Origin of the sequence: Mangrovimonas sp. ST2L15 (genome assembly GCF_001280515.1) — a bacterium.
GTDB classification, from domain to species: Bacteria; Bacteroidota; Bacteroidia; order Flavobacteriales; family Flavobacteriaceae; genus Mangrovimonas; species Mangrovimonas futianensis.
Window position 1 is genome coordinate 1 of record NZ_LBIQ01000028.1, and the last position, 57,671, is coordinate 57,671.

54 protein-coding genes (1 of these 54 running past the window's edge) are annotated in these 57,671 nt (G+C 36.4%); 32 read left to right on the forward strand and 22 right to left on the reverse strand.

Annotated elements, in window-relative coordinates; all coding sequences use genetic code 11:
* Both ZA07_RS02395 and ZA07_RS02400 read right to left on the reverse strand, forming a co-directional pair.
* The coding region (locus ZA07_RS02395) for a PKD domain-containing protein (protein WP_157492036.1) at positions 1–2,124 on the reverse strand (2,124 nt) is incomplete at its 3' end.
* 19 nt (positions 2,125–2,143) lie between these two features.
* A complete protein-coding gene (locus ZA07_RS02400) occupies positions 2,144–2,611 on the reverse strand; it encodes a hypothetical protein (RefSeq protein WP_157492037.1) in 468 nt (155 codons plus the stop codon).
* A 163-nt stretch (positions 2,612–2,774) separates the two neighbouring features.
* Between ZA07_RS02400 and folE the strand changes: the two genes are divergently transcribed.
* The 5 genes from folE (at position 2,775) to ZA07_RS02425 (ending at position 6,815) form a co-directional block, all read left to right on the forward strand.
* A complete protein-coding gene (gene folE, locus ZA07_RS02405; RefSeq protein WP_053970140.1) occupies positions 2,775–3,452 on the forward strand; it encodes a GTP cyclohydrolase I FolE in 678 nt (225 codons plus the stop codon).
* A gap of 23 nt (positions 3,453–3,475) precedes the next feature.
* Positions 3,476–4,960: a cysteine--tRNA ligase gene (cysS, locus tag ZA07_RS02410; RefSeq protein ID WP_053970141.1), complete on the forward strand. Its 1,485-nt coding sequence runs from the start codon at positions 3,476–3,478 to the stop codon at positions 4,958–4,960.
* A 4-nt stretch (positions 4,961–4,964) separates the two neighbouring features.
* Positions 4,965–5,201 carry a membrane protein insertion efficiency factor YidD gene (yidD, locus tag ZA07_RS02415; protein ID WP_053970142.1) on the forward strand — a complete coding sequence of 79 codons (237 nt, stop codon included), beginning with the start codon at positions 4,965–4,967 and terminating at the stop codon, positions 5,199–5,201.
* A gap of 188 nt (positions 5,202–5,389) precedes the next feature.
* Positions 5,390–6,316 carry a prolipoprotein diacylglyceryl transferase gene (gene lgt, locus ZA07_RS02420; protein ID WP_053970143.1) on the forward strand — a complete coding sequence of 309 codons (927 nt, stop codon included), beginning with the start codon at positions 5,390–5,392 and terminating at the stop codon, positions 6,314–6,316.
* Positions 6,317–6,320: 4 nt separating this feature from the next.
* Positions 6,321–6,815: a DUF192 domain-containing protein gene (locus ZA07_RS02425; protein ID WP_053970388.1), complete on the forward strand. Its 495-nt coding sequence runs from the start codon at positions 6,321–6,323 to the stop codon at positions 6,813–6,815.
* 77 nt (positions 6,816–6,892) lie between these two features.
* Here the strand turns inward: ZA07_RS02425 and secDF are convergent, their stop codons facing one another.
* From secDF to asnB, 6 genes are all read right to left on the reverse strand, one after another.
* Complete coding sequence (gene secDF / locus ZA07_RS02430; RefSeq protein ID WP_053970144.1) at positions 6,893–9,877, reverse strand: protein translocase subunit SecDF; 2,985 nt, start codon at positions 9,875–9,877, stop codon at positions 6,893–6,895.
* Positions 9,878–10,037: 160 nt separating this feature from the next.
* The gene (locus tag ZA07_RS02435) at positions 10,038–10,700 is read right to left on the reverse strand and encodes a hypothetical protein (RefSeq protein WP_053970389.1); all 663 of its coding nucleotides are present in this window, start codon (positions 10,698–10,700) and stop codon (positions 10,038–10,040) included.
* 13 nt (positions 10,701–10,713) lie between these two features.
* Positions 10,714–11,640, reverse strand: coding sequence for a malate dehydrogenase (gene mdh / locus ZA07_RS02440; RefSeq protein WP_053970145.1), 927 nt, complete (start codon positions 11,638–11,640; stop codon positions 10,714–10,716).
* 180 nt (positions 11,641–11,820) lie between these two features.
* Positions 11,821–12,783, reverse strand: a complete 963-nt coding sequence (locus tag ZA07_RS02445; protein ID WP_157492038.1) for a DUF6588 family protein — start codon at positions 12,781–12,783, stop codon at positions 11,821–11,823.
* A complete protein-coding gene (gene gyrB / locus ZA07_RS02450) occupies positions 12,776–14,713 on the reverse strand; it encodes a DNA topoisomerase (ATP-hydrolyzing) subunit B (RefSeq protein ID WP_053970147.1) in 1,938 nt (645 codons plus the stop codon). Before gyrB ends, ZA07_RS02445 begins: the two co-directional genes overlap by 8 nt.
* A 333-nt stretch (positions 14,714–15,046) precedes the next feature.
* Positions 15,047–16,711 carry an asparagine synthase B gene (gene asnB, locus ZA07_RS02455; RefSeq protein WP_053970148.1) on the reverse strand — a complete coding sequence of 555 codons (1,665 nt, stop codon included), beginning with the start codon at positions 16,709–16,711 and terminating at the stop codon, positions 15,047–15,049.
* A gap of 231 nt (positions 16,712–16,942) precedes the next feature.
* Here asnB and ZA07_RS02460 point away from each other — a divergent pair, with 231 nt between their 5' ends.
* Positions 16,943–17,506 carry a DUF2911 domain-containing protein gene (locus ZA07_RS02460; RefSeq protein ID WP_053970149.1) on the forward strand — a complete coding sequence of 188 codons (564 nt, stop codon included), beginning with the start codon at positions 16,943–16,945 and terminating at the stop codon, positions 17,504–17,506.
* Between the two features lie 38 nt (positions 17,507–17,544).
* Here ZA07_RS02460 and ZA07_RS02465 read toward each other — a convergent pair whose 3' ends face one another.
* Complete coding sequence (locus tag ZA07_RS02465) at positions 17,545–18,174, reverse strand: 7-carboxy-7-deazaguanine synthase QueE (protein ID WP_053970390.1); 630 nt, start codon at positions 18,172–18,174, stop codon at positions 17,545–17,547.
* A 136-nt stretch (positions 18,175–18,310) separates the two neighbouring features.
* On the opposite strand from ZA07_RS02465, the gene ZA07_RS02470 reads away from it, so the two are divergent.
* From ZA07_RS02470 to ZA07_RS15860, 7 genes are all read left to right on the forward strand, one after another.
* Entirely contained in the window at positions 18,311–19,837 is a 1,527-nt protein-coding gene (locus ZA07_RS02470; RefSeq protein WP_053970150.1) for a helicase HerA-like domain-containing protein, read from the forward strand.
* Between the two features lie 28 nt (positions 19,838–19,865).
* On the forward strand, positions 19,866–20,417 hold the full coding sequence (locus ZA07_RS02475) for a hypothetical protein (protein ID WP_053970151.1): 552 nt from the start codon (positions 19,866–19,868) through the stop codon (positions 20,415–20,417).
* Between the two features lie 4 nt (positions 20,418–20,421).
* Positions 20,422–21,399: a YitT family protein gene (locus ZA07_RS02480; protein ID WP_053970152.1), complete on the forward strand. Its 978-nt coding sequence runs from the start codon at positions 20,422–20,424 to the stop codon at positions 21,397–21,399.
* Entirely contained in the window at positions 21,396–21,761 is a 366-nt protein-coding gene (locus ZA07_RS02485; RefSeq protein WP_053970153.1) for a cupin domain-containing protein, read from the forward strand. Before ZA07_RS02480 ends, ZA07_RS02485 begins: the two co-directional genes overlap by 4 nt.
* Positions 21,762–21,835: 74 nt before the next feature.
* The gene (locus ZA07_RS02490; RefSeq protein WP_231628616.1) at positions 21,836–22,585 is read left to right on the forward strand and encodes an alpha/beta fold hydrolase; all 750 of its coding nucleotides are present in this window, start codon (positions 21,836–21,838) and stop codon (positions 22,583–22,585) included.
* 15 nt (positions 22,586–22,600) lie between these two features.
* Positions 22,601–23,359 (forward strand): 23S rRNA pseudouridine(2604) synthase RluF, encoded by a 759-nt coding sequence (gene rluF, locus ZA07_RS02495; RefSeq protein ID WP_053970155.1) that lies wholly within the window; start codon positions 22,601–22,603, stop codon positions 23,357–23,359.
* Between the two features lie 114 nt (positions 23,360–23,473).
* The gene (locus tag ZA07_RS15860) at positions 23,474–23,656 is read left to right on the forward strand and encodes a hypothetical protein (protein WP_082316494.1); all 183 of its coding nucleotides are present in this window, start codon (positions 23,474–23,476) and stop codon (positions 23,654–23,656) included.
* An 8-nt stretch (positions 23,657–23,664) separates the two neighbouring features.
* Here ZA07_RS15860 and ZA07_RS02500 read toward each other — a convergent pair whose 3' ends face one another.
* The 3 genes from ZA07_RS02500 to ZA07_RS02510 form a co-directional block, all read right to left on the reverse strand.
* Complete coding sequence (locus ZA07_RS02500; RefSeq protein ID WP_053970156.1) at positions 23,665–24,552, reverse strand: bifunctional 5,10-methylenetetrahydrofolate dehydrogenase/5,10-methenyltetrahydrofolate cyclohydrolase; 888 nt, start codon at positions 24,550–24,552, stop codon at positions 23,665–23,667.
* Positions 24,553–24,596: 44 nt separating this feature from the next.
* Positions 24,597–25,925, reverse strand: a complete 1,329-nt coding sequence (ffh, locus tag ZA07_RS02505) for a signal recognition particle protein (RefSeq protein WP_053970157.1) — start codon at positions 25,923–25,925, stop codon at positions 24,597–24,599.
* A gap of 119 nt (positions 25,926–26,044) precedes the next feature.
* Complete coding sequence (locus ZA07_RS02510) at positions 26,045–28,381, reverse strand: LamG domain-containing protein (RefSeq protein ID WP_053970158.1); 2,337 nt, start codon at positions 28,379–28,381, stop codon at positions 26,045–26,047.
* 106 nt (positions 28,382–28,487) lie between these two features.
* Here ZA07_RS02510 and ZA07_RS02515 point away from each other — a divergent pair, with 106 nt between their 5' ends.
* The 3 genes from ZA07_RS02515 to ZA07_RS02525 are packed head-to-tail and all read left to right on the forward strand — an operon-like array spanning position 28,488 to position 32,232.
* Positions 28,488–29,003, forward strand: coding sequence for an RNA polymerase sigma factor (locus ZA07_RS02515; protein ID WP_053970159.1), 516 nt, complete (start codon positions 28,488–28,490; stop codon positions 29,001–29,003).
* A 51-nt stretch (positions 29,004–29,054) separates the two neighbouring features.
* Positions 29,055–29,948 (forward strand): FecR family protein, encoded by an 894-nt coding sequence (locus tag ZA07_RS02520; protein ID WP_053970160.1) that lies wholly within the window; start codon positions 29,055–29,057, stop codon positions 29,946–29,948.
* A complete protein-coding gene (locus tag ZA07_RS02525) occupies positions 29,941–32,232 on the forward strand; it encodes a TonB-dependent siderophore receptor (RefSeq protein ID WP_231628617.1) in 2,292 nt (763 codons plus the stop codon). Before ZA07_RS02520 ends, ZA07_RS02525 begins: the two co-directional genes overlap by 8 nt.
* On the opposite strand, the gene ZA07_RS02530 is transcribed toward ZA07_RS02525, so the two are convergent.
* Both ZA07_RS02530 and ZA07_RS02535 read right to left on the reverse strand, forming a co-directional pair.
* Entirely contained in the window at positions 32,227–32,706 is a 480-nt protein-coding gene (locus ZA07_RS02530; protein ID WP_157492039.1) for a hypothetical protein, read from the reverse strand. The two genes, ZA07_RS02525 and ZA07_RS02530, sit on opposite strands and share 6 nt — an antisense overlap.
* Positions 32,707–32,784: 78 nt before the next feature.
* The gene (locus ZA07_RS02535; protein WP_053970163.1) at positions 32,785–33,366 is read right to left on the reverse strand and encodes an NUDIX hydrolase; all 582 of its coding nucleotides are present in this window, start codon (positions 33,364–33,366) and stop codon (positions 32,785–32,787) included.
* A 129-nt stretch (positions 33,367–33,495) separates the two neighbouring features.
* On the opposite strand from ZA07_RS02535, the gene pyrE reads away from it, so the two are divergent.
* Entirely contained in the window at positions 33,496–34,140 is a 645-nt protein-coding gene (gene pyrE, locus ZA07_RS02540; RefSeq protein WP_053970164.1) for an orotate phosphoribosyltransferase, read from the forward strand.
* Positions 34,141–34,165: 25 nt separating this feature from the next.
* Positions 34,166–34,561 carry an orotate phosphoribosyltransferase gene (locus ZA07_RS02545; protein ID WP_053970165.1) on the forward strand — a complete coding sequence of 132 codons (396 nt, stop codon included), beginning with the start codon at positions 34,166–34,168 and terminating at the stop codon, positions 34,559–34,561.
* On the opposite strand, the gene ZA07_RS02550 is transcribed toward ZA07_RS02545, so the two are convergent.
* Positions 34,558–35,289, reverse strand: coding sequence for a biotin--[acetyl-CoA-carboxylase] ligase (locus ZA07_RS02550; protein WP_053970166.1), 732 nt, complete (start codon positions 35,287–35,289; stop codon positions 34,558–34,560). The genes ZA07_RS02545 and ZA07_RS02550 overlap by 4 nt on opposite strands.
* A gap of 94 nt (positions 35,290–35,383) precedes the next feature.
* Here ZA07_RS02550 and rsfS point away from each other — a divergent pair, with 94 nt between their 5' ends.
* From rsfS to ZA07_RS02580, 6 genes are all read left to right on the forward strand, one after another.
* Entirely contained in the window at positions 35,384–35,755 is a 372-nt protein-coding gene (gene rsfS / locus ZA07_RS02555) for a ribosome silencing factor (RefSeq protein ID WP_053970167.1), read from the forward strand.
* Positions 35,756–35,763: 8 nt separating this feature from the next.
* Complete coding sequence (gene ftsH / locus ZA07_RS02560) at positions 35,764–37,755, forward strand: ATP-dependent zinc metalloprotease FtsH (RefSeq protein WP_053970168.1); 1,992 nt, start codon at positions 35,764–35,766, stop codon at positions 37,753–37,755.
* Between the two features lie 126 nt (positions 37,756–37,881).
* Positions 37,882–38,493, forward strand: a complete 612-nt coding sequence (locus ZA07_RS02565; RefSeq protein WP_053970169.1) for an LUD domain-containing protein — start codon at positions 37,882–37,884, stop codon at positions 38,491–38,493.
* A 1-nt stretch (position 38,494) separates the two neighbouring features.
* On the forward strand, positions 38,495–39,316 hold the full coding sequence (locus ZA07_RS02570) for a phosphatidate cytidylyltransferase (RefSeq protein WP_053970170.1): 822 nt from the start codon (positions 38,495–38,497) through the stop codon (positions 39,314–39,316).
* A complete protein-coding gene (locus ZA07_RS02575; protein ID WP_053970171.1) occupies positions 39,306–39,956 on the forward strand; it encodes a phosphatidylserine decarboxylase family protein in 651 nt (216 codons plus the stop codon). Before ZA07_RS02570 ends, ZA07_RS02575 begins: the two co-directional genes overlap by 11 nt.
* Positions 39,956–40,222: an acyl-CoA-binding protein gene (locus ZA07_RS02580; protein WP_053970172.1), complete on the forward strand. Its 267-nt coding sequence runs from the start codon at positions 39,956–39,958 to the stop codon at positions 40,220–40,222. Before ZA07_RS02575 ends, ZA07_RS02580 begins: the two co-directional genes overlap by 1 nt.
* Positions 40,223–40,239: 17 nt before the next feature.
* Here ZA07_RS02580 and pafA read toward each other — a convergent pair whose 3' ends face one another.
* The gene (pafA, locus tag ZA07_RS02585; protein WP_053970173.1) at positions 40,240–41,898 is read right to left on the reverse strand and encodes an alkaline phosphatase PafA; all 1,659 of its coding nucleotides are present in this window, start codon (positions 41,896–41,898) and stop codon (positions 40,240–40,242) included.
* Positions 41,899–42,007: 109 nt separating this feature from the next.
* Between pafA and ZA07_RS02590 the strand changes: the two genes are divergently transcribed.
* Both ZA07_RS02590 and ZA07_RS02595 read left to right on the forward strand, forming a co-directional pair.
* Positions 42,008–42,745, forward strand: coding sequence for an ABC transporter permease (locus tag ZA07_RS02590; RefSeq protein ID WP_053970174.1), 738 nt, complete (start codon positions 42,008–42,010; stop codon positions 42,743–42,745).
* Positions 42,745–43,512, forward strand: coding sequence for an ABC transporter ATP-binding protein (locus ZA07_RS02595; protein ID WP_053970175.1), 768 nt, complete (start codon positions 42,745–42,747; stop codon positions 43,510–43,512). The genes ZA07_RS02590 and ZA07_RS02595 overlap by 1 nt, the downstream gene beginning before the upstream one ends.
* Positions 43,513–43,516: 4 nt before the next feature.
* Here the strand turns inward: ZA07_RS02595 and ZA07_RS02600 are convergent, their stop codons facing one another.
* Genes ZA07_RS02600 through ZA07_RS02610 form a run of 3 tightly spaced genes read right to left on the reverse strand, consistent with a single transcriptional unit; the run spans position 43,517 to position 46,680 of the window.
* Positions 43,517–44,980: a DUF389 domain-containing protein gene (locus ZA07_RS02600; protein ID WP_053970176.1), complete on the reverse strand. Its 1,464-nt coding sequence runs from the start codon at positions 44,978–44,980 to the stop codon at positions 43,517–43,519.
* Between the two features lie 8 nt (positions 44,981–44,988).
* Positions 44,989–46,068 (reverse strand): mannose-1-phosphate guanylyltransferase, encoded by a 1,080-nt coding sequence (locus tag ZA07_RS02605; RefSeq protein WP_053970177.1) that lies wholly within the window; start codon positions 46,066–46,068, stop codon positions 44,989–44,991.
* Between the two features lie 9 nt (positions 46,069–46,077).
* Positions 46,078–46,680 (reverse strand): SprT-like domain-containing protein, encoded by a 603-nt coding sequence (locus tag ZA07_RS02610; RefSeq protein ID WP_053970178.1) that lies wholly within the window; start codon positions 46,678–46,680, stop codon positions 46,078–46,080.
* A 171-nt stretch (positions 46,681–46,851) separates the two neighbouring features.
* Here ZA07_RS02610 and ZA07_RS02615 point away from each other — a divergent pair, with 171 nt between their 5' ends.
* The 5 genes from ZA07_RS02615 (at position 46,852) to ZA07_RS02635 (ending at position 50,332) form a co-directional block, all read left to right on the forward strand.
* A complete protein-coding gene (locus ZA07_RS02615) occupies positions 46,852–47,229 on the forward strand; it encodes a hypothetical protein (RefSeq protein WP_053970179.1) in 378 nt (125 codons plus the stop codon).
* A gap of 25 nt (positions 47,230–47,254) precedes the next feature.
* A complete protein-coding gene (locus ZA07_RS02620) occupies positions 47,255–47,905 on the forward strand; it encodes a class I SAM-dependent methyltransferase (protein WP_053970180.1) in 651 nt (216 codons plus the stop codon).
* Positions 47,902–48,432 carry a GNAT family N-acetyltransferase gene (locus ZA07_RS02625; RefSeq protein ID WP_082316495.1) on the forward strand — a complete coding sequence of 177 codons (531 nt, stop codon included), beginning with the start codon at positions 47,902–47,904 and terminating at the stop codon, positions 48,430–48,432. Before ZA07_RS02620 ends, ZA07_RS02625 begins: the two co-directional genes overlap by 4 nt.
* Before the next feature lie 59 nt (positions 48,433–48,491).
* Positions 48,492–49,802 (forward strand): APC family permease, encoded by a 1,311-nt coding sequence (locus ZA07_RS02630; RefSeq protein WP_255349984.1) that lies wholly within the window; start codon positions 48,492–48,494, stop codon positions 49,800–49,802.
* Positions 49,803–49,882: 80 nt separating this feature from the next.
* Complete coding sequence (locus ZA07_RS02635; RefSeq protein WP_053970182.1) at positions 49,883–50,332, forward strand: hypothetical protein; 450 nt, start codon at positions 49,883–49,885, stop codon at positions 50,330–50,332.
* Positions 50,333–50,368: 36 nt separating this feature from the next.
* On the opposite strand, the gene hemL is transcribed toward ZA07_RS02635, so the two are convergent.
* Genes hemL through ZA07_RS02650 form a run of 3 tightly spaced genes read right to left on the reverse strand, consistent with a single transcriptional unit; the run spans position 50,369 to position 53,434 of the window.
* Positions 50,369–51,658, reverse strand: a complete 1,290-nt coding sequence (gene hemL, locus ZA07_RS02640; RefSeq protein WP_053970183.1) for a glutamate-1-semialdehyde 2,1-aminomutase — start codon at positions 51,656–51,658, stop codon at positions 50,369–50,371.
* Between the two features lie 11 nt (positions 51,659–51,669).
* On the reverse strand, positions 51,670–52,521 hold the full coding sequence (locus ZA07_RS02645; RefSeq protein WP_053970184.1) for a glucosaminidase domain-containing protein: 852 nt from the start codon (positions 52,519–52,521) through the stop codon (positions 51,670–51,672).
* Positions 52,522–52,525: 4 nt separating this feature from the next.
* A complete protein-coding gene (locus ZA07_RS02650; protein WP_053970185.1) occupies positions 52,526–53,434 on the reverse strand; it encodes a 1-aminocyclopropane-1-carboxylate deaminase/D-cysteine desulfhydrase in 909 nt (302 codons plus the stop codon).
* Between the two features lie 250 nt (positions 53,435–53,684).
* Between ZA07_RS02650 and ZA07_RS02655 the strand changes: the two genes are divergently transcribed.
* Positions 53,685–57,671 carry the 5' portion of a GEVED domain-containing protein gene (locus tag ZA07_RS02655; protein WP_053970186.1) on the forward strand. 408 nt of this gene lie beyond the right edge of the window, so the window shows 3,987 of its 4,395 coding nt (coding positions 1–3,987); its start codon is at positions 53,685–53,687; its stop codon lies off the right edge, out of view.

Below are 57,671 nucleotides of genomic sequence, written 5' to 3' on the forward strand. Positions count from 1 at the left end.
GATGGTGATCTCCTCGGATGGGGAGGCTCCGGTCACTTCTCCCGTGGTTGGGTCAATCACCGCAACCGGTGGCTGGGGATCTGCAAAACTGAAGGTCCCGCCGGGTTCGCCCGTAAGGGTCACCACCGCTCCGTCACAGGTAGGGTCTACCGTAAAACTCGTGTCGGCAAATGGCTCGATGATCAGATAAAATACTGGGTCGGGGCTTACTGCGGGACAAGAAGGAGTTCCATTAGGCTGAACATTAACCCAAATAGGCGTAGAAGGCCCTGAAGCCGTATAAGGACTATCCAAGGCACCAGTACCTGAATCAGCATCAGCAAAACTAGAATGATAAGTCACAGTGAAATCATCTGGGTTTTGTGTCCCTAAAATGCCAGAAGTTTGTGATTCCAAATCAAAATCGGCTACACCGTCATTGCTTTCGTCATCACATTGAACCATATCCTCAACAGGATTAATAAATCCAGTCAAGGGAACAGTCACCGTAACATCATCCGTCACCACGACTGTTTCTCCATTGCAAATGTTATATGTTACTTGAGCGGTATAAGTTGTGGTTTGTGAAGGACATGCCTCAAATTCTGGATCTGTACTGACTACATTTCCATCAGAATCCAACCAAGCAAACTCTATAATACTATCGCCATTAGGCACAAATCTCCAGGCCTCCGATTGTCCTAAGGTCTCATCGACTTCCCATGGAGAATCTGAGGTTTGTCTACCGGGAGGCACATAGGCTTCTGTTCCCGCATTATTTTGAATTCCAACTACTGCCGCCCCTCCTTGCCAAGAATTACAAACAGGTTTATTCTTAATATATATATCTATAACATTTGTTGTTTCATAAAAAACAGCCATATGAGTTGCTTGCTGGGAATTACAACTGTACATATTTACATTGTAAAATGAAACAGCTAATACCCTATTTGGATAAGTCCCTATAACCTCCCATGCAATTTCATCTGAATTACTAGTAGCAGGATTAATGTCATGGCAAGGTGTAAAAACATTTGCCTCAGCAAGAGTTGCATTTGTGTTATTGGGTAAGTTTTGTGTAAAAGCCCAAGCATTTCCAGTATCAGACGGATCAACCTCAAACCTAATTACACCATTGGAACCAACCTGAAATTGCGTTTCTGTATCTCCAAAAAAACAGAAATCAAAAGGTAAAGTTCCAACTGCAGACCAAGCATCATCAATATTGGTGTTCATCGAATTTGATAAACCACTAAAAGGGAACGGCGGTGCATACACAATGGATTCGATATTATAAGTGTCTGTTTCACCAATATCCAAAAAATCAGCAAAAAGTGTTGTACACGTTTCTTCACATGTTAATTCCACATCATTACCTGCATCCACATAAGGATTCCCTGGTAAGGAGGCCCCTACAATAACTTGTATTGTTGGAGTATTGGAACTTTGACAACCCAAAGGATTTGTATCTGTTATAACCAGTGAAACCGTATAGATCCCACCTTCTGTGTATTCATGAGTGACTGTTTGGCCGGTTGCTGCATTACCATCATCAAAGGTCCAACTATAAGTTGCATCGGATCCATCTATGGAGAAAGTTCCAGAACCATTGAAAGTAACCGTTTCATTAAGATCTACAAATATGGTTCCGGATCCATCGCCGGAAGGAACAGTTGAATCTATACTCGCTGTTATATCTTGACACGGTGTTACACACGCAATATCAGCAGCAAAACCTAATGTAGCACCTGTAGCTGATCCTCCAGTACTATCAAATTCAATAGTAATACAACCAGAAGCGTTACTTGTAGAGGCCTCAATGGTACCAGGGCTACTAGCCGGACCACCACCAGAGTAAGTTCCTATTAACGGTGCCGTTGTGTCTTCCCCATCATAAATATACATGAATACCGAGTTCAACTGGGTACTAAATGCAGTAAAGTCCAACTGAATAAATTGTCCTGTTTCTTCGGGGCATATGGTTAAAACATAATTTTCATTCAAACTGTATCCTGAGGTTGAACCTCCTGAATCATATAACGTACCTGAACATTGGGTAAAGGTTCCATTTTGCATCAATATATCTTGGGACCAACCAACTACGGCAAAAAATAAACATAGGGAAATTGTAAATAAATACTTCATTTTCAATAGTAGCTATTTATTAATTAAATTGAGATAGAATAATGATAAACCAATTAGTATTGTCTATCCTATATGTGAGATTATACTTTTCATAAAAGGAAAAATTATACTTCAAAGGGTTAAAAGTTTCCTTTTTAGGATTAGCATCCCTTGTTAAGTTCTGAGTATAATTATTGAATAATGGTACCTCAGATAACAATGGGTAAGGTTTATCATTCCCTTGAGGATATTCAATAAACTGAACTCTATTTCTTAATATATTCTTTAGATCTTTTAAACGCTGTGGTTTGTTTAAGACCAACTCATCCAATCGATCCCCGTAAACTTCCTTTAACATTTTATACTCCTTATCTGTTAACGGATCTTCAACATTGGACTTAAAATTTACTGATTGAGTTAATTTGGGATTAGTTCTCTTACCCTGGCTATATCCACATTGGCATAAAAAGCCAACAAAAGCTGTCAGCATCAAAAGCTTAAGTTTCATTTTCATAGTTAATTTTTTCTTAAAAGAGCCTAAAAATAATAAAAAATTAAAACTACTCACGTTAATATTTCCTGCATTTTAATAATCTGTTAAGATTCCCGACGGTTCAAGGGGAAATTCTTATCTTTGCAAATTGAATTACTACCACTTTTAAGGAGCGATAATGAAATTTGATGAAAATATAGAAGAGTTTGAATCTATTGGAGATAACCACATAGGAACATCCCATGAAACACCTCTGAGAGTCGATGCTTTCAAACTCAGTAATGATGAAAAAATAGACATCATTAAGGATGATGTGAGACATATTATGGAGACCTTGGGATTAGATTTAACAGACGACAGTCTTAAAGGAACTCCTCTAAGAGTTGCTAAGATGTTTGTTAAGGAAATTTTTGGCGGTTTACACCCAAAAAGCAAACCAAGCGCTTCTACTTTCGACAACAAATACAAATATGGTGAAATGCTGGTTGAAAAAAACATTACCTTATATTCAACTTGTGAGCATCATTTACTTCCTATAGTAGGTAAAGCCCACGTAGCTTATATTTCAAATGGAAAGGTTGTTGGACTATCCAAAATGAACCGTATTGTAGATTACTATGCAAAAAGACCTCAAGTACAAGAACGTTTAACCATTCAAATTGTTAAAGAACTTCAAGAAGTTCTAAACACTCAAGACGTAGCCTGTGTAATTGATGCCAAACACCTTTGCGTCAACTCCAGAGGAATTAGAGACATAGAAAGCAGTACCGTTACGGCAGAATTTGGCGGTCGTTTTAAAGAAAAAGAAATTAGGAGAGAGTTTTTAGACTATATTCAGTTAGAAACTAAATTTTAATCACCCCCTACCTTTTATAACTCATGCATTTGTATCAAGAGCAGCCCATTAAAATTTACAATTCCCTTTCCGGAGAAAAAGAACTTTTCAAACCTATTAATGACGGCTATGTAGGCATGTATGTCTGCGGACCTACAGTATATAGCAATGTCCATTTAGGAAATGTTAGGACTTTTATGTCTTTTGATATGGTCTTTAGGTACCTTAAGCATTTGGGATATAAGGTAAGATATGTGCGAAATATTACAGATGCAGGTCACTTAGAAAACGATGCTGATGAAGGGGAAGACCGCATTGCTAAAAAAGCACGTTTAGAATCTATTGAACCAATGGAAGTGGTTCAGCGCTATACTGTAGATTTTCATAATATTCTGAATAAATTTAATTTTTTACCTCCTAGTATTGAACCTACAGCAACCGGACATATTATTGAACAAATTGAATTGATCAAAGATATTCTTCAAAATGGTTTTGCCTACGAAATTAACGGTTCGGTATATTTTGATGTCGTTAAGTTTAATGAAAGTCATGACTATGGTAAGCTAAGCAAGCGAAATCTTGAAGATATGATTCACAACACTCGTGAACTTGATGGTCAGAGTGATAAACGAAATCCTCAGGACTTTGCGCTGTGGAAAAAGGCAGAGCCTCAACATATCATGCGATGGCCTTCACCTTGGAGCGATGGATTTCCTGGCTGGCATCTAGAGTGTACTGCTATGAGCACAAAATACCTAGGAGAACATTTTGATATTCATGGAGGTGGCATGGATTTGAAGTTTCCTCATCATGAATGTGAAATTGCTCAAAATGAAGCTGCCAAAGGACAGTCACCTGTTAATTATTGGATGCATGCAAACATGCTTATCATGAATGGTAAGAAAATGGCCAAATCAACTGGCAACTTTATTCTACCAAATGAAATTTTCACAGGAGATAATGCCAATATAACCAAAGCTTTTTCTCCTTCAGTTGCTAGATTCTTTATGCTTCAAGCTCATTACAGAAGCGTTTTGGACTTTACAAATGACGGTTTATTAGCTAGTGAAAAAGGATTTAACCGTTTAATGGAAGCCATTAACCACTTGGATCATTTACCTGTTTCAACAACAAGTAGTATAGATCTACCAAGTTGGATTCAAAAATGTTATGATGCGATGAATGATGATTTCAATTCGCCCATTTTAATAGCAAATTTGTTTGAAGGGGTTAAATATATCAATCAAATAAAAGAAGGTAATGAATCGATAAGTCAAGAAGATTTAAACAGCTTTAAAAATACCATTCACACCTTTGTTTTTGATGTTCTGGGATTGTTACCTAGCCAATCCAGTTCTGATAATTCAGACGATAAACTGACAGGTACCGTTGAATTACTTATCAAGTTACGACAAGAAGCTCGAGCTAATAAGAACTTTGCGCTTTCAGACCAAATTAGGGACGAACTTACCTCTTTAGGAATTCAATTAAAAGACGGAAAAGAAGGCACTACATTTTCAACAAATTAAGCATATGAAAAACATCTTGATAAAACCGTTTATCTATTTGGTAAAGTTTTATCAAGGTGCCATTTCACCTCTATTCCCTGCTACTTGCAGATACCAGCCCACTTGCTCTCATTATACCATTGAAGCTTTACAAAAGCATGGTCTTTTAAAAGGCAGTTGGTTGGCAATTAAGAGGATTTTTAGTTGCCATCCTTGGGGAGGTAGTGGTTATGACCCAGTTCCTGAAAAGGATGACAAATAGCCCACGCGCCGGCTCGCCTGTTCTCTAAAAATGTACCCGTACATTTTCTTAACGTTCCAGCGCCTTAGGGAGGTAGTGGTTATGACCCAGTTCCTGAAAAAGACCAAAAAAAATAACGTATTGTTATAATTCTTTTATTTTTTCTCCGTGTTTCAATTGGCTATATTTACCCTTTAAAATTAAACTCTATGTTTTTACTTAAATTCGATTGGAATCCCGTCTCAGGAATTGATATTATCGGAAATTTCAAAATCCATTTTTATAGTGTCATGTGGATTATTGCCTTTCTTTTGGGATGGCAAATCATGAAACGAATTTTCATTCGAGAAAAAGTAAAACTTGAATATTTAGACCCTTTATTTCTTTATACGGTTCTAGCTACTTTAATAGGTGCCAGATTGGGTCATGTCTTATTTTATCAAGCCGAATTAATTAAGGAAGATTTCTTTAGCATTTTCCTTCCCTTCAGTTTTAAAAACGGGATCGAATTCACAGGGTTTCAAGGATTGGCAAGCCATGGAGCGGCCATTGGAATCATTACTGGCATGTATTTATACCGAAGAAAATACAAATATAAAACCCTAATGTGGATCTTGGACCGAATTGTTATACCTGTAGCAAGTGGCGCAATCTTTATTAGGATAGGTAACTTTATAAACTCTGAAATAATAGGTAAAATAACCGATTCACAATTAGGAGTCCGATTCATTCAGGATGAATACAGCAAATATGAAATTGTCAAATTAACAGGGATCAATAAGGTTCAAGAGGCTTATATGGCGGTAACAAACAACCCACAGTTTTCCAATCTATTGGAGGCTGTTCCTTATAGACATCCCGCTCAATTATATGAGTCCTTTTGTTACATTATTGTATTTTTAATTTTAGTGTGGGTTTACCTTAAAACCAATAAAGGACAACAAGAAGGATTCTTATTTGGCCTATTTTTAGTTTTCTTATGGACCGTTCGGTTCTTTGTTGAATTTGTCAAAGAGGCACAGGTTGACGAGCGTGCCACATGGGCTTTAAATACAGGTCAATGGTTAAGCATACCTTTTATTCTTTTAGGTTTCTATTTCATGTTTGTTTATAAACCAAAACACAAAGTTTCATAAAGCCATGAAATTAAAAAACGTGTCTTTATACTGTTTGCTAATGGGAGGTATTTTCAGCTTTTCATGTAAAGAAAAACCTGAACAAAATAATATTAAGCAAACACAGATCAATTTTAAGAAAGAAGGTGAATTAAAGCTATTTCAACAAAAGACAGATTCCATTGTAAAGCAATTGGATATTGAAATAGCCGATTCTGAATATGAAAGAGAAACAGGCTTGATGTACCGTCAATCTATGCGAGACAGTCAAGGAATGCTTTTTGTTTTTCAAGATTACAACCCAAGATGGTTCTACATGAAGAATACCCAAATTGCTTTGGATATTATTTATCTGGACAAAGACCAAAAGATTGTCAGTTTTCAAAAGAATGCCCAACCCATGAATGAAACCTCTTTACCCTCAAATAAACCGGCCATGTACGTATTGGAAGTAAATGCCGGTTTGTCTGATCAATGGGGCTTAAAAGTAGGCGATTCCATATCCTATATTAGAAATTAATTTATTTACACATATATAATAAAAAAAAGCCTTTCCAATTGGAAAGGCTTTTTAATTAAATCTATTTAGTTTTATATTTAAGCTTCTGCTGTTTCTTCAACAACTTCTTCTTTCTTTCTTAAACTTTCCTTAGCATCACCTTTTTTCACTGAATCATACATGATTGGTGTTGCAATAAACAAGGATGAATAGGTACCAACAACTACACCAACTATCAAGGCAAACATAAATCCTCTAATTGAATCACCTCCGAAGAAGAAAATAGCCAACAACACCACCAAGGTAGTAAGTGAGGTATTCAATGTTCTACTTAATGTACTGCTCAATGAAGAGTTAATTACCTTATGGAATGGCCAAGCTGTATGTTCATTGAAGAACTCTCTAATTCTGTCAAACACAACCACAGTATCATTCAATGAATAACCAATAACCGTTAAGATGGCGGCAATAAAAGCTTGGTCAATCTCCATGGAGAATGGCATAAACTTATAGGTTAAAGAGAACACCCCAAGAACAATAATCACATCATGGAAAACAGCCGCAACTGCCCCCAATGAGAATTGCCATCTCTTGAATCGTAACAAGATATAAAGGAAAACCACTAACAACGATCCTAAAACCGCCCAGAAAGACTCTTTCTTAAGATCATCTGCAATCGTTGGACTTACTTTATAATATTTCATTAAACCAACTGTCTTATGCTCATTGTCACTGATGAAATCATCATAACTAGCATCTCCTAAATATGGTTGTAATTCAGTGTAAAGTGATTTTCTAATCTCTTCATCAACTTCAGCTCCTGTTTCGTCAACTTTATATTTGGTAGTTATTTTTAATTGATTTGCGTTACCAAAAGTTTTGGCATCTGCACTTCCAAAGAAATCATTTAAAGTCTTAGAAATCTCTGAAGAGCTAACTGCTTGTGGGAAACGAACTTGATACGTTCTACCTCCAACGAAATCAACTCCTTGATCCAAACCATTTGTAAACAAAGAACCTAAGCTTATTACTAGTAAAGCTCCTGATAAAATGTAAGCCACCTTACGCTTCTTCAAGAAATTAATATTGATATTTCTAAATAAGTTTTTAGTAACACCGGTTGAGAACGTTAAGGTTCCTCCTCTATTCACATACCAATCTACTATCAATCTTGTAATGAAAATAGCAGTAAACAATGATGTACCAATACCAATTAATAAGGTAGTAGCAAATCCTTTAATTGGTCCTGTACCAAATACAAATAAGATTAAGGCCGTTAAACCAGTTGTAATGTTAGCATCTAAAATAGAAGATAAAGCATTACTAAACCCGTCTTGAATGGCTTCTTTTTGTCCTTTACCTTTTTCAAGTTCCTCACGGATTCTTTCAAAGATAAGTACGTTAGCATCTACAGACATACCAATTGTCAAAACGATACCCGCAATACCTGGCAAAGTTAACACTGCTCCTAATCCTGAAAGAACTCCAAAGATTAAAAGTATGTTGAACAGCATAGCGATATCAGCAAATAAACCACCTTTTCCGTAATAAACGATCATCCATAATAGAACCAAGGCCAATGCAATTGCAAATGATAACTGACCGCTATCAATAGCCTCTTGCCCTAAAGATGGTCCTACTACTTCACTTTGAATAATATCTGCTGATGCTGGCAACTTACCTGCACGTAAAACGTTAGCTAAGTCGGTTGCCTCATTAAGAGTGAAATCTCCAGAGATTTGAGAGTTCCCTCCAGAAATAGCCCCAGTGGTTACACCTGGTGCAGAATAGACAACGTTATCAAGAACGATGGCAATTTGACTTTGTTGTTGGTAAGCAACACCGGTCATTTCTTCCCAAATTTTAGCTCCTTTGCTATTCATTTGCATAGAAACAACTGGCTTACCTGTTGGACCATATTCTTGACGAGCATCTGTAATTACAGCTCCACTTAGAGGAGGCATGTTATCACGGTTTCCTGCTAAAGCATACAATTCAACTATTTCACTATCGGTATCAGGTTTTCCAAAGGCAAATTTCACATATCTAAAATCTGCAGGCAACAAAGCTCTTACTTGAGGCATATTCAAGTATTCTTCCATAGTTCCCTTATCCTTAGTAGCAAATTGAGCTACTACCGGACCACCTTGGTAACCAAATCCTTTGATTAATTTTCCAATAGGGTTGTTATCATTGACAGCTGTTGAATCTGGATCGTCTCCTAAAAGATCTGCAATTTTATCATCTTGGGTAGTATCGGTTGCAACTGTAGAATCGGCTTGCTTTTCAGCATCCTTCTCAGTTTCCATGTCTTTCAACAATTCATTAGCATCACTAAGGAAGTTCAAAAATTGATCTCCCCTGTAAGCATCCCAAAATTCTAATTGAGCTGTACTTTGTAATAGTTTTGTTGCACGCTCTACATCCTTAACACCAGGCAACTCCACTAGAATTCTTCCAGAATTCCCTAAACGTTGAATGTTTGGTGATGTTACACCAAATTCATCGATACGCTTACGTAATACTTCAAATGCAGATACAATGGATTCATCAACCTTTCTTTCGATAATTGGTTGCACCTCACTGTCGGACATATCAAAAGTAATCTCCTCACTTAAGGTTCTATTTCCAAAAATATCAGGAGACGCTAATTTTTTATCTCCTTTGATTTCGTCAAAGGCAATAAAGAAATCTTCTACAAAGGTGTTTTGACTAGTTACTTGCGCTTCTGAAGCATTATCCAATGCTTGATTGAAAGTGGCGTCTTTAGAGTAATTTGCAAGTCCTTTCAAAATGTCTTTCACAGACACTTGTAAAATAACGTTAACCCCACCTTTTAGGTCCAGACCTAAATTCATGGAGTTGTCCTTAACTTGGTTATAGGTATAATCGGCTACACCTAAACTGAATACTTTTTCGTTGGAAATAGAATCTAAAAACTGACGTTCTTTTGCCGCATCTCCACTGGCATAAGCCCTTGCTTCATCTTCAATACTATTTGCTTTAAATGTAAAGGAAAGCTGGTAAATACTTACCAAGCCGAACAAAATTGCAAACAGTTTTACTAGTCCTTTGTTCTGCATTATCTATTATATTAATTAGTTTATTTTAGTTTTTTAACGTTATTTTTAAAAACGAGCAAATATATGATTTACACAATGAATACCCAATAGAATTTAATATTTTGTAAAAAAAAAGAGCGACCATATAGTCGCTCTTTTTTTTATCTGAAATTCCATCCTATTAATTCTGTGGATTTGGAACTTGAAGTTCTGTATATCCCTCTGGAATTGTCATGTCAAATTTATCATCAGAAACCTCTTCTTTTCTTAATTCTTTAATTTCATAAGTCAAGGTAATTTCAGCTTCTGGTTGATTCATTTTCATAACCATATATAAAGGAAAACCTTCCAGTTTTGAACCATAACCGGAAAACTGTTCAGAAACTGCTTGAATTTTATCTGTCACAAAATACTCTGAAGTCATTTTCATGCCTCCTTCTTCAATTGTCACAAAATATTGTTGACATTCATAGCCTAAAACAGTTTTAGTTTCAGTCCCTTTTTCTACGGTCATTTTATCTAAATCTTCCTGTGTAGGCGCTATATCCTTTTTAGAATACATCTTGCCTCCCATGTTATTCATCAACAATAACATCTTTTTGGCTTTAGCATCAATGATGGTAATCGTTTCACCAGCCATTAAATTATTAGATTCAGACCGTGTTTTGTCCCCCTTAAAATAAGTGGTTGTAGTCATATCACCCATCATCGCCAATTGCCCTTGAACTTCTGCATTGTTGCTTGACATGGTCATACTGCCCACGGCTACACCTTCATCAAAACTTTCTTGAGAAAATACGGAAAGATGAATAGATAATAAAAATAGAAAAACGAATCTTTTCATAAATTCAGACCAATTAAACATCTAATAAACCATTTGTTTTACTCACACCTTCGGCACTGGTAAACATCTGTTGCTTTTCTTCTTCAGACAATTCAATTTCAACTACTTTTTCAATTCCTTTTCTACCTAAAACAACTGGAACACCGATACAAAGATCATTTAATCCATATTCACCTTCCAACAAGGTAGAACAAGGGAAAATTTTCTTTTGGTCACAAGCAATAGCTTGTACCAAAGCGCTTACAGCTGCTCCTGGAGCATACCACGCAGAAGTTCCTAAAAGCTTGGTTAAAGTAGCTCCACCAACTTTGGTATCTTCTTTCACCTGGTCCAATCTTTCTTCTGAAATAAATTCGGTAACAGGCACAGAATTTCTAGTAGCTAAACGGGTTAATGGAACCATGCCCACATCACTGTGACCACCAATTACCATTCCGTCAACATCACTAATTGGAGCTCCTAAAGCTTCTGCCAATCTGTATTTAAATCTAGCTGAATCTAAAGCTCCACCCATTCCTATAATTCTGTGTTTTGGCAAACCTGAAGTTTTGTGAGCCAAATACGTCATAGTATCCATAGGATTACTTACTACAATCAAAATGGTATCTGGAGATTGCTCAATTAGGTTTGAAGTTACACTTTGAACAATTCCGGCATTGATTCCAATCAATTCTTCTCTAGTCATTCCAGGTTTACGGGGAATACCAGAAGTAATAACACAGATATCACTACCTGCAGTCTTGGTGTAATCGTTTGTTACACCCGTAATTTTTGTATCAAAACCATTCAAAGAGGCTGTTTGCATTAAATCCATTGCTTTACCTTCAGCATATCCTTCTTTGATATCCAATAAAACAACTTCTGAAGCAAAATTTTTAATCGCAATATATTCGGCACAACTAGCCCCTACTGCTCCTGCTCCAACTACTGTAACTTTCATGTATTTAATTTTTTAAGATTTGTAAATAATTCCCACAAATTTAAAACTTTTCGAGCAATATGGATTCCAGATTTAAGGAAATATAAAATCAAACACAAACTTTTTTAACTTCAAACGATTGAAGTTTTTAGAACTCAAAATTCAAAGGGTGTATGAAAAAAGGAAAGTTATAATTTGGCCTTATAAATTATAATTGATACCAACTATTAAGTTGGTGAATTTACCGAAAGTGATCATTGAGTTAAATGAAAAATCATGGAATCGATAGTCTACTCCTAAATCGGCCTTGAACATTGATTTACTGTCAGCCAGATTTTCCAAAGCACTATTTAGAGTCTCTAGTAAACCTTCTCCTTCTCCGCCCATAGTATACTTAAAACTACTTGATGTCAAACCCAAAGCCGATGAAATAGTCCAATTGCTAAATTCCTTTGAAGCTAAAAGATTAAAAGCCCAGGATTTCCCGTCTACAGAAATGGTATTTAAGGAACCCAAAGGAGTACTTACGGCAGAAAATGTATTACTTACGGAATAGTTTGAATATGAAACTAAGGCAGCCAAATTAAAAGTAGGCTCTGCATTACTTTTTTGAAACCATTGATTCAGATTATGCTGCAATCCAAAACCTAAAATTTGATAATCGGTCTTTTTAATCTTGATTTCTGGAGAATACCTAACAATCACTGTAGTTCCTTTCCAAAGTCCCATTGACACTTGTAATTGGGCATGTTTCACATTGGATTCATTCAATCCTTCAGGAGAGTCAAATTCAAAGGTGTAATCTCCGATATGTCCTTCCAAAGGCACAAAATCATCTCCTCCAAGTGCAGTTGGAGAATAAGCTGTGGTTTCGTCGCCTTGAATGGTTAAATTGTAAAGTTGGGATTCGTCAATTAAAAAAGAATCATACTTAGAGTTGACAAACAACATGTTTCCTTGAAGAGAAAACTCAAAATCCCATAAGTCTTTTGCTTTAGCCGATGTGTACCAACCTCCTGAAGATTGGTACACTGCAGCCTCTGCAGCTGGAGTCACATATTGCTCTGATAGGAACACCAAATCCTGTGTCACTCCAACTAAATCCTCAATTTGTGCAAACACAGTCGAGGAAATAAATATAAAGAATAAAGATAGTCTATACATCAATATTCGCGTAGATGGCATTCTTCTCAATGAATTCTCTACGAGGTGGTACATCATCACCCATTAACATAGAAAAAATGCGATCTGCCTCACTACCGTTATCAATATTTACTTGTCGAAGGGTTCTAAATTCAGGATTCATGGTTGTATCCCATAACTGCTCTGCATTCATCTCTCCAAGACCTTTGTAACGTTGAACGCTTACACTTCCTCCAAACTCTTCTGCAATACCATCACGCTCCTTATCATTCCAAGCGTAACGTTTTTTATTACCTTTTTTAACCAAATACAAAGGAGGCGTTGCGATATAGACGTGTCCGTTTTCAATCAATTCCTTCATATATCTAAAGAAGAACGTTAAGATTAAAGTAGCAATGTGGCTACCATCAATATCCGCATCACACATAATAACGATTTTGTGATAACGTAATTTGGTAAGATTTAAAGCTTTACTATCTTCTTCGGTTCCAATGGTCACCCCTAAAGCCGTAAAAATATTTTTAATCTCTTCATTTTCAAACACCTTATGCTGCATCGCCTTCTCCACATTCAAAATTTTACCACGTAGCGGTAAGATTGCTTGAAAGTTTCTATCACGTCCTTGTTTTGCAGTTCCACCTGCAGAATCACCCTCTACAAGGAACACCTCACATTTTGCAGGGTCTTGCTCGGAGCAATCACTTAATTTTCCTGGTAGACCACCAATGCTCATCACCGTTTTACGCTGAACCATTTCACGGGCCTTTTGGGCCGCATGACGCGCTTGGGCCGCCAAGATTACTTTTTGAACAATAATTTTAGCATCATCTGGATGCTCTTCCAAATAATCGGTTAGCATTTCAGAAACCGCTTGACTTACGGATGCCGAAACTTCTCGGTTACCTAATTTGGTTTTGGTTTGTCCCTCAAACTGAGGTTCCGCAACTTTAACCGATACGATTGCCGTTAATCCTTCTCTAAAGTCGTCTCCTGAAATTTCAAACTTCAGTTTATCTAACATTCCAGATTCATCAGCATATTTCTTTAAGGTATGTGTTAAACCTCTACGGAAACCGGATAAGTGAGTCCCTCCTTCATGAGTATTAATATTATTTACATAAGAGTGTAAATTTTCAGCATAGGACGTATTATACACCATGGCCACCTCAACAGGAATACCATTTTTCTCTCCTTCAAAAGCAATTACATCCTTCATGATAGGCTCTCTTGTTCCGTCTAAATACTTCACAAACTCAGTCAACCCCTCTTCAGAATAAAATATTTCACCTTCAAATTCACCATCCTTATCAGTCGCTCTTCTATCTGTCAATACAATGGTGATTCCCTTATTCAAATAAGCCAATTCACGCATTCTACTAGCTAAAGTATCATAACTGTATTCTAACGTTTGTTGGAAGATTTGTGGATCTGGTTTAAAACTTACAATGGTTCCTCTTTCCTCAGTTTCTCCAATCGGTTTTACTGGATAAAGTGATTTTCCACGTTCATATTCTTGTTCCCAAATTTGACCATCTCTATAAACTGTTGCTCTTAAATGTTCTGATAGCGCATTCACACAACTCACACCAACACCATGTAAACCTCCAGAGACCTTGTAGGAATCTTTATCAAATTTACCCCCAGCTCCAATTTTGGTCATAACTACTTCAAGAGCAGATATTCCTTCCTTTTTATGAAGATCAACAGGAATACCACGACCATTATCCTCTACGGTAATGGAATTATCCTCATTAATGGTCACTTTTATTCGATCGCAATGACCTGCCAAAGCTTCGTCAATGGAGTTGTCCACCACCTCATAAACCAAATGGTGAAGCCCTCTTACACCAACATCACCAATATACATGGAAGGACGCATTCTTACGTGCTCCATCCCTTCTAATGCCTGAATACTATCGGCGGAATACTGCTTTTTAGCTTCTTCGCTCATAAAATATATTTTAGTTATTTAGCTGTTTTAATTCAATGATCTGAACCAGAAAAAACTTGTTCTTTAACCATAAAAAAATGCACTCAGTGCATCTAGGTTCAGACTTTCAAATATACGAATTAAAAGCCCCTTTTAAAAGCATTTGAGATACTTTACCATTAAATTATCAACAATTGTTAATTTCCAGAAAACCTCTTAAAACCGCTAAAAAGTACCTTAAATTGAATTTTACCCACTTTTAACATTTCCAGCAAACTTGATAAAATGACAAAATCCCGCATAAGCGGGATTCTGAAAAATAAAGAAAGGAATTAAAACAACAAAAAACAACTTTTAATAGGCATCGGCGTGCACTTTTGACACAGCCCTACCAGATGGCTCATTCATATTTTTAAAGGCTTCGTCCCATTCCAAAGCAATTTTAGTACTACACGCAACACTTGGCTCTTGAGGTACACACATAGCTGCAGCATCACTTGGGAAATGATCAGCAAAGATGGAACGATAATAAAATTCTTCTTTGGATGTAGGTGTTTGAATTGGAAATTTATATTTGGCATTCGCCAATTGCTCATCTGATACAACATCATTAACAACCTGCTTCAAGGTATCAATCCAACTGTATCCTACACCATCACTAAATTGCTCTTTTTGTCTCCAAGCAACACTCTCGGGCAAATAACTTTCAAATGCTTTTCTAATGACCCATTTCTCCATACGTTCGCCATTAATCATTTTATCTTGAGGATTAATGCTCATAGCTACATCCATAAATTCCTTATCTAAAAATGGAACCCTTCCTTCAATACCCCAAGCCGCTAAACTTTTATTAGCCCTAAGACAATCATACATATGCAATTTACTAAGTTTCCTAACAGTCTCTTCATGGAACTCTTTGGCATTTGGCGCCTTATGGAAATAAAGATATCCACCGAACAATTCATCAGCTCCTTCTCCAGACAAAACCATCTTGATCCCCATAGATTTAATCACTCGGGCCATAAGATACATCGGGGTACTGGCACGTACAGTAGTAATATCATATGTTTCAAGGTTGTAAATTACATCTCGAATAGCATCCAAGCCTTCTTGGATTGTGAATTTAATTTCATGATGTATGGTTCCAATATGGTCTGCAACCTTTCTAGCGGCTGCCAAATCAGGCGACCCTTCCAAGCCAACAGAAAAGGAATGCAATTGCGGCCACCAAGCATCAGCCACGTCTCCACTTTCGATTCTTTTCTGGGAAAACTTTTTAGCAATAGCCGAAGTAACCGAAGAATCCAATCCGCCACTTAGCAATACCCCGTAAGGTACATCACTCATCAATTGTCTGTGTACCGCATCTTCAAGCGCTTGTCTTAACTTTTCGATACTAGTTTCATTTTCCTTAACAGCATCAAAATCCACCCAATCTCTTTTATACCATTGAACCATTTCACCATCCCTACTATGTAAATAGTGTCCCGGAGGAAACAACTCAATTTTTGCGCAATAGGTTTCCAGTGCTTTTAATTCTGAAGCGACATAAAAAGTTCCATTTTCATCCCACCCTATATATAATGGTATTATTCCCATATGGTCTCGGGCAACGAAATATTCATCCTTCTCCACATCATAAATAGCAAATCCAAAAATGCCATTCATTTCATCAATAAAGTCAACGCCCTTTTCTTTATATAAAGCCAAAATCACTTCACAATCACTCTCCGTCTGAAACTCATAATCTCCTTCAAACTGTTTTCTTAACTCTCTGTGGTTATATATCTCTCCATTAGCCGCTAAAACCAAACTTTTATCATGAGAAAAAAGAGGTTGCTTTCCTGAAGCTGGATCTACAATCGCTAACCGCTCATGAGCCATTATAGCCTTATCATTATCAAAGATTCCACTCCAATCTGGACCACGATGACGAATTTTTTTAGACATCTCCAATACTTGAGATCTTAAAACCTCAGACTTCTGCTTTAAATCAAACGCACATACAATTCCACACATATTTTTAAAACTTAGTATTAATAACGAAGCAAATATGCGTTTATAGTTTCATTTTAAAAACACTAAATATATTTTTAATTTCAATTATAAACTTTAAATTATAAAACAATATTAATTTAAAACAATTCATCCTCTTTTTGGAAGATCTAGTTAACTTTTCATATCATTTTTTCAAAAAATTCGTTTAATTGGATAGATGATTTTATCTTTAAGTCTTTAAAAAATTGTACAATGAAAAAACACCTATTAAAAACCTCTCTATTTATTTTTTGCTTTTCGCTTTTTTCTGTGGGAACCAGCGCCCAAGATTTTAAAGATTTGGACGTAAGTCCCATGGATGCGGCAGCATACCCTTCGAGTCACAACGAGCCAAACAAACTTGTAAAAGTTATTTATAGCAGACCTCAACTAAGAGGAAGAACCGTGGAATCCCTAACTCCTTTTGAAAAGGTTTGGAGAACTGGAGCCAATGAAGCCACAGAAATCACTTTCTATAAAGATGCTTTCTTTGGGGGAAAAGCCATAAAAAAAGGAACTTACTCTTTATTTTCCATTCCAGGTGAGAAAGAATGGGTCTTTATCATCAATAAAGACATTGATGTTTGGGGCGCTTATAGCTACAATGAAGAAAAAGATGTCGTGAGATGTTCTGCCCCTGTGAGTTCATCTGAGGATTACCTTGAACCTTTTTCCATTGCATTTGCAGACGATGGAAGCATGTATGTGGGATGGGGAAATTTAAGAGTTATTGTCCCGGTAAAAGAGCAACCAAAACCTGAACAAGTAGAAGATTAAGAAAATAGAAAAGCCTTGAATTATCAAGGCTTTTTTTATTACGGAATATTTAAATACTTATGTGTTTGAAGTGACACTTTCCATTTAGGGTTATTCATAACATAATCCACAATCAGTGGAATCACCTTATCACGCTTACTCCATTCTGGTTGTAAGTACAAAATACAATTTTCGGAAACCTGAGCTGCCTGCTCTTCGGCAAACCGCAAATCATCTTTGTTATAAACGATCACTTTTAACTCATGAGCTTTCTCATAAACTTCTTTGGTAGGAAGCTTCATTTTTTTAGGTGACAAGCATATCCAATCCCACTCACCTGTCAAAGGGTATGCCCCGGAAGTTTCAATATGAATCCTTAGTCCTTTATTCTTTAATTGTCGGGTGATAGGACCCATATCCCAAGTTAATGGCTCACCTCCTGTGATTACAATTGTATCACTGTACTTTGAAGCATTCTCCACTATTGTTGTAATTTCTGTAGGTGGATGCAATTCTGCATTCCAACTTTCTTTGACATCACACCAATGGCATCCCACATCACAACCTCCAACTCTTATAAAATAAGCCGCTGTACCCTTGTAAAATCCTTCTCCCTGAATGGTATAAAATTCTTCCATAAGAGGTAACATTTCACCTCTTTCTACCAATGCTTGCATCTCTTTTTTCATCGGCGCAAAGATAACCAATAACCCATTAGCCACTAGATATATTAGAAATATTTTACAGGTTTTAAATGATAAAAACCCATTATCACCCATTTTAAACTTGATTAAAATTGTACTACTTTTATAAAAATTTTCAAGGATGGAAAGACAAGAACGTTTTTTTAATTTTATTCAAGAGGGTAACGCCTGCAAAGGAGATTTTATCACCGTTGGTTCGGCCATGTTAGATGGAGAAACCATAAAAAATGCATTTGTCAACATCCCTTTAAAAACCATGAATCGTCATGGACTGATTGCCGGAGCTACAGGCACAGGAAAAACAAAATCCCTTCAAGTCTTAGCAGAAAATTTGAGTGATAAAGGCATTCCTGTACTTTTAATGGATATTAAAGGTGATTTAAGCGGTTTGGCCAAACCAAGTCCTGGACATGCAAAAATCGATGAACGACATGAGCAAATAGGTTTGCATTTCACTCCAAAATCATTTCCTGTTGAAGTTATGTCACTTTCCGAACAAGGTGGCGTAAGATTGAGAGCTACCATTAGCGAATTTGGCCCTGTTCTTATATCAAGGATCCTTGGTGTTACTGAAACTCAAGCTGGAATCATATCGGTTATTTTCAAATATTGTGATGACAACAAGCTGCCTTTACTGGATTTAAAAGACTTTAAAAAAATCCTTCAATATGCCACAAATGAAGGAAAGGATGAATTCCAAGAATCCTACGGTAGAATTTCAACTGCTTCTACTGGTGCCATTTTAAGAAAGATTATTGAAATTGAACAACAGGGCGGCGATCTATTTTTTGGAGAAAAATCTTTTGACACGCAAGATCTCTTGAGAATAAATGACCAGGGTCAAGGCTACATCAATATCATTAGATTAACAGATATCCAAGACAGGCCTAAACTTTTCTCAACATTTATGTTGAGCCTTTTGGCAGAAATTTATTCGACCTTTCCAGAACAAGGTGACTCAGGAAGACCTGAGTTGGTCATCTTTATAGATGAAGCCCATTTGATTTTCAATGAAGCATCAGATGCCTTACTTGATCAAATAGAAAGCATAGTCAAACTAATTAGAAGTAAAGGAGTTGGTTTATATTTTGTTACCCAAAATCCAACCGATGTTCCAGAAGCCGTTTTGAGTCAACTAGGATTGAAGGTACAACATGCCTTAAGAGCTTTTACGGCTAAAGACAGAAAAGCTATCAAACTAACTGCTCAAAATTATCCAGACTCAGAATATTATGATACTGTTGGCGTTCTCACCTCACTAGGAACTGGAGAAGCCTTGGTTTCTGCACTGGATGAAAAAGGTCGTCCAACACCATTGGCTGCCACCATGATGAGAGCTCCAATGAGCAGAATGGACATCCTTACTGAAAAAGAATTAAACACACTCTTAAGCGAATCTAAACTGGTATCCAAATACAATGAGACCATAGATCGCCAAAGCGCCTATGAAATGTTGCTGGAGAAGATTGAAAAAGCTGAACTAGAAGAGACTAAAAGAAAAGCCAAAGAAGAAAAGGAAAAATTTGAAAAGGCAAAAACGAGAAAATCCTATTCATCAAACAACAGGCAAAATCCGATTGTAAAAGTACTTACCAGTCCTACAGTAATAAGAAGCGTATTAGGCATTTTAGGAAAAATGATTAAATAATATATCTAAATAACAACAATTCAATTTTATGAAAAAATACCCCTTTATTATAACTGCTTTAGCTTTATTAACCATCGGATGCAAAAGAACCCAAGACCCTTTTGAAATTGACAAAGGACATATTGGTTTACTTACAGATTCTACTCAAGTGAAAGACATCAAGTCTTTATTTTCGAATGATTCGGTTGTAATTCTAACAGGTAGAGATGCCATGATGAACCCGAACAAAGGCATCGAAATATTTGATAAGGAAGGCAAGTCATTACTTGAGCTAACCGCTAAATCTAAAAATGACTCTACCTCTACTATTTCAACAGTAAAGGTAATCGACCCAAGATTCAAAACCCCAAAAGGAATCAATGTAAATAGCACCTTTGGCGATTTGGAAAAAAACTATAAAATATCAAAAATCGAAACCACTTGGAGGAATGTTGTGGTTTTTGTTAACGAATTTGATGGTTTCTTTACCATTGAAAAATCAGAATTGCCTGGAGAACTTCAATTTGACCAAAATGCTAAAATTGAAGCTATCCAAATACCTGATCAAGCAAAAATCAAGTACTTCATGATAGGTTGGTAAACCAATGAACCCTTTTTTCTCTAAAATACTAGCAGATATCGCCCGAAAAAAGCTTAAAGCAAAAGCTCCTTCGGCACCCATAACTAAACGGCAACTTGTACCTGCCATTAGGTCGCTAAAGGTGGAAGTCTCACATGCTACTAAGGAATCACTTTATATTATTATTGGGGTGTTTTCTGCTGGTTTTGGATTGAAAGGTTTTTTACTCCCCAACGGATTTATTGACGGCGGAGCTACAGGTATTTCGCTTTTATTAGAGAACATTACAACAATAGAGTTAAGTTTTTTACTCATTCTTGTTAACCTTCCTTTTTTAATTTTGGGCGCTAAAACCTTTAATATCAAATTCGCCATTAAAAGTATGGCTGCCATTGCATTCTTAGGGTTTGTTGTTCATTATTTCAATTACCCAACCATTACTGAAGACAAATTACTTATTGCTGTTTTCGGTGGTTTTTTCCTTGGATTAGGTATTGGAATGTCTATAAGAGGTGGAGCTGTAATTGACGGGACTGAGGTCTTAGCTATCTTTTTAAGCAGAAAGCTCTCTTTAACGGTTGGTGATGTTCTGTTACTTATAAATATTGTTATATTCTCCTTTGGAGCTTATATGCTCTCTATTGAAATTGCACTCTATGCCATTTTAACCTATTTGGCAGCAGCAAAAACAGTAGATTTTGTTGTAGATGGCGTTGAGGAATATGTAGGAGTAACCATTATATCTAAAGAGCATGAAGCTATCAGAGACATGCTTATTGAAAAGCTAAGACGGGCTTGCACTATTTATGCAGGAAAGGGCGGATATGGAAGTGAAGGGAAAAGCTATGATAAGGACATAATCTATACCGTTATTACCCGCTTGGAATTAGCAAAACTGCACACTGAGATTGACAAAATAGACAGCAAAGCCTTTATTATAATGTCCTTGGTTAAGGATCTGAAAGGCGGGATGATTAAACGTAAACCTCTAGAAAAAAAATGAAAAAATTCATCATACAAACTGAACCGTTCGTAGTCCCAACAACTGACGGAAAAATCATTAAAGAACATTTTGGAAACACCACTGATGGTAATTCGGAAATAAGTATCGCTCATATGATTGCTCCTTCTGGATGGAGTGAACCATTTCAAACCCCAGAATTTGATGAATACACGTTGGTCCTTAGAGGTAAAAAACAATTTATTATTGAAGGAGAAACTGTGGTTTTAAGTGCAGGCCAATCCATTAAAATTCAAAAAAATACCCGAATCCAATATTCCAATCCGTTTGCGGAACCATGTGAATATGTTGCCATTTGCATGCCGGCCTTTTCCATGGATGCAGTACATCGAGAAGAGAAATAACAATGATTATTCAAAAACTAATTGGGTTTAAAATAAATTCGGTCAGCCTTTTTTCTTCAAAATTAGCTGGCAGGATGGCTCTATTCCTTTTCACAAAACCGCTGAAAGGAAAAATCAACGAATTACAATCAGACTTTCTAGACACGGCCTTCCATGAAGAATTAAACCATCAAGGAACTCCAATCATGACCTACCGGTGGTTAGGAAATAAAAAAACGGTTCTATTAGTACACGGATGGGAAAGCAATTCTGCTAGATGGCGAGCCATTATACCAGAACTTCAAGCAAAAGGTCATACAGTCGTAGCACTAGACGCTCCTGCCCACGGACGGTCGGGAAGCAGAAGATTTAACGCCTTATTGTATGCCGAATTTATTAATGAAGCAACAAAAAGGTTCCATCCAGAAATCATTGTAGGTCATTCCGTAGGAGGAATGGCTTCGGTTTATTATTTACACAAATACCAACCCCCTTCTGTAAAAAAAGTAGTGCTTTTGGGAGCCCCATCTGAATTTTCAGATATCATTAGTCGGTATTTTCTAATGATGGGTTACAATAAAAAAACCATAAACGCCATTAAAAAAAGAATCAAAGATAAATATGGCATTGAGGTGGATGATTTCTCTTCTGTAAAGCACCTAAAAACTATTCTTTCAGAAGGTTTAATTATCCATGACAAAACAGATCCCATAATACCTTACGAAGATGCCGTTTTAATAAATTCCAATTTTAAAAACAGTACCTTGATAACAACCGAAGGTTTTGGGCATTCGCTTTATGATGAAAGTGTCTCAAACCACATATATCACTTTATAGAAAGTTAGACTATCTTTGCAGCCATGGAAGACAACCAAGTAAGAATAAATAAATACTTGAGCGAAGCTGGATATTGCTCCAGAAGGGAAGCTGATAAATTAATTGAACAGGGCCGCATTACTATAAACGGACAAGTCCCAGAAATGGGAACCAAAGTATCTCCCGGTGATCAAGTTTTTGTTGACGGAGAGCTAATTTCCAACAAAAAGAACGATTTCACCTATTTGGCTTTCAATAAGCCTGTGGGCATTGTATGTACCACGGATACTAGAGTTGAAAAAGACAATATCATTGACTTCATCAATTATCACAAACGCATATTTCCTATTGGAAGATTGGATAAACCCAGTGAAGGTCTTATCCTATTGACCGATGATGGAGATATTGTCAATAAAATTCTTCGAGCTTCCAATAACCACGAAAAAGAATACATAGTCACAGTTGACAAACCCATTTCCCAAACATTTATTGAACGAATGTCTCAAGGCGTTCCTATTCTTGATACGGTTACAAAAAAATGCCACGTTGAAAAGATAGACTCCTTTACTTTTAAAATTATCTTGACTCAGGGATTGAATCGCCAAATTAGAAGAATGTGTGAATATTTGGATTATGAAGTTCAGACCTTAAAAAGGGTACGTATTATGAATATCCCTTTGGATGTACCCATTGGAAAATACCGTAAATTAACGGATAAAGAACTCATTGATCTCAACAAATTACTTGGGGATTCCCAAAAACATTTCACAGAAAAAACAAGACCTAGACGCTCCAGGAGATAGCACTTCAGTTGTTAAAACTTTTATAACTACCCTTTTAATCAGGAAATAGTATCCTATCTTGATGCTATATTAACACGTAATCCCTTATAGATTACTCAAAACCATCATCAATTTATGATACGTATATTAGCAATCATCCTAACCGTTGGAGGTATGATAGGACTCGTCTTAGGAGTACTTGGTATTTTTGGAAACAACCTCATATCCTTAAGCCCTTGGGCATTAACAATCTTAGGATTTATATTTTTCCTATCTGGAGTTTCTATGCTTAAATATCGCAGGGACAAACCAGCGTAGAGCAAATGCTATTTTTTGCTTTTTAGGTGTCTTTCCCTAGCCAATAACGTATTTTTCATAAGCATCGCAATGGTCATCGGTCCTACACCACCAGGAACAGGGGTAATGAAGCTTGCCTTTTTACTTACGTTTTCAAAATCTACGTCGCCAGTGATGCGATAACCTTTTGCCGTGGACTCATCAGCAACTCTAGTGATTCCAACATCGATAATTACTACGTCATCCTTTACCATTTCGGCTTTAAGGAAACCTGGAACCCCAAGTGCAGTAATGATGATATCAGCTTGAGACGTTATTTGGGAAATGTTTTTGGTATGACTATGCGTTAAGGTTACAGTAGAATTCCCTGGAAACCCTTTTCTACCCATAAGAATACTCATAGGACGACCAACAATATGACTTCGACCAATAACCACAGTATGCTTACCTTGGGTCTCTACTCCGTAGCGCTCCATAAGCTCTAAAATTCCAAATGGCGTAGCTGGAATGAACGTACTCATATCCAAAGCCATCCTTCCAAAATTCATAGGGTGGAATCCATCGACATCCTTATCTGGATCTACAGCCAAAAGCACTTTTTGGGTATCGATTTGCTTTGGTAAAGGCAATTGAACAATGTATCCATCTATTTCTGGATTGGCATTCAATTCTTGAATTTTTTCCAACAACTCAATCTCACTGGTTGTACTAGGCATTTTCACAAGTGTAGATTCAAATCCTACCAACTCACAAGCTTTAACTTTGCTACCCACATAGGTTAAACTAGCGCCATCATTTCCAACCAAAATTGCAGCCAGGTGAGGAACTTTTTCTCCTCTAGCTTTCATTCTATCTACTTGTTCTGCGATCTCAGCCTTGATATCGCTACTTGTTTTCTTACCGTCTAAAATTGTCATATCCTGTTTGTTGAGTTGTATTTATAAATAAAAAATATGAGGGATTACCTCATATTTTTCATCATTTGCATCATTTGTTTGCCGCGGCCTCCTTGCATCATCTTCATCATTTTGCTCATCTGATTGAATTGCTTCAATAACTGATTCACTTCTTGAACCGATGTCCCAGAACCCTTTGCTACACGTTTTTTTCTAGTAGCATTCAAAACAGAAGGTGTTGATCGTTCTTCTGGAGTCATGGAATGGATTATTGCTTCGATATGCTTGAAGGCATCATCATCAATATCAATATCTTTCATCATTTTACCAGCTCCTGGGATCATGCCAATCAAATCCTTCATGCTACCCATTTTCTTGATTTGCTGTATCTGACTTAAAAAGTCATCAAATCCAAATTGGTTTTTGGCAATTTTCTTCTGAAGCTTACGCGCTTCTTCTTCGTCATATTGTTCCTGTGCTCTTTCTACAAGAGACACAACATCTCCCATCCCCAAAATACGGTCTGCCATACGCGAAGGATAGAACACATCAATCGCATCCATCTTCTCACCTGTTCCAATAAACTTGATTGGCTTGTCTACAACAGACTTGATTGAAATGGCGGCTCCACCTCGGGTATCACCATCCAACTTGGTTAAAATAACTCCATCAAAATTCAAGACATCGTTAAAGGCCTTTGCCGTGTTCACAGCATCTTGCCCTGTCATGGAATCAACCACGAACAAAGTTTCCTGTGGCTGAATCGCTTTATGGATGTTTGAGATTTCGGTCATCATGGCCTCATCTACGGCCAAACGACCTGCAGTATCTATGATAACCACATTGTGTCCATTTGCCTTAGCATGCGCAATACCGGCTTGTGCAATAGCAACAGGATCTTGATTTCCTTTATCACTAAAAACCTCAACATTTATTTGGCCACCAACCACATGTAACTGATCAATCGCTGCAGGACGATACACGTCACAAGCAACCAATAAAGGTTTTTTGGTTTTCTTATTTTTTAAATAGTTTGCCAATTTACCAGAAAAAGTCGTTTTACCAGACCCTTGTAAACCAGACATCAAAATAACAGATGGATTCCCAGATAAATTGATTCCTTCGGCATCACCACCCATTAATTGGGTCAATTCATCTTTTACAATTTTCACCATTAATTGACCCGGCTGGAGAGTTGTCAAAACATCTTGACCTAAGGCCTTCTCCTTAACCCTATTGGTAAATTCTTTGGCAATTTTAAAGTTAACATCGGCATCCAGCAACGCTCTTCTAACCTCTTTTAAGGTTTCCGCTACATTGACTTCGGTAATACTTCCGTGTCCTTTTAATACGTGTAACGCCTTATCTAACTTCTCACTTAAACTATTAAACATATGTTACTTGAAATTTTAAGAAGTGCAAATTTAAGGATTTGTAGTGTATTTATAAAGTTTCATTTTAATAAAAAAGCTACCCCAAGGAGTAGCTTCTTCTTTTAAACCAATTATGCGAATCATAAGCAGGTGTAGCAATCGCCGTCTAGGTTATATAGATCTCCTACTTCATTGTCACTTAAGGTGCGCTTATAAACCCTTAAATCATCTAAGTGGCCTGTAAACCAACTCCCCAACAAATAACTACTTAAAGCGTCGGAGTCTATATTAAAGTTTGAGTTTTCATCTATATTTCTTAGAATTCCGTCTCGGTACAATCTAATGGTATTATTTGAATCCCTAGTTACCACTAAATGGTGCCAATCAGTATTATTCCACGGAAAATCAACCTCTTGATTCCAGTCATTATCCCACAAACCATAACCATTTGTTGTATCACTGACTAAAGGTGTATTAATATCATAAACTGCCAATTGAAAACCTTCTGAAAAAACTTCTCCTTTTTGAAAAAGGGTCTCCAAATTCCCAGCATCATCATTTTGCATTTTAAACCATAAGCTCACCGAAAAATTATCACCCTGAACCAATGCGTTTCCATCAGTTACAGGAATACTAAAGGACTCTTCACCTGTAAAGGCAACAGCACAGGTAGGATTGCCATCTCTATCCATTACAAACTCATTACTAATGTTTTCAGCCACATTGCCACTTATCAAATCCTTAGCCTCATTGGAAAACGGCATGTAAAGAACCAAATCATTAGTTAGAATCCCTGGATTAGCACAATCATCACAAGTACTCTCAAGAACCATAGTATCCTCACTATTAAGTGCTTCCAACACCAAGCTATTTTCTTCACAAACCACTACAGCCCAATTACCCGTAATAGCTTGAATATTTGGTCCCGCAACATTATTAAAAGTGACCACCACACCGGCAGTTGGTGTTTGGGATGTTGACCAAATAGCCGTTGTATCTAGACCATTTCCTATGATATTAAAAGTTCCATCTCCATTAAATGTAAGTTCATAAACCACCAAATCATCACTGCCATTATAGTTCACTATATTCCAAGTACAACTCTGTAAATAACCATCAACATCTACTTCTGAACATTCAGCGGCACATTCAACAGCTTCTAAATGAATTTCAAAAACTTGAAAATTACCACTATTATTTTCTATTCTTAAGTAGACGGTTTGTGGATTCATTTGATTTGAAAAATTACTTGCTGCAGGAATTTGATTTACTGCCATTTCTGCATCAGGCATAGTCATATAAAACGAAGGAGTAAAATCTACATCGCAAATAATGTTTCCTAAAACTTGGGTTTCCAAATCGAAAAGAGCCACTCCATCCCCATCGTAATCACAGGCCGTGATAGTCATGTCATCAAAACAATTGAAGGGATTTTCTATTTCTGTGCAGTCTTGGGAGATAATAAACTCTACGGTTCCGGCAACCGACTCTTGGGTCATAATAAACTCGCTTGTATTACATGTTTCTATCAACCAAGATCCATTCATAACCTCGGCACCCCAGCCAATTTCCGAGATATCTAATACGACTCCTGCACCAGCGTCAGTAGTTGAGGTACCCCAATTAAAGTCACCAAAACTCACCGTTGTATCTCCATCAACCATATAGGCTGTACCGTTCTCATCAAAATAGATCATATAATTTGCAAAAGTTTCAGCGTCTCCTGCTACAGATATCACATTCCAGTGACATTCGGTTAAATAGGCATCCACTTGCTCCTCGTTACAATTAACATAATCACAGTCCTCTTCAGCACTGTTAATAGCTTCTTCCAAAGCTTGATTGCTATTAACTTCTATAGTATTACCATTAGCATAAACCAAAGTCACCGGAAAGTTTAAACTTGCTAAAACCACATCATTCTCAGAGCCTTCCAAGCTTTCCAAAAATGCATAAAGAGCTTCATCATTATTAATTTCAATCGTATCAACTATTTGAAAATCGGTATTATAAATGGAGAAAGAAATGGGATATTGAAAATCAACACATTCAATGACTTCAGGCTCTTCAAAACATTCAGAAATAAGGGCGTCCAATTGCTCTTGGTTTTCAATGATAATTTCGGAATAGTCTCCCATTACCACAGTTATTGGGAAAGTAAACTCCACTTCATCACTCGTTGGCGTGAATAGTTCTTCAACCATCCACAAATCATCTAAAGAGGCAATTGTAATGGTGGTTTGGTTCACGGTAACCGTGACAGGCAATACAACCTCAGTACAACTAGAATTATCTAGAAGATTATCAACAGATCCATCATTGGTAACGGCCATATTCATTAAAACCACCAGATTGGATTCCGATTCCAAAATATTTTCGGCAGGAGGGTTTTCAATAATGATTTGTTCATCTTGGCAAGAAAAAACCAACATAGATAAAATCAAAAAAGTGAGTGAAAATTTTAAAAGTGATTGCATAGCTTTAAATTTTAAAAGACGTGTTTGAATATGAAACAGTTAATTTTCAAAATCTCCTACCTTCAAATTACATTTTTTTTACATTTACACATACTAATCCTCCAAAATGCCCAAAGATTTACAAGATCATATTTGTGATGACGCCCTATTTTCAAAGGCTTTCAGGACCCATGCAGACCATTTATACAAATTTCTATTTTACAAGTTTGGATCGCAATTAAATCCCAAAGATAAAGTACAGGAAGCTTTCATAAAACTTTGGGAAAATTGCAAAAAGGTTCCACCAAGCAAAGCAAAAAGTTACCTATTCACTGTAGCCAACAATTTAATGTTGAATGAGGTCGCCCACCAAAAGATCGTTCTCAAACATCAACAAACCCAGCAAAGATCACATTCAAATGAATCGCCCGAGTTTTTAATGCAAGAAAAAGAATATCAGGAGAAGCTGGAAAATGCCATAAACAATTTATCAGAGGCACAGCGGGTAGCATTTTTAATGAACCGGGCAGAAGGAAAAAAATTCAAGGAAATTGCATTCATTCTGGATATTTCAGTAAAGGCCGTAGAAAAAAGAATTTATGGCGCTTTGGAAAAATTGAGAAAAGACATTAAAGAAATTTAAAAATAAGGTAGGGTTTTTATTAAGTGAACTGTTATATAGATATCAAAGATTATGGACAGAGAGCAATTAATACATAAATGGTTAAATCACGAGCTTACTCCTGAGGAGTTTGAAGCCTTTAAATCTCTGGATGATTATGAGGAGTTAATGAAACTGTCTCAAAATATTCAGTCTTATAAAGCGCCCTCATATGATTTGAACCAAGAACTTGCCATAGCCCTAAATAGGAAAAACGGAACTTCAAAAAAAAGAAGTTGGATGGTTCCTTTCATGAAATTTGCAGCGGTTTTGGTAATTTGCTTGGGTATCTTCTATGTCCTTACCACACAGCCTACTTCCACTCACACTGCTATAGCGGAAAGAGCAGAATTGGAGCTACCTGACGACTCCCACGTCACCTTGAATGCTTTATCAAATTTAACTTACAATAAAAACAACTGGAATAAGGAAAGAAAAGTAAGTCTTGATGGAGAGGCATTTTTCAAGGTTGAAAAAGGATCCAAATTTGAAGTGATCACCAATTTTGGAATTGTCTCTGTTTTGGGAACACAATTCAACATCAAACAAAGAGAACATTTTTTTGAAGTAACATGCTATGAAGGGTCTGTCAATGTTTTATATAAACAGAAAAATACTGTTTTGAAAAAGGGAGACACTTTTTTAATAATCGATGGGGAAATTTTAGCTACTGAAAAAGAAAACAAAAAACAGCCTTCATGGCTTGACTATTTAAGTTCGTTTAAAAGTATGCCTTTTAGGGAAGTGATTGCCGAAATGGAACGCCAATATGACGTCTCAATTAAAGTCAAAGGTATGGATCTCAAAACGCCTTTTACCGGAAGCTTTCCAAACAACAACTTAGAAGTCGCCTTAAAGACTATTAGCAAACCCCTACAATTGAATGTCAAACAAAAAGGTCAAACCATTATTTTAACGCGTGATTAGAATTCGAATCGGCTATTTTTTCTTGATATTCTTGAGTAGTATGGTTATGCTTTACGCTCAAGACAACCTTAATGAAAAAAGACCCTTGACCGAGGTTCTTGAAATTCTTGAATCTAAATTTCAAGTGCGTTTCTCATATGCCGACGACACCATTCTTGACAAATTTGCAATGGCACCAAATCCAGAGTTAACACTAAGTGAGGCTCTTAATTCCATTTCAAACCAAGTCAACATAACTTTTGAAATTATCAATAACAACTTTATAGCGGTTCAATCGGTTGAAAACACCTTATTCACAACCCAAAACCTCAATGAAGTTCTGCTCACAAATTATTTGACTTCCGGTATAATTTTAAATAAACAAGGTGATATTTCTATTAAACCGGAAGCTTTTGGTATTCTGCCAGGATTAATTGAACCAGATGTCTTCCAAACCATACAAGCACTACCAAGCATTACCAGTATTGATGAAACGGTTTCAAACATCAATGTTCGAGGTGGCACCCACGACCAAAACCTGATACTCTGGGAAGGTATTAAAATGTATCAATCTGGTCACTTTTTCGGAATGATTTCAGCAATAAATCCTCATACCATTAAGCAAATTGATATTTATAAAAATGGAAGCAGTGCCAAATATGGCGATGGCGTTTCTAGTATTTTAGACATGGAAACAAAAGGGTCTTTAGGAAATAATTCACAAGCTTCTTTTGGGATTAATATGACTCATATCGATGGCTATACTGAAATTCCTTTGGGACAGAACACTCAAATTAGCATATCCGCCAGACGTGCTATAACCGATTTCCTAAATACACCCACCTATCAAGACTATTTTGACCGCGTCTTTACCTATTCTGATTTAAATTCTGATAATTCTAGAAGCCAAGACGAAACATTCTACTTTTACGATGCCTCAGTAAAAATCTCACATCAATTAACAGATAAAGACCAGTTGAACATTTATGGGTTGACCATGAAAAATCAATTGGATTACCGAGAACAATCCATGATAGATTTGTCTTTATCTGAATCGAAAAGCAACCTTTCCCAGGAAACTTTTGCTGGCGGTATTTCACATACAAGGATTTGGACTTCAAAATGGAAAACAAATCTTGAAGTCACAGCCTCAAACTACTTGCTTGACGGCACCAATTTTGATATTGCAAACAATCAACGCTTGATTCAAGAAAATCAGGTCAAGGAAAATGCCATCAAGTTTCAATCAGATTATCAAATACATCCCAACTTGAAATTATCTGGAGGATATCAGTTTTTTGAAACGGGAATCAGTAATTTGGAAGACATCAACAATCCAGATTTCAGAAGATATATCAAAGAAGTCCTTCGCTCCCATGCAATTTATGCCGAAGGGAGTTTTCAAACCAAAAATCACCAAACCTATTTCAAACCAGGAGTACGATTTAATTACATTCCAAAGTTTGACAAATTCCTTTTGGAGCCCAGATTGCGCTTTGGACAGCGTTTTTTAAACCATTTCCGATTGGAAGTTTTGGGTGAGCTAAAAAGTCAAAACACTTCACAAGTCATAGACCTTCAACAGGATTTTTTGGGCATTGAAAAACGTCGGTGGATATTGGCCAATGATACCTCCGTGCCCATTATTAGAAGTAGGCAAATTTCAACCGGTATTCATTTTAGCAGAAATAAGTTATTAGTTAGTGGTGAAGTTTTCATGAAAAAGGTAGGAGGGATAACAACTCGAAGCCAAGGATTTCAAAATCAATATCAATTTGTAAATGCCACCGGATCATACAAAACCAAAGGAGTAGATTTTTTAATTAATAAAAAGTTTAGAGCATTTAGTTCTTGGATGGGATATTCATATAGTATAAACAATTACCATTATAGAGATCTCAATGATGGAAAAGATTTTCCTAATAACGTAGATATAAGACATCAAATAAAACTGGCTTCCACATACAGTATGAATAATTTCAAATTTGCATTAGGTTTGAATTGGCATTCTGGGAAGCCCTATACTTCTCCTATGCTTGAAGAGTCAGACGCTAGTATCTTCATTTACAATACACCCAACGCCGAAAGAATCAGTGATTATTTCCGTGTGGATCTTTCCGCCACTTACGACTTCAACATTTTCAAGGACAAAAAAGGATTTGTAGGAATGTCTGTTTGGAATTTACTAGACAGGAAAAACACAATCAACCGATATTACATCAGAGATACTTCTCAAAACATAAAAAAAGTAGATATAAAATCTTTGAGACTGACACCTAATGTCAGTTTAAGAATATATTTATAGATCCTCGGTTCTTTCTAATTTCAAGTAATCGATTTGGCCACCAGAATGATGTACCACCAATTCGATTTCATTTGTTGTATAATTTGAAATATTCCAAGTTTTGTTCAAAACCTTCATTTGACTGGGAGTTGCAAAGTAAACCCGAAAATCAATATTTTGGAACTTAGTTTCTGCTGTTTCCCTAATACTTCCATCAACAGCCCAAGCACCAGAATACTTGGAGTTCCTTTTATTGAGAACTTCTAAACTTCCGTCTGGATTAAAGCTAAAAGACATTTTTTGAAATGCTTCTGTTTTATCAACTCCAGACTCCAAAAAATAGGAAACTTCCCAACTTGTAGATCGAGCTGTCAGTTCAATATCTTTCATTATGACAGCTTGAGACATCTCTGCCTCATCCCTACTACATTGTGTTGACATTAAAGAAAAACCCAACATAAGGCACAATCCAAAAAAACATGTTTTTCTTAACATTTAAGCAATTTTTTATTTTAAATCGACCTCTAAGATACTAAATCCTAGCGAAAAACCTTAAAAAGACCTTTTCATTTTTCACACCAACGCTCTAATATTTGCATAGGAGTTTTCCATAGCCTTTTCGGCTTCTTGTTCACTTAACCAAGAAACCTTTGTGATTCCTTCGTTCTCTTGTGGGTTAAGATGCCCTGTATAACTGGTTTTCATCTCAAACCAATGCGTCACTTTAATACGGTTCCTTCCATTTCTTTTAAAAATATGGTAAGTAATTTGAAGCGGCTTTATAATTTCAAGGCCCAACACGCCCGTTTCTTCTTCAACTTCACGTGTCGCCGTTTCTTCAATGGATTCCTTCTTTTCTGCCTTTCCTTTGGGCAAATCCCATTTATCATTGCGATAAATAAATAATACTTCCCCACTTTCATTGTACACTTTGCCACCTCCTGCTATAACGTTTGGCAACTTTTTAAGAAACTTCTTCAGTAATTTATCCTTATTCTTATGAATCAAACGCACCTCCTTTAAAGATGTCTTGTTTAATTCCCTAATCACTTTATTGACATTTACCGAATTAAGCAAATAGTTTTTAAAGTCTGTTTCCTTTTCAACTTTAGTTGTCAAAACTATAGGCTTATCGTTTACAAAAACCTTATACATATGCGGGGTTTTGAATCCTATCTTTTGTAAAAGTATTAATTTTTAAATCATAGCAAACAGAAACCTATATTAATTCTAAATCTTATCAAGACCAGAATATTATTTTAAAAAAAGTGTATTTTTGTTGACATGATTTTCAACAAACACACCGCAAGAAAAACTGCAGAAGTTTTATTGCAAGTCAACGCTATTAAACTACAACCCAAGAATCCCTTTACTTGGGCATCAGGCTGGAACTCACCTATTTATTGTGATAACCGCATCGTTTTGTCATATCCTCCAATTAGGAACTACATCAGGGAAACCATGGCTAAACAAATTGAAAAACAATTTGGAAAACCAGATGTCATTGCTGGAGTTGCTACGGGAGCCATTGGTATAGGTATGTTGGTTGCAGAATATATGGGCCTACCTTTCATCTATGTAAGACCAGAGGCTAAAAAGCATGGGCGCCAAAATCAAATTGAAGGTCATGCAGAAGGTGGTGCTAATGTGGTGGTGGTTGAAGATTTGATTAGCACAGGAATGAGCAGCTTAAATGCAGTTAAAGCCTTAAGAGACGCCCACTTGAATGTTAAAGGAATGATTGCCATTTTTTCATATGGCTTTGACATTTCCAAAAAGAATTTTGAAAAGGAACAAGTGACGCTTAGCACTCTAGGAGACTATGAAACCTTACTAGAGCAAGCACTTGACACTAATTACATCTCTCAAAAAGACCTGACAACTTTGTCAGATTGGAATGCTAATCCAAGTGAATGGAACGCTAATTGATTAAAGCATTTCTAAACAACAAAAAATGAACTTAGAATCACCCAAAGTAAGCATAGACAAATCACCTCAGGAGGTATTTGATTTTTTATCAAAAATTGAAAATTTCGAAAAATTAATGCCTGAAAGCATTAGCAAGTTTGAAGTTCTTAATGAAGATACGTTTCTCTTTGCCTTAAAAGGCATGCCAGAAATCACACTCCAAAAAAAGCAGCTGAACGCCCCTAACCAAATCGTTTTAGGAGCCGGAGGAGGAAAAATTGATTTCACTTTAACTGGAAACATTGAAGAAACTGGTGTTAATCAAAGTGAATTGCAATTGGTTTTCAATGGCTCATTTAACCCCATGATGGCCATGATGATTAAAGGTCCTATCACGAAATTTATAGAAACTTTGGCCACCAATATCCCAAAAGCTATTTAATAAAGCAATTTAATTTCTTTAACCTCATACCCCTTAATCTTCTCATCTTCCAAGAGAACCTGAAGATTACCATCAGGACTTACAGAAGTAATGATACCCGTAAATATTGAACCTTCAGCATCTTGAAATGTTGAAGGTTTATTTTTTCTAAACAAATAAGAATGGTATTCATCATACACTTGTTCATACTCACCGGCTTCTAATTTTTGAAAATAGTACTTTAACTCATCCAAAATCAAATAAAGTATTTCATCCAAATCAAATAGCTTACCCGTTCTAACCAATAAAGAGGATGCTTGCGGTAAATCTTGAAAATCTGATTGGTTGACATTGAGTCCAACTCCAATAATTGTAGCTTTGAGCTTACCTTGCTTTATGATATTTTCAATTAAAATTCCACAAATTTTCTTATTCTCTGACAAAATGTCGTTAGGCCATTTAATAGCCAATTGGGGAATATTTAACTTTTCTAGCGCTCGTCTGACACTTAAAGAAGAAACCATACTTAGATAAAAACTGAGCTCAATTGATAGAAATGAAATATCCTTAACGGAGCTAAACATAAGGTTTTTAGACGATTCCGAGGCCCAAATACTTCCCATCTGTCCTTTTCCCTTGGTTTGAAATTCAGCAACCACCGTTGTAAAATCTTCAAGAAGACTGTCACTACTTAACTGCCTTAAAAAGGTGTTTGTTGATTCAGTGGCATTAAGTTTGATTATACGCATATAATTTGGTTATCTTAGTACTGAAATTTCTTATGAAAAATTTAAAGTATAAAGAACTAAAAAATAATAACTTTGCACAAATTAAAACATATTAATGGCGAAAAAGGAATCTAATGCTGATCTACTGATAGCAACTATTTTAAGTGGAATTGAAGATGTCAAGGGGAAAGAAATCAATATTTTAGATTTACGGGAGATTGAAAACACAGTTTGCGACTACTTTATCATTTGTGAGGGGACTTCGAATACGCAAGTAAGTGCCATTGTAAACTCAATCCAGAAAAAAGTTAGTAAAGAATTAAAAGACAAACCATGGCACGTGGAAGGCATGGATAATGCTGAATGGGTTTTAATGGATTATGTCAACGTGGTTGTACATGTTTTCCAAAAACACGTTAGGGAGTATTATGACATAGAAAGCCTTTGGGGTGATGCGAAAACAACAATTATCGAAACGAATTATTAAAGAAATTAATGGCAGCTAACAAAAATAATCCTAAGAATAAAAAACCAAAATTCAGTCCTTATTGGATTTATGGAATCCTGATAGCTATGTTTATCGGGCTTCAACTTTTTAGTGGCGGCGGCTTACAAGATGCTAGCACTACAACGCCTTCACAATTTATTCAATATCTTAAGGATGGTGATGTTCAAAAGGTAGAGATAGTTAATAAACGTGAAGCAAAGGTTTACTTAACTACCGAAGCTGAATCAAAAGAAATACATAAAAATTCAAAACCTACATCTTTACTACCTTCAGCCACTAAATTACCGAACTACAAGTTTGAATTTGGAGATTTAGCAAATTTTGAGGATCAAATTAATGATGTCATAAAAAATGAAAACCTGGACCCAGCGCCAAAAGTTGTTTACAAAACAGAACAAAATGTTTGGGGCGACTTCTTAATCAGCATGCTTCCCTTCATATTATTAATAGGTGTTTGGATTTTTATCATGAGAAGAATGTCTGCTGGGAGCGGTGGTGGTGCTGGAGGGCAAATTTTCAATATTGGAAAGTCGAAAGCCAAATTATTTGACGAAAACACAGAGGTGAAAGTTTCTTTTAAAGACGTTGCCGGACTAGAAGGAGCTAAAGAAGAAGTTCAGGAAATCGTTGACTTCTTAAAGAACCCAGAAAAATACACTTCTTTAGGAGGAAAGATTCCAAAAGGAGCCTTATTAGTAGGTTCTCCTGGAACAGGTAAAACATTGTTGGCTAAAGCCGTTGCGGGAGAAGCCCAAGTACCATTTTTCTCTCTTTCAGGATCTGATTTTGTGGAAATGTTTGTAGGTGTTGGTGCCTCAAGAGTAAGAGACTTATTTAAACAAGCTAAAGAAAAATCTCCATCCATAATCTTTATTGATGAAATTGACGCCATAGGTAGAGCGAGAGGGAAAAACAATTTTTCAGGTTCTAATGATGAGCGCGAAAACACATTAAACCAATTGTTGACAGAAATGGACGGTTTTGGGACTAATACCAATGTAATTGTATTGGCGGCAACCAACCGAGCTGATATTCTTGACAAGGCTTTAATGCGTGCAGGTAGATTTGACAGACAAATTTTTGTTGATCTTCCAGATGTGAGAGAGCGTAAAGAAATATTTGAGGTTCATTTAAGACCTCTTAAAAAAGATAAGGATTTAGATCTTGACTTTTTATCAAAACAAACTCCAGGATTCTCTGGTGCAGATATTGCCAATGTTTGTAACGAAGCTGCTTTAATTGCCGCTAGAAAAGGAAAAAAGAGCGTTGGGAAGCAAGATTTCCTTGATGCTGTAGATAGAATTATTGGAGGTCTTGAGAAGAAAAATAAAATCATAACTCCTGAAGAGAAAAAAGCCATTGCTTTTCACGAAGCTGGACATGCCACTGTGAGTTGGATGTTGGAGCATGCTGCTCCACTAGTTAAAGTTACAATCGTTCCAAGAGGAAGATCTTTAGGTGCCGCTTGGTACCTGCCAGAAGAACGACTCATTGTAAGGCCAGAGCAAATGCTTGATGAAATGTGTGCTGCCATGGGTGGTCGTGCTGCTGAAAAGGTTATTTTTGATAAAATCTCAACAGGAGCTCTAAGTGATTTGGAAAAGGTAACCAAACAAGCAAGAGCTATGGTAACCATTTATGGCCTGAGTGATAAAGTTGGAAATTTAACCTATTACGATTCCAGCGGACAAAACGACTATGGTTTTACCAAGCCTTATAGTGAAAAAACGGCGGAGTTAATTGATAAAGAAATTTCTGATATCGTTGAAGAACAATACCAAAGAGCCATCAATTTATTAACCCAACACAAAGATAAGTTGACCGAATTGGCTGAAGTTCTTCTAGAAAAAGAAGTTATTTTCAAGGACAATCTAGAGAAAATTTTCGGTAAGCGTCCCTTTGCAAAAGAGGAAGAGCTAACAGAAATGGATAACTTGGAAGACAACAATAAACCTATTGAGGTTAATGAAGAAAAGTAATTCTCGAAAAGTCTTTTATATTTGTTAACCTTATTCAAAAATCTTAATTTAACGATAACGTTAGGTTAAGATTTTTTATATTTGAAAAAAGCCGCGAAAACCAGATTTTAATAGCAAAGAAACTAAATGAGTCTATTTAGAAAACTTTTTGGTTCCAAAACAGATCATTCGGAAGAAGAAATTAAGTCGAATGAACGAAGCAAATACATGCCAGAAGTTAAGTTGCCAGTAGACGAAAGATTTACCATAAATTTCAAGCGAAATGGAGGCAAATTTTTGTACTGCGAAGACTTGAATGAAATCTTTGATGCATTAGAAAACATCATTCATGAAAACCAATGGATGAACAAACAGGTTATGGTTATTGACAATAACCTCAAAGATACTTTCAAGAACTTTGAGGTTAAAATGACAACATCAGCTCAAGATTCAGAATTCTTCTTGACTACCTGTGAAAATCTAATCGCAGATGATGGTTCCTTACTAATTTCGTCCAATCAAATCGCTGAAAAAAAATTAGGCGAGTTCCCTGATCACTTTGTTGTTTTCGCTACAACTAGTCAGATCGTTGAAAGCATAAGTGAAGGACTGAGGGGAATCAAATCAAAAAATAAGAGACAGATTCCAACTAACATTACCACTATTAAACATTTCAAGGCCACTTCTTCTGAAGAAGATTTTATGACCTACGGAAGCCATTCTAAGGATCTATACCTCCTACTCCTAGAAGACCTTTAATATGAAAGAAGTTCTCATCAGATCATTTTCTGGATTATTATACATATCCTTACTCATTTGTTCTATGTTTTTTGAACATGCGTTGGTTATTGTATTTTTTATTTTTGGACTTATTTGTATGGCTGAGTTTAGAAAACTAATCCATTACAAATCCTATGTGCCCTTTATTACCTTTTCAATCTTATATCTGATCTTCGGATTTTGGCCGTTTGTTATGAAAACAGATTCGGGCCTAAAGGAGGCCACACAAATACTTCATGTCATTACTATTTTTGTCCAATTATTTTTGATAAAAGATTTATTCACTCACAAGAATATACCTCTTTTCATTTCTAAGCGGGTTATACTTACCACATTTTACTTATCCAGTGGATTTGTATTTATGATTCTTATTTCAAAGTTTAAGGAAGTCTATAATCCTTATGTCCTCTTAGGATGTTTTATATTGGTTTGGACCAACGATACGTTTGCTTATTTAGTCGGGAAAAACTTTGGAAAACAGAAGTTATTTGAGAAAGTATCTCCAAAGAAGACAGTTGAAGGCTTTTTAGGAGGTTTGTTTTTTTCCTGTGTGGCAAGTTATTTTATTGCTACCTTTACAGATACTTTTAGCTTTACCAAATGGCTATCCTTAGGTATAATTATAGCGGTTTTTGGTACGTTAGGAGACTTAATAGAATCTAAGTTTAAAAGACAGGCAAAAGTAAAGGACAGTGGAGTTATTATGCCTGGTCATGGAGGGTTATTAGACCGATTGGACAGTATGATTTTTGCATCACCTTATATCTTTTTGTTTTTACAATTATTTAAATATGTTTCATAAAGAAGGACATAAAATTATTTTAGGGACTTTCATTTTAATTATTGCCCTAACCATCCTTGTAGAATTTACCATTTCATTATCATGGCTTCGTGTTTTATTGGAAATCGCACTTTTGGTGTTTTTTGTCCTCATCCTTCAGTTTTTTAGAAATCCAAAAAGGATTTTTGCCGCCAATGAAGCTCAAGTTTTAAGTTGTGTAGACGGTAAGGTAGTTGTCATTGAGGAAGTATTTGAAAAAGAATATTTCAAGGACCAAAGACTTCAAGTCAGTGTTTTTATGTCACCTGTCAACGTGCATGTTACTAGATATCCTATTACAGGAAAAGTACTGTTTAGCAAATACCATCCAGGAAAATATTTAGTGGCCTGGCATCCTAAAGCCAGTGAAGAAAATGAACGCACAACGGTTGTTGTTGAGAACCCAACTTTTGGGCCGATACTGTATCGACAAATAGCCGGCGCCTTAGCAAAGCGCATTGTAAATTACGCTGAAGAAGGACAAGAAGTTCTACAAAGTACAGATTCTGGATTTATCAAATTTGGGTCAAGAGTAGATTTATTTTTACCTTTAGATAGCAATATCAAGGTTGCTTTAAACGAGGTAGTCAAAGGAGGCATTACGGTTATTGCAGAAAAATAATGACTGCAGAGGATTTAGATAAAACATTTCAAGATGCCGTAGAACGCATTAACAAACACAAGGAACCATTCCCAGCAGATTTCCTATTACGCCTTTATGCCTATTACAAAAAGGCCACCAATGACTATGGTCGCCCTAACAGTAAAAAGCAAATAATAAATGCTTTTAAAACAAATGCCCTATTTCAAGTTCAAAATGTTTCTCCTGACGAAGCGAAAAGAAAATATATTGAACTTGTAAATAACTACTTCCTTTATAGAAAGTAATCTTCTCCAATAAAATTCTATTTCAACAAAAATCCTAAAGGTCTGCCCGTAGCACCACTAGGAAAACTTACTCCCAACAATGAAGAGATTGTTGAAGCAATATCAGGAATTACAGTACGCTTAAACGTATGACCTTGTTTAATTCCTTTTCCATAAAATAATAGAGGTACATGCGTATCATAATTAAATCCAGAACCATGAGTAGATCCAGTTCTGCCGTAAGAAATGAAGGCTGGGTCTTGCACCACTAGAACGTCTCCCGATCTTTTTTGGTTAAATCCGTTTTCCAACAATTCCTCAACACCCGTTGTAAAAGAGGTTGAAGCCATTGTTTTTGCAGTGTAAGCCTTATATACATTATCATAGGATAAAAGCTCATCTACAATGGCATCTTGAACATCATCCAAATCCAATCCCAACTCCTTTATTTTCTCTCTATTTAGAAAGACCTGATTATTGCTAATATTTTCAACCAAATCGTCATGCCCAAAATCCTTCTTCATAAACGCATCAAATTTCTTTTTGGAATCTGAATTATTCAAATAACCAGAAGGTATTTTCACACTGTGTAAATATGCAGGCACCTCAACAGCTCCATGATCTGCAGTTAAAAAAACTGTGTATTCTCCTTCACCTACCTTATCATCCAATGCCTTAAACAAGCGCGCTAAATCGAAATCTAGTCTAATGTACGTATCTTCAATTTCTTTTGAATTAACTCCAAAATTATGCCCTACATAATCGGTACTTGAAAAACTAACTGTAAGCACATCTGTTATTTTGTCCTGTCCCAATTGTTCTCCATCCAATGCTGCGATAGCAAAATCGGCAGTCATACTATTACCGTATGGTGTTGTTTTTAAAATATCAAAATATCCGTTTTTCTCTTTTAAGGCATTTAAATCATAAGGAAAGGTTGCAGTTTCTTTTCCTTTAAACCCGCCTTCAAATTCATTTAAATCCAAACCGCTCTCCACATACGTATCAATATTGTAGTAGGTATCCCAAGTTTTCATATAGGAAGCTGAGTTCCCTGATTTATTAAAATCAATCACCCATTGAGGCAATTCCTTCATATAAAAAGAACTTGTTATCCAACGCCCCTCATCACTTCCATGAAACCAATAGGCGGCATTAGCAGTATGACCTGCTGGTAAAATAGCTCCCCTATCCTTTAATGCAACCCCTATCGTTTTCCCTTTAAATTGGGTAAACATTCTGTTTTCATCTCCAAAGGTAGTTGTCATTAATCTGTGAGGTGACATTTTTCCACTAGGAGAATCCGTTCCTACAGGCGAAACGCCCTCATCTTCTGCACAGTAAATAGTTTCCTTTATTTCCTTATCATACCAGTTATTTCCAATAATTCCATGATACTTAGGCGTGGTTCCTGTATAAACTGAAGCATGCCCAGGGCCAGTATATGTGGGGATATAGTTAAAATGATTGTTTCTACAATCAAATCCTTGATTCATCAGTCTTTTAAAACCATCATTCCCATATTTGTTATAGAATCGTGTTAAATAATCATATCGCATTTGATCAACTACAATACCAACCACCAATTTTGGACGATTCCAATCACTTCCATTTTCAGTGGTAGCTTTTTTAGATTTTTGGGCAAATAAATTCGCACAACTAATAGAGATTAAAACAAATACTAAAAACTTTTTCATTCTAAGGGTATTTTAATGCCCACAAAAATAACCCATTTCGTATAGGATATGTTAAAATTAAGGTTAAAAAACATATACTTTTCTTACTTTAGCATCAACAAAAAAGTCTATGACCTACCTTCACAATATTGGTGCTTATTTTATCATGATTAAGGACATGTTCCGCAAACCAACAAGGTGGTCTGTAATGAAAGGACTTATCTTTAAGGAGATTGATGACCTAATCATCGGATCTATGGGAATCGTGGCTTTTATCTCATTTTTTGTGGGAGGGGTTGTCACCATACAAACAGCTTTAAATATTAGCAACCCATTAATTCCGAAGTATTTAGTAGGTTTCGCCACAAGACAATCCGTCATTCTAGAATTTGCCCCCACTTTTATTTCCATCATTATGGCTGGAAAAGTAGGCTCCTATATTACTTCAAGTATAGGTACCATGAGGGTGACCGAGCAAATAGATGCCTTGGAAGTCATGGGGATTAATGCGATAAACTATTTAGTCTTCCCAAAATTTGTAGCCATGATGTTTTATCCGTTTGTTATTTCCATCGCCATGTTCTTGGGAATTTTGGGTGGATTGGCTGCTTGTGTTTATGGCGGTTTTACAACTGTAGAAGATTATGTAAGAGGGGTTCAAGAGGATTTCATTCCATTTCATATGGCATATGCCTTTATCAAAACCTTTGTTTTCGCATTTTTATTAGCTACTATTCCTTCTTATTATGGCTATTTCATGAGAGGTGGCTCTTTAGAAGTTGGAAAAGCTAGTACCACAGCATTTGTTTGGACCAGTGTTGCCATTATATTATCAAACTATTTATTAACCCAAATGCTTTTAAGTTAATGATTGAAGTTAGAGACATTCATAAATCTTTTGGGGACACCGAAATTTTAAAGGGTATTTCTACCACTTTTGAAAAAGGAAAAACGAGTTTGGTTATTGGTCAAAGTGGTTCTGGAAAAACTGTATTCCTAAAATGCCTATTGGGGTTGTTCACTCCAGAAAAAGGACAAATCATCTATGACGGACAATCTTATACAGATTTAAGTCCAGACCAAAAGCGAACGCTTCGTTCGGAAATGGGTATGGTTTTTCAAGGAAGTGCCTTATTTGATTCCATGACCATTGGAGAAAACGTCATGTTCCCATTGCGTATGTTTACCAAACAGAGCATGAGTGAAATGCAGGATCGTGTGAATTTGGTTTTAAAAAGAGTTAATCTTGCTGATGCCCAAAAGAAAATGCCCAGTGAGGCATCAGGAGGAATGCAGAAACGTGTCGCCATTGCTCGCGCTATTGTAAACCAACCTAAATATTTGTTTTGTGATGAGCCCAATTCAGGGTTGGATCCTAGAACAGCTATTGTCATTGACAATTTAATTCAAGAAATAACAGACGAATATAACATTACAACCATTATCAACTCCCATGACATGAACTCAGTTATGGAAATTGGCGAAAAAATTGTATTCTTAAAAGATGGTGTAAAGGCTTGGGAAGGATCCAATGCAACCATTTTTAGAACTGAAAATGAAGCCGTAACTAATTTTGTTTATTCTTCGGAATTATTCAAAAAAGTAAGACGAATGTATCAGGAAGAGAATGAGTAAATAACTATTGATTTACAACTCTCAAACTATCCAAATCCTTGTACTGATACCTTAACCATTCTTCCAAATTCTTACGTTCCTTTTCTTTCTGGTCTGAATTCAAATTTGAATCATTCCAAGACACTGAAAAAACAGAGATTGTATCAATTTTAGAAAAATTGGTAGTTACCACATTGGAATAGGAAAGTCTCGAAATGTTCTTAAAAAGAATTTTCAATTCTTCACTCAGCTTATCCATGGGTACTTGGTTCTTTTCAAAACGGGATAATTGCTTCACACGGCTTTCTAATATGGAAACCTTTTGGGATTGCGTCAATAATTCCAATGAGTCTCTAGAACGAAGTTCCTGCATGTATTTAATATTGTCGACACCTTCAATACTTGATTGATTAATGACCAATTTAGTATTTTTCAAGGGTGCATACTCCTTCATTCTCCCCTCCAAAAGAATAATGGTCTCTTCAGAAATTTTATTTAAACCATAGGTATTGACTTCAATGGTAGAATTTTCCCCATCATTATAGTTATAGGCAACATTTCGTTTTAAATAATTAGCATATGGCAATTTTCCCACTTCGTTATCCATGAAATTTTTAGCCGCTTTATTAAAATTACTTTCTCCTAAAACAGTTACAAATGTCCACAATGCTGGAATCATAGCAATAATTGCCAATAAGGTAGCCAACTGAGCTATACGTTTTCTTTTTTTGGAATTGGCATACTTGATCATTGGGAACCTCAACACCTTAACCACGATAAAGGTTGCTAACGCAATAAAAATGGCATTAATAGTAAACAGATACATCGCCCCAAGGAAATAAGGGACATTACCAGAAGCCAAACCATAACCAGCGGTGCAAAGAGGAGGCATCAAAGCTGTTGCAATAGCTACCCCAAAGATAACTGAGGCTATTGTTCCCTTTTTTGTTCGGGCAATGATAAGAGCCAAACCACCAAAAAAAGCAATTAATACATCACGAATATCTGGTTTGGTTCTTCCCAATAATTCAGAATTATCCTCACTTAAAGGAAAGAAATAGAAAAACAGAAAGGCCGTCAATAAACTAAGACCTATCATAATGGCTAAATTCACCAAGGAGCGCCTTAAGGTATCAATATCATTAATGGCAATGGACATTCCTATTCCTAAAATAGGACCCATCAGCGGAGATATTAACATGGCTCCAATAACTACTGCAGTCGAGTCTGCATTCAGACCAATGGAGGCCACAAAAATAGAACAGACTAGAATCCAAGAAGTAGCTCCTTTAAAGGAAATATCACTTACTACTGCCTGTAAGGTAGCATCTCTATCTGTATCTTCTCTAAAGTCTAAAAGCTCCTTTAAAAACTTCTTAATACTCCTAAATAAACCTTGGGCATCCTGTTTGACCTCTTCTTTGGTTTCTTCAATTTTTTGAGCACCCTTTTCAGCCTCTTCCGAAAAATTAAATTTATTTTCTGTCATAGTTTAGTTTAGCCATAGTGCTCACCAAATTTCTGTTTCACTTGTTGAAGCACCTTTTTGATATCTTGTTCCTTTTCTTTTGGAAAGATAAGCAAAACTTCTTCTTTATCAACAATGATATAATCACTTAGACCATCTACTACAACTATTTTATTTTTAGGGGAGCGAATCATATTTCCAGAAGCATCAACACTTAAAGTCTTCGCATTTACAACTGCATTTTGGTCTTCATCCTTATCCAATTTATCGTAAAGGCTTCCCCAGGTTCCCAAATCATTCCAATCAAAAGTAGCTGGAATGACATAAACGTTTTGACTCTTCTCCATAATGGCATAATCAACCGAAATATTTTCTGCCAGAGGATAATTATCAGCTATAAACTTATCCTCTTCTTCCGTATTATAGGCCTCCATCCCCTTATTGAAATGATCATACAAATTGGGCTGGTTGTTTTGGAAAGCTGCTAAAACCGATTTAGCGCTCCACATAAAAATACCGGCATTCCATAAAAAATTTCCTTGAGCTAAAAATTGCTTAGCTGTTTCATAATCAGGTTTCTCCCTAAATTGAGATACGGGCTTGATAGTATCACTACTGGATTTATCAAACTCAATATAACCGTAACCTGTATTTGGAAACGTAGGTTGAATACCCAAGGTCATCAAAGCATCGTGTTCCTGACAAAATTGAAAAGCCTGATCCACATTTTGAACAAAAGCTTCTTCATCTTCGATCCAATGGTCACTAGGAGCAACAATCATAACAGCATCGGGATTTTCCTTTTGGATTTTCATGGAGGCATACAGAATACATGGTGCCGTATTTCTCATGGCTGGCTCCAGAACAACTTGTCTTTGGTTTACTTCAGGTAACTGTTCCAACACCAAATCGTTATATCTCTCATTGGTCAATATGTAAATATTCTGTGCCGGGATTAGTTTAGATAATCTATGAAAAGTTTTTTGAATAAGAGTTTCTCCCGTCCCTAGCATATCATGGAACTGTTTGGGAAATTGAGAGGTGCTAACTGGCCAAAATCTTGATCCTACACCTCCAGCCATCAATATGGCATAATAATTCTCTTTCATATCTTTAAACTATTTATTTTTTACTAATTCAATTTCTGCATTGGGATTGAACAAATATACTTTTCCTGTAGCTATTTCTATACATTCAATACGCTTTGTGCGTTGACTCCCCTTTTTAAATACCCTTCCATTATACAACCTAAAGATACTTCCTGTTGGGACTTCAAAAACAAAGTGCTTCCCATTTGGAGGGTCATACTGTTTTAAAGCCAGAGCCAACTGCGTATCGGTATCACTACTAGCTTTCGGATTTCGAAAATGCTTTGCTAACAATGGCAACAGTTCTTCAGGAAAAATGTTTGGATTAATAAACGGTAACATCAACCTCTGAAAAGTATACTTCCATTCCTTCCCATGTGGCTTAATGTTTCTTCCAAACTGGGAAAAAGCTTCAAAATGGGCAATTTCATGAATTAAGGTGATCAAAAAACGATAAGGGTTTAGATTACCATTGATGGTTATTTGATGTTGACCATTGATCAATCTTCTGTAATCTCCATGCCTTGTCTTTCTCTCTCTTTTCACCTTGACCTCTAAATGGTCATGATCCAATAATTCTTGAACTTGGGCAACAGCCGCATTCGGAATGAATTCATTCAATTTTTGTTGCATCCTGCAAACTTAATCGATTTTCCATTAATTTGATAGGTCTTCATTAACTATGATGATTGAAGTCTAAGAATTAACCATAATTTCACATAAGAGCAGGTCATTTATGTGAAACTAAAAACTTTAAATCTAAACTTCTTTTTTCCCTAATTTTATATCAACAGATATTTCAAAATGAAACAAAGACTACTTAATCTGGCTTTAATACTGACTTCTCTTTTGGGATACCTTGAATGGGGTCAAGATCAATCGGTTTTTCTTTTTCAAGCTGAATTAGATCTTTTAATCAAATTATTTAATGACCCAGGTTCGATACTTCATCCTTTGACCCTACTTCCTCTATTGGGGCAACTGATTTTATTTTTCACTCTATTTCAATCTAAACCTAGCAAAATACCAAGCTTTATTGGAATAGGATGTTTGGGCAGTTTGTTCTTATTTATTCTAATTGCAGGAATTCTGGGACCCAACCTAAAAGTCATACTATGTACGCTTCCTTTTTTATCGACAGCCGTCTATTCTATTTGGAATCTTAAAAACAAGAAAACCTAAAAAAGTAATCCCTATATTTAACTTCATGGACGCCTATCAAGAAACATTTGAAACTTGGAATCAAATAGCCAAAATTTATGAGGAAAAATTTATGGATTTATCATTGTATAATGATTCATACGATGCGTTTTCAAACAAATTGCCTCCTTTGGCCAAGGTTCTTGATGTTGGTTGTGGCCCTGGAAACATTTCCAAATACTTACTAAACAAAAAACCTAATTTAGAAATATTAGGGATTGACATTTCACAAAACATGGTGGATTTGGCAAATAAGAACCTGCCAAAAGCTAAATTTCAAGTGATGGACTTCAGAAACCTGAACAAACTTAATATGAAGTTTCAGGGTATCATTTGTGGATTTGGCTTACCCTACCTTCCACTGGAAGAAATAGATGATTTCTTCCAACAATGCTATGATCTGTTATCTGAAGAAGGTATCCTTTACATCAGTTTTGTTCCTGGAAATACAAAGAATTCAGGTTTTATTACTGGTATGAATGGTTTGCGTGTTTATTTTAATTACCACGATTCCAATCGGATTAATGAAATTTTAAAGAAAAATTTATTCCAGCATATCCAGACCATGGAAGTTCCTTTCAATAAAAAAGATGGCAGCAAGGAAATTCACCAAATTCTAATTGCTACAAAATACATCCATCACCCAAAGAGATCATGAGCAAAAGTCCATTACCCATTTTAAGGACTAAAAGGTTACTATTGAGAGCGCTCAAGTCTGAAGATTGGGAAATGATTTCATTTCTAAGATCAGACCCAAAAATCAATGAATTTGTTGACAGACCAAAAGCAGAAACCAAAGAAGCTGCACTGGCCTTTATAAATAAAATTATTAACCCTGTGGATGGACCTCCAGCTCAATATTGGGGAATCTGCCTCCAACCTGAGGATAGTATCATCGGCACTGTTTGTTTATGGAATTTTTCAGAGGATAGAACCCAAGCAGAACTTGGTTATGATTTAAATTATGAGTTCCAAGGTAAAGGTTATATGAATGAGTGTTTAAATGAGATTCTGCGATATGGATTTCAAGATTTAAATTTAAAGGAAATTTCTGCCATGACCCATTATAACAATGCCGCTTCTATCAAAGTACTTGAACGTTTGGGCTTTTTGAAGGAAGCAAATTCTTTTGAAGAGGATCCAAATCTTCTTATTTTTAGAAAATCCAATCAAAACGCCCAATAGTTGGAAACTTGTAAACATGGAAAAGGTTCAAATGAAATATTAATTTAAAATCTCAAACTATTTCAAATTCAAATAAAACAATCGGTCTCAAAGAAGCCATTTCAATAGGCATTGGAGGTATGGTGGGAGGTGGTATTTTCGCCGTCCTCGGGTTAGCCGTTTCTCTCGCTAAAGGCGGAACGCCTATAGCATTTCTAATAGCAGGAATAATTGCGCTTTTAACATCTTACAGTTATGTAAAACTGACGAAAAAATTCCCCGATCGCGGCGGTACGGTTCGGTTTATCAATGAGGGATTTGGAAAAACTATTTTCAGCGGTAGTATTAACAACTTGCTCTGGGTGAGTTACATCATCATGTTGTCATTGTATGCTTCGGCCTTTGGCTCCTATGCACAAAATTTACTTCCTTTAGTCAACAAGACCATTGATTTTCATATTTATGCCAGTGCTATTATCATTTTAGCAACAGCGATCAATTACTACAGCATTAAAGTAGTAAGCAAAATTGAGTCTTACTCAGTCATCATTAAACTAATTATTTTATTGGGTTTTGTAGGAGTTGGAATTTACGGTTTGGGAGGAAATCCCCATTTGGAGCAACTTCAGGTAACGAATTGGGAAACGCCTTTACAGTTACTTACTGGAGGGATGGTCATATTTGTGGCCTATGAAGGTTTTGAACTTATTGCTAATGCTGCTCCCGACATTAAAGACCCCGACAAGAATATTCCGAGGGCCTATTTCTATTCAGTCATTTTCGTAATTCTACTATATATTATTATTGCTATCGTCACTGTAGGTTCCCTTTCCTTTGAAACAATCAAAAAGGCGGAAGAGTATGTATTAGCTGAGGCAGCCAAACCAGTTTTAGGTCAAGTTGGATTTACAGTCATCACGATTGCTGCCATGATTTCGACCTTTTCAGCCATAAATGCGTCTTTATATGGCGGTAGTAGGGTAAGTTATGAAATAGCTGAAGACGATGAATTACCACATAGCTTAACTGACAGCTTCTGGAACCATCCCATCGGACTTTTAATAACAGCCATTTTAAATTTGATCCTAACCAATACACTCAACCTTGAGAGCATTTCAACAGCTGGAAGCATCGGATTTCTACTCATATTTGCCACGGTCAATTTTGTAGGATTTAAATTATCTAATAAAATCAATGGTTCAAAATTCATTCATATTATTGGTTTCCTATTTTGCCTCATAGCTAGCATCACATTGATAACACAACAGTTCAAGGATAATTTTATAGGTGTTGTTATTTCAGTTTCTATAATTGCCTCGTGCCTTCTGGGAGAATTCATTTATAAGACCTACTTTGACCACCAAAATTCAAAGAAGGTAAACAACCGTTAATCTGATGTTAATTTTCCCACAGAGATTAAACCAATTTTCTTTTTAGAGGTCTTAATACCAAACAGAAACATTTAAACACTATGAAAAAATTATTGTTTATGGTCATGGCCTTTTTAGCTATACAGACCATGTCCGCCCAAGAGAGACGCATGAATAAAATGGCAGATTATACGCCAGAAGAACAAGCCGAAATCCAGACTAAAAAAATGACTTTGGCATTAGACCTTACTGAAGCGCAACAAAAGAAAGTTCAGGCCATCCATCTTGAAAATGCAAAAAATAGGAAGGTAAGGATGGAAGAATTCCAAAAAATGAGAGGATCTGGTGAAAAACCAACAAAAGAACAGCGTTTGGCTCGAGAGAATGAAAGACTTGACAGACAAATTGAAATAAAAAAACAAATGAAGTCCATCTTAAATGAGGATCAATATACCAAATGGGAAACCCAAATGGAACAAAGACGCAACAGAATGGCAGACAGAGGTCAAAAAATGTCAGGAAACAAAAAAATGCAGAAAAGAAGACCTTAACCTATTGAAAAAAGCCTTGAGATTCAAGGCTTTTTTTTATTTCATTTTTTTGCTCACCACATCACATGCCGCTATGGTTTTATCCAAATCTTCATATGAAAGCGCATCGGTAATAAACCAAGTTTCAAAAGCACTTGGGGCAATGTATATCCCTTGATCCAACATACCATGAAAGAAGGCTTTAAAAGACTCATTGTTACCATGGGCGGCACTATCAAAGTCATACACCTCATTATCGCAGAAATGCACAGAAATCATTGAACCTACCCTATTGATTTGATGAACAACTTCATTTCTTTCTAATACCTCTCGTAGCCCTTTTTCAAGATAGGAGGTCTTTTCTTCCAACCGTTGAAACACTTCCTTATCCTCATTCAAGGCTGTCAACATAGCCAGTCCAGCAGCCATAGCCAATGGATTACCGCTTAAAGTCCCGGCTTGATAAACAGGCCCTAATGGAGCTAAGTGATTCATAATCTCATTTCTAGCTGCAAACGCTCCAACGGGTAAACCACCACCTATTACTTTTCCAAAACATACAATGTCTGCGGAAATATCAAACAGCTCTTGAGCACCTCCTGAAGCCAACCTAAAACCGGTCATCACCTCATCAAATATCAATAAAATATTTTCTTTATCACATAGAGCTCTTAACCCTTTAAGAAATTCCTCTTTGGGTGGAATACATCCCATGTTACCGGCCACTGGCTCTAAAATAATACATGCGATATCACCAGAGTTAGCAGAAACAATCTCTTCAACATGGGCGATATCATTATATCGAGCTAATAGCGTATCTTGTGCGGTTCCTTTGGTCACACCGGGACTATTTGGACTCCCAAAAGTAACCGCGCCACTTCCGGCTTGGATTAAAAAGGAATCACTGTGTCCATGATAGCAACCAGCAAACTTGATAATTTTATCTTTACCCGTATAACCGCGAGCCAATCTGACGGCACTCATACATGCTTCTGTGCCAGAGTTGACAAATCTTATTTTGTCAATGTTAGGAACCATGGAAACGGCTAATTCGGCAATTTTAGTTTCAATTTCCGTTGGAGTCCCAAAAGAAGTCCCTAGTTTGGTTTTTTCAATAACGGCATCCACAACAGGTTGATAGGCATGTCCCAAAATCATCGGTCCCCAAGAATTAATATAATCTATTAACTGGTTTCCATCTTCATCATAAAGGTATGCCCCCTTTGCTTTATTTATAAAAAGTGGTGTACCTCCCACCGCTTTAAATGCCCTCACAGGAGAATTCACTCCTCCAGGAATAACCTTTTCTGCATTAGCAAACAATTCACTGCTGCGTTTATATAACATATTGGTATTTTTTATTTGACCGAAAGAACTTGGCCAATTTGCAAATCATTATTTTTTAATCCGTTCATTTTTCTCAACTGCTCCACGGTAAGATTATGTTTCTTGGATATGGAATATAATGTATCTCCCTTTTGGACCGTATAGGTGTTTCCAAAATTATCAACGGATGCAGGAGTATTAGTTGACGTAACAGTTCTTATTCTGTTGCGACTAGCAGGATTACCTAGCACTTGATCATCATATTGATGGAGCTGGTAACGCTCAATCAAGTCGATTAATTTTTCGGGATAACGTCTGTCAGTTGCATATCCAGCAGCTCTTAATTCTCTAGCCCACCCTCTATAATCGTCTGGATCTAATTCAAACAATTTATAATAACGCTTTCGTTCCTTTAAAAACAAAGAATGATCCCTAAATGAATATTTGGCATCATTATATTTTCTGAAACATTCTTGGGAACGATCGTCATCATGATAAATTTTTGCACCTGTCCAATCATGGCACTTTATTCCGAAGTGATTATTGGCCTCTACAGACAACCTTCCTTTTCCTGAACCAGATTCCAAAATACCTTGAGCTAATGTAATACTTGCTGGTATCCCATAAAGTTTCATTTCCTCCATAGCCACTGCATGGTATAAATTGATATATGCAACGGTTGGCGAACTAGAAGAACTTGAGGTATTAGGAGTCGTAGTTGGCGCCGTATTATTTGTTTTCGGCTGTGTGCTTGAGGTTGCAGATCTAGTATTTTGATTTCTCACAACACGCTCCTTCTTTGTTTTTACCGAAGCAGCCTTTTTCTTGGAACCACAGTTAAACACCAAAACACTTAGTAAACATAGAAATACTATCCTTCTCATGTAATTATTTTATTAATGGTAGATTTTTTTGCTTCAACTTTTGGTTCATTCCTTCAATGCCTTGTAGGCCTCCGGTATGAATTGCCAAAATTTGCGACCCTTTTGGAAAAAAACCCTTCTTAATCAAATCAAAAATACCAAACATCATTTTCCCAGTATAAATGGGATCTAAAGGTATTTGATATTTCATTTTGAACTCATTAATAAAACCAATCAATTCCTGATTTATTTTACCATAACCACCAAAATGATAATCTGTAATTAATTTCCATTGGTCTTGGGTTGCAAACTTACGAATATCCTCTGACAAAAAATCACCTTTCAAAGCGGGAAATCCCAAAACCATCTGATCTTTATTTGAAGCATTTATTAAGCCAGAAATGGTTCCTCCCGTACCCACAGCACAACAGATATAATTCATTTCTTGATCAACCTGCGTCAATATCTCTTCACACCCCTGAACTGCCAAATTATTTGTTCCTCCTTCTGGAATCAAATAAAAGGATCCAAACTCTTCTCTTAAATTCTTAATGAAATGCGCCTCCGCTTTCAGACGATACTGGGACCGTGTGACAAATTTAAAGGTCATCCCCTGTAAGGCTGAATATGACAAAGTAGGATTGTCTGGAATCTTTAATTCCAATTCTTCTCCTCGAATAACTCCTATCGTTTCAAGACCAAATTCGTTACCTGCTGCAGCTACGGCAGCAATATGATTTGAAAATGCCCCTCCAAATGTCAGTAGTTTAGAATATCCCTTTTCCTGAGCTTCCAAAAGGTTATACTTCAATTTTCGATATTTATTCCCCGAAATCATAGGATGAATGCGATCCTCCCGTTTCATTGTAACAGAAATCCCTCCTAAAAAACTACCAACAAATTGGTTTTCAACAGAATTAAAAGATAAATTCATAAAAATCAAACAAATAGATGTTCATAATAATGGGAAATTAAAAAATATTCTATCTATTTTTTCCAATATTCAACAATACACATTGATTTAACATTTTTAAAACAAATATTAATATATTTACATTAGTTTAATACACTTTTACCATTTACCCTCTCAAATCTTCCAAACCACTAATACGCCAACTTATTTCTTTGGTATTCTAAGAATAATTAATAAATAGCAACCTAATTTGGGTTGCCTAGATTGGCATATGAAAAAAAATTACTTACAGGAAAATTGTTGTAAAGCATTCAAACATTTCATCTATACCCTCCTTCTTTTATCAGGTTTTTTTGTTCAAGCACAAACGACACTTTTTTTTGAAGACTTTGAAGCAGCCTTAGGACCAGAAAATCAAGCAAGTCCATATCTTGGATGGCAGAACGGTCAATTTACTACCACACCAGCCACCAATGACAATTACTTCTGGGTATTTGACAACACACGATGTAATGTGATTTCTGGATCATATTCTATGGCAGTAAGTGTTAATAATCCAGCTACTTCTGGAACCATGCCTCAATACAAAGCCAACAAGGTAGCTGCCACCTTAGTATATTTCACAACCCCCATCGATGCGACCAACTTTGAATCGGTTACGTTAGATTTCAATTGGATTTGCCAAGGTGAGGCTAACTTTGATTATGGTTCGGTACTCTACTCCTTTGATGGTAATACTTGGGCCGTATTACCCGGAGAGTACGAAGGACAAAATACGACTCAAAGTGTAACCAATCTTGATTTATCTGTTGTTGATGGACAAAGTTTCTATTTGGGGTTTGGCTGGAATAATGATAACTCTACGGGAAATTATCCTGCATTTACTATTGATGATATTGAAGTTAAAGGAACACCTTTACCCGCTTGCGCAACACCTTCTCAGCAACCCACAACCTTAACCTTATCGGCCACAGGAGATTCGGCATATGGTTCATTTACCGCCCCTTCCCCAGAACCAGATAATTATTTGGTCGTAATCAGTACCTCGGCTACTCCCCCAACGCCTGTTGATGGGGTTAATTACAATATAGGAGACTCCATTGGAACCGCCACTGTTGTGGATATTGATGGCTCTACCAATTTCACCGCTACAGGTTTAACCCAGAACAACACCTATTACGTCTATGTTTTCTCGTTTAATTCAGACTGCACTGGAGGACCTTTATATTTTACAACTAATCCGTTATCTGGAAATGTTTTAACTCCAAATACTACCTATTGCTTACCACTCAATGAAAACGTAACCTATAATGGAACTTCATATTATATTGATGATGTAGAATTTACAGGGTCACTTAACGATGTTTCTAATTTAAACTCAGGCAATTCTACAAACGGATATTCAGACTGGACAAGTCTTGAAAATTGCATTCAAGCACAAGGCGAAGGAATAAATGTCTTCGTCGGCTCAGGAAATTATAATGGAAGATGGAAAGCATGGGTAGATTGGAATAAAGATGGTGATTTTTTAGACACTGGAGAATTGGTTTATGACACTGAAAGTATTGCAACTACAACTACAACTTTTGGGTTTACAATACCAGATAATCAAACTATAGGGGATTACCGTCTTAGAATTAGATTTCATAATACAATAGGTGGAAATTATTTTTATGACTTCAGCCCTTGTGAATTTTTTGATTTCTGGGATGACACAACAAACAACCCAAATGATGGTGATTTTAGACTTGGAGAGGCTGAAGATTATTTGTTTACAGTCATTGAAAACTGTTCTGCTCAAATTACTACCATTACCGATGGCACAGCTTGTGGGGAAGGCAATGTAGATTTAACGGTTACCGGCACTTCAGATACTACACAATTCAAATGGTATGACGCCGAGACAGGTGGCAGCCTTTTAGCCACAACCAATAGTGGTACTTGGTCACCATTCATTAGTGCCACTACCAGCTATTGGGTAACGGCCACTAATGGCACGTGCGAATCGGTAAAAAGACTTGAGATTGTTGGCTTTGTGAATCCTATTACGACTTTGAGTTTCGTACCGGAAACACCGGAGATCTGTGGGGAAAATGATATTATAGAGATTTCAGCAACGGGGGATACCGAAATTGTCTACCTTATTGATGAAGATTTTGAAAGTGGATTAGGTTTGTTTTCTAGTGTTAACTATGACGCTAACAACACAACAATAGATAATGAATCCATGTGGCAAATTCAGACAAGTACATTTGTCCCTTCCTTATATGTATGGGAACCAGCCATCTCCTCTGGGTTTGGCACAAATAATTTTGTAATGACCACCTCTGATGTCAATCCTACGTATTATATTGAAAATTCATTGGAATCTTCTAGTGTTGACACTTCAACATTTAGTGATCTAACCTTATCTTTTGATATGTATTTCTCTCGTTACCTAGTCGGAGTTCCTGAAGAAGTAACGGTTGACGTTTCTACAGATGGCGGCACCAATTGGACCAATGTACAAACATATACAGATGATATAGGATACGGTACTAGCTTTAGTAATTTAACTATTGATTTATCAGCATATGTTAATCAAACGAATTTACAAGTCCGTTTTTATTACTATGCTGCTTGGTGTGATGGAGTCGCTCTAGATAACATTAAACTTTATGGCTCCAGACCGCTAACGCCATCTTTTACATGGTCTGGGACACCTGCCGTGGATGCCTATACCGATGCAGCAGCTACTATTCCTTATGTTCCTGGAACTTCTATAGGAACCGTCTATGTAAAGCCAACCATCACTCAATTAGAGTTGGAAGATTTTACATTTACAGCAATTGCCACTCTTAATAACGGCTGTGACATCAGTAAAGATGTCATCATTTCCAATAAAACCAAGGTTTGGAAAGGCACAGATAATAGCAACTGGAATGAAGCTAACAATTGGGCTCCTTACGGAGTTCCTGATGAAACCAATTGTGTTATTATACAAGACTCCGAAAGTAACATTCCTTACTTATCAACCCCAATCCCGCCAGTTTTAAATACGGCTTATGCTAAAAACTTGACCATCAAAGACAGTGGAAACCTAAATGTTTTAGCTGACAATAATTTAGTCGTCATGGATTGGATCGCCATTGAAGACAACACCGATTCTTCTGTTTTAGAGCTAGATGTGCGAAATGGAGCCAACTTGGTCCAGATTAATAATGCCACTAATTCAGGTGAAATCCACCTTAAGAGAATTGCAGATGTGGATGATGCGACAGATTATGTCTATTGGTCTGCTCCTGTAGCTAATTTTTCCTCCGGTAATCTACCTTCTGGCGGCCTTATTTGGAAATGGATTCCATCAGTCAACAATGGGGGAACATACACCAGTAATTTCGGAAATTGGATTTATGGTAATGAAATCATGACAAGTGGAATGGGATACATTTCAAATTCACCAACCAACACGAGTTTTACTACAGAATTTATAGGAACACCAAACAACGGGGATATTTCTGTTCCTATTTCCAGAGGAACATATACTGGAGCTGATTATACCACAGGACCAACCACTACCCCTGTAACTGAAGATGATGACAACTGGAACCTCTTAGGGAATCCATACCCATCAGCCATAAGTGCCGATAAGTTTCTTGCAAACAACTCTACATACTTGGAACCATTTATCCAATTATGGACCCATGGCATTTCTCCATCAACAGCCACAGTTGATCCATTCTATGGAGATTATGCTTCCAATTATGATTCCGCAGATTATTTAACATATAATGCCACTGGAGGCACCCAATTTGGTTTTGAAGGATTTATCGCGGCCGGTCAAGGATTTTTCACTCTTATGACAGATAATGGAAGTACCTCTGAAACTGCCAATTTTGACAACAGCATGCGATATGAGTATGACTCTGTTAGCTATGAAACTTATGACAATTCACAATTTTACAAGACTAATAGCAATTCCACTGCATCCACAACTTTTGATGAAAAGCACCGCATTTGGCTATCCTTGTCATCTCCTGGCTTACCAACCTCCAATATTTTAGTGGGATATGTTTCCAATGCTATAAATGGCTATGACCCGATTTATGATGCACCTGCTCAAGGCGTGAAAATTGAATTTGAACTATACTCACTAGTTGATGATAAATCTCTGGCCATCCAAGGAAAAAGCGTTCCATTTGATGAATTGGACACCGTACCCCTGGGTCTCAAATTACCTCAAAATGGAAATTATACCATTTCCATAAATCATGTGGAC

Bases quoted from the DNA above. Each gene is read 5' to 3' on its own strand.
- ZA07_RS02575 (WP_053970171.1), top strand. From the start codon at position 39,306: ATGTTTCATAAAGAAGGACATAAAATTATTTTAGGGACTTTCATTTTA.
- ZA07_RS02425 (WP_053970388.1), top strand. From the start codon at position 6,321: ATGAAATTAAAAAACGTGTCTTTATACTGTTTGCTAATGGGAGGTATT.
- secDF (WP_053970144.1), bottom strand. From the start codon at position 9,877: ATGCAGAACAAAGGACTAGTAAAACTGTTTGCAATTTTGTTCGGCTTG.
- rsfS (WP_053970167.1), top strand. From the start codon at position 35,384: ATGGCGAAAAAGGAATCTAATGCTGATCTACTGATAGCAACTATTTTA.
- ZA07_RS02615 (WP_053970179.1), top strand. From the start codon at position 46,852: ATGAAACAAAGACTACTTAATCTGGCTTTAATACTGACTTCTCTTTTG.
- ZA07_RS02645 (WP_053970184.1), bottom strand. From the start codon at position 52,521: ATGAGAAGGATAGTATTTCTATGTTTACTAAGTGTTTTGGTGTTTAAC.
- ftsH (WP_053970168.1), top strand. From the start codon at position 35,764: ATGGCAGCTAACAAAAATAATCCTAAGAATAAAAAACCAAAATTCAGT.
- asnB (WP_053970148.1), bottom strand. From the start codon at position 16,711: ATGTGTGGAATTGTATGTGCGTTTGATTTAAAGCAGAAGTCTGAGGTT.
- ZA07_RS02490 (WP_231628616.1), top strand. From the start codon at position 21,836: ATGGCTCTATTCCTTTTCACAAAACCGCTGAAAGGAAAAATCAACGAA.
- mdh (WP_053970145.1), bottom strand. From the start codon at position 11,640: ATGAAAGTTACAGTAGTTGGAGCAGGAGCAGTAGGGGCTAGTTGTGCC.
- ZA07_RS02580 (WP_053970172.1), top strand. From the start codon at position 39,956: ATGACTGCAGAGGATTTAGATAAAACATTTCAAGATGCCGTAGAACGC.
- ZA07_RS02650 (WP_053970185.1), bottom strand. From the start codon at position 53,434: ATGAATTTATCTTTTAATTCTGTTGAAAACCAATTTGTTGGTAGTTTT.
- ZA07_RS02620 (WP_053970180.1), top strand. From the start codon at position 47,255: ATGGACGCCTATCAAGAAACATTTGAAACTTGGAATCAAATAGCCAAA.
- rluF (WP_053970155.1), top strand. From the start codon at position 22,601: ATGGAAGACAACCAAGTAAGAATAAATAAATACTTGAGCGAAGCTGGA.
- folE (WP_053970140.1), top strand. From the start codon at position 2,775: ATGAAATTTGATGAAAATATAGAAGAGTTTGAATCTATTGGAGATAAC.
- ZA07_RS02510 (WP_053970158.1), bottom strand. From the start codon at position 28,381: ATGCAATCACTTTTAAAATTTTCACTCACTTTTTTGATTTTATCTATG.
- ZA07_RS02465 (WP_053970390.1), bottom strand. From the start codon at position 18,174: ATGAAAAAAGAGATGCAAGCATTGGTAGAAAGAGGTGAAATGTTACCT.
- ZA07_RS02545 (WP_053970165.1), top strand. From the start codon at position 34,166: ATGAACTTAGAATCACCCAAAGTAAGCATAGACAAATCACCTCAGGAG.
- ZA07_RS02635 (WP_053970182.1), top strand. From the start codon at position 49,883: ATGAAAAAATTATTGTTTATGGTCATGGCCTTTTTAGCTATACAGACC.
- cysS (WP_053970141.1), top strand. From the start codon at position 3,476: ATGCATTTGTATCAAGAGCAGCCCATTAAAATTTACAATTCCCTTTCC.
- ZA07_RS02535 (WP_053970163.1), bottom strand. From the start codon at position 33,366: ATGTATAAGGTTTTTGTAAACGATAAGCCTATAGTTTTGACAACTAAA.
- ZA07_RS02565 (WP_053970169.1), top strand. From the start codon at position 37,882: ATGAGTCTATTTAGAAAACTTTTTGGTTCCAAAACAGATCATTCGGAA.
- ZA07_RS02625 (WP_082316495.1), top strand. From the start codon at position 47,902: ATGAGCAAAAGTCCATTACCCATTTTAAGGACTAAAAGGTTACTATTG.
- ZA07_RS02475 (WP_053970151.1), top strand. From the start codon at position 19,866: ATGAAAAAATACCCCTTTATTATAACTGCTTTAGCTTTATTAACCATC.
- ZA07_RS02480 (WP_053970152.1), top strand. From the start codon at position 20,422: ATGAACCCTTTTTTCTCTAAAATACTAGCAGATATCGCCCGAAAAAAG.
- hemL (WP_053970183.1), bottom strand. From the start codon at position 51,658: ATGTTATATAAACGCAGCAGTGAATTGTTTGCTAATGCAGAAAAGGTT.
- ZA07_RS02605 (WP_053970177.1), bottom strand. From the start codon at position 46,068: ATGAAAGAGAATTATTATGCCATATTGATGGCTGGAGGTGTAGGATCA.
- ZA07_RS02460 (WP_053970149.1), top strand. From the start codon at position 16,943: ATGAAAAAACACCTATTAAAAACCTCTCTATTTATTTTTTGCTTTTCG.
- ZA07_RS02520 (WP_053970160.1), top strand. From the start codon at position 29,055: ATGGACAGAGAGCAATTAATACATAAATGGTTAAATCACGAGCTTACT.
- ZA07_RS02590 (WP_053970174.1), top strand. From the start codon at position 42,008: ATGACCTACCTTCACAATATTGGTGCTTATTTTATCATGATTAAGGAC.
- ZA07_RS02550 (WP_053970166.1), bottom strand. From the start codon at position 35,289: ATGCGTATAATCAAACTTAATGCCACTGAATCAACAAACACCTTTTTA.
- pyrE (WP_053970164.1), top strand. From the start codon at position 33,496: ATGATTTTCAACAAACACACCGCAAGAAAAACTGCAGAAGTTTTATTG.
- ZA07_RS02595 (WP_053970175.1), top strand. From the start codon at position 42,745: ATGATTGAAGTTAGAGACATTCATAAATCTTTTGGGGACACCGAAATT.
- gyrB (WP_053970147.1), bottom strand. From the start codon at position 14,713: ATGAGCGAAGAAGCTAAAAAGCAGTATTCCGCCGATAGTATTCAGGCA.
- ZA07_RS02570 (WP_053970170.1), top strand. From the start codon at position 38,495: ATGAAAGAAGTTCTCATCAGATCATTTTCTGGATTATTATACATATCC.
- ZA07_RS02400 (WP_157492037.1), bottom strand. From the start codon at position 2,611: ATGAAACTTAAGCTTTTGATGCTGACAGCTTTTGTTGGCTTTTTATGC.
- pafA (WP_053970173.1), bottom strand. From the start codon at position 41,898: ATGAAAAAGTTTTTAGTATTTGTTTTAATCTCTATTAGTTGTGCGAAT.
- lgt (WP_053970143.1), top strand. From the start codon at position 5,390: ATGTTTTTACTTAAATTCGATTGGAATCCCGTCTCAGGAATTGATATT.
- ZA07_RS02470 (WP_053970150.1), top strand. From the start codon at position 18,311: ATGGAAAGACAAGAACGTTTTTTTAATTTTATTCAAGAGGGTAACGCC.
- ZA07_RS02515 (WP_053970159.1), top strand. From the start codon at position 28,488: ATGCCCAAAGATTTACAAGATCATATTTGTGATGACGCCCTATTTTCA.
- ZA07_RS02435 (WP_053970389.1), bottom strand. From the start codon at position 10,700: ATGAAAAGATTCGTTTTTCTATTTTTATTATCTATTCATCTTTCCGTA.
- ffh (WP_053970157.1), bottom strand. From the start codon at position 25,925: ATGTTTAATAGTTTAAGTGAGAAGTTAGATAAGGCGTTACACGTATTA.
- ZA07_RS02445 (WP_157492038.1), bottom strand. From the start codon at position 12,783: ATGTATAGACTATCTTTATTCTTTATATTTATTTCCTCGACTGTGTTT.
- yidD (WP_053970142.1), top strand. From the start codon at position 4,965: ATGAAAAACATCTTGATAAAACCGTTTATCTATTTGGTAAAGTTTTAT.
- ZA07_RS02530 (WP_157492039.1), bottom strand. From the start codon at position 32,706: ATGTTAAGAAAAACATGTTTTTTTGGATTGTGCCTTATGTTGGGTTTT.
- ZA07_RS02485 (WP_053970153.1), top strand. From the start codon at position 21,396: ATGAAAAAATTCATCATACAAACTGAACCGTTCGTAGTCCCAACAACT.
- ZA07_RS15860 (WP_082316494.1), top strand. From the start codon at position 23,474: ATGATACGTATATTAGCAATCATCCTAACCGTTGGAGGTATGATAGGA.
- ZA07_RS02500 (WP_053970156.1), bottom strand. From the start codon at position 24,552: ATGACAATTTTAGACGGTAAGAAAACAAGTAGCGATATCAAGGCTGAG.
- ZA07_RS02610 (WP_053970178.1), bottom strand. From the start codon at position 46,680: ATGCAACAAAAATTGAATGAATTCATTCCGAATGCGGCTGTTGCCCAA.
- ZA07_RS02600 (WP_053970176.1), bottom strand. From the start codon at position 44,980: ATGACAGAAAATAAATTTAATTTTTCGGAAGAGGCTGAAAAGGGTGCT.